This window comes from Streptomyces sp. DH37 (genome assembly GCF_029813835.1).
Classification (GTDB): Bacteria; Actinomycetota; Actinomycetes; order Streptomycetales; family Streptomycetaceae; genus Streptomyces.
The window spans coordinates 56,075-104,750 of sequence record NZ_JARVKV010000014.1; the positions used below are offsets into that span (position 1 = coordinate 56,075).

At 72.5% G+C, this 48,676-nt stretch carries 39 protein-coding genes, 1 tRNA gene and 2 pseudogenes (1 of these 42 only partly in view); 27 read left to right on the forward strand and 15 right to left on the reverse strand.

Going from position 1 to position 48,676, the window contains the following annotated elements:
- Together glp and galU are read right to left on the reverse strand one after the other, a co-directional pair.
- Positions 1 to 357, reverse strand: partial view of a gephyrin-like molybdotransferase Glp gene (glp, locus tag QC029_RS10445; protein ID WP_279555257.1) — the start only. The gene continues 1,074 nt to the left of window position 1, outside the view; 357 of the gene's 1,431 nt are visible here — the first part of the coding sequence; its start codon is at positions 355 to 357; its stop codon lies off the left edge, out of view.
- 4 nt (positions 358 to 361) lie between these two features.
- Entirely contained in the window at positions 362 to 1,264 is a 903-nt protein-coding gene (gene galU / locus QC029_RS10450; RefSeq protein ID WP_279555258.1) for a UTP--glucose-1-phosphate uridylyltransferase GalU, read from the reverse strand.
- Positions 1,265 to 1,526: 262 nt separating this feature from the next.
- Here galU and QC029_RS10455 point away from each other — a divergent pair, with 262 nt between their 5' ends.
- Positions 1,527 to 2,090 carry a 5-formyltetrahydrofolate cyclo-ligase gene (locus QC029_RS10455; RefSeq protein WP_279555297.1) on the forward strand — a complete coding sequence of 188 codons (564 nt, stop codon included), beginning with the start codon at positions 1,527 to 1,529 and terminating at the stop codon, positions 2,088 to 2,090.
- A 35-nt stretch (positions 2,091 to 2,125) separates the two neighbouring features.
- Here QC029_RS10455 and QC029_RS10460 read toward each other — a convergent pair whose 3' ends face one another.
- Positions 2,126 to 4,933, reverse strand: coding sequence for a penicillin acylase family protein (locus QC029_RS10460; protein ID WP_279555259.1), 2,808 nt, complete (start codon positions 4,931 to 4,933; stop codon positions 2,126 to 2,128).
- Positions 4,934 to 5,155: 222 nt separating this feature from the next.
- Between QC029_RS10460 and QC029_RS10465 the strand changes: the two genes are divergently transcribed.
- From QC029_RS10465 to mscL, 6 genes are all read left to right on the forward strand, one after another.
- Positions 5,156 to 6,637, forward strand: a complete 1,482-nt coding sequence (locus QC029_RS10465) for a potassium/proton antiporter (RefSeq protein WP_279555260.1) — start codon at positions 5,156 to 5,158, stop codon at positions 6,635 to 6,637.
- 291 nt (positions 6,638 to 6,928) lie between these two features.
- Entirely contained in the window at positions 6,929 to 8,320 is a 1,392-nt protein-coding gene (locus QC029_RS10470) for an MFS transporter (protein WP_279555261.1), read from the forward strand.
- Positions 8,321 to 8,386: 66 nt separating this feature from the next.
- Positions 8,387 to 8,713: an FmdB family zinc ribbon protein gene (locus QC029_RS10475; protein WP_279555262.1), complete on the forward strand. Its 327-nt coding sequence runs from the start codon at positions 8,387 to 8,389 to the stop codon at positions 8,711 to 8,713.
- Positions 8,714 to 8,847: 134 nt separating this feature from the next.
- Positions 8,848 to 9,678 carry an S-methyl-5'-thioadenosine phosphorylase gene (locus tag QC029_RS10480; RefSeq protein ID WP_279555263.1) on the forward strand — a complete coding sequence of 277 codons (831 nt, stop codon included), beginning with the start codon at positions 8,848 to 8,850 and terminating at the stop codon, positions 9,676 to 9,678.
- Between the two features lie 328 nt (positions 9,679 to 10,006).
- A complete protein-coding gene (locus QC029_RS10485) occupies positions 10,007 to 10,561 on the forward strand; it encodes an RcpC/CpaB family pilus assembly protein (protein ID WP_336621572.1) in 555 nt (184 codons plus the stop codon).
- A gap of 108 nt (positions 10,562 to 10,669) precedes the next feature.
- Entirely contained in the window at positions 10,670 to 11,245 is a 576-nt protein-coding gene (mscL, locus tag QC029_RS10490) for a large conductance mechanosensitive channel protein MscL (protein ID WP_279555265.1), read from the forward strand.
- Positions 11,246 to 11,261: 16 nt separating this feature from the next.
- Here the strand turns inward: mscL and QC029_RS10495 are convergent, their stop codons facing one another.
- Entirely contained in the window at positions 11,262 to 11,453 is a 192-nt protein-coding gene (locus tag QC029_RS10495) for a hypothetical protein (protein ID WP_279555266.1), read from the reverse strand.
- 50 nt (positions 11,454 to 11,503) lie between these two features.
- Here QC029_RS10495 and QC029_RS10500 point away from each other — a divergent pair, with 50 nt between their 5' ends.
- Positions 11,504 to 12,556: a P1 family peptidase gene (locus QC029_RS10500; protein ID WP_279555267.1), complete on the forward strand. Its 1,053-nt coding sequence runs from the start codon at positions 11,504 to 11,506 to the stop codon at positions 12,554 to 12,556.
- Between the two features lie 145 nt (positions 12,557 to 12,701).
- Here QC029_RS10500 and QC029_RS10505 read toward each other — a convergent pair whose 3' ends face one another.
- Positions 12,702 to 13,718: an RNA polymerase sigma factor RpoD/SigA gene (locus QC029_RS10505; protein WP_279555268.1), complete on the reverse strand. Its 1,017-nt coding sequence runs from the start codon at positions 13,716 to 13,718 to the stop codon at positions 12,702 to 12,704.
- A gap of 181 nt (positions 13,719 to 13,899) precedes the next feature.
- On the opposite strand from QC029_RS10505, the gene QC029_RS10510 reads away from it, so the two are divergent.
- From QC029_RS10510 to QC029_RS10525, 4 genes are all read left to right on the forward strand, one after another.
- Positions 13,900 to 14,433: a GNAT family N-acetyltransferase gene (locus QC029_RS10510; protein ID WP_279555269.1), complete on the forward strand. Its 534-nt coding sequence runs from the start codon at positions 13,900 to 13,902 to the stop codon at positions 14,431 to 14,433.
- Between the two features lie 655 nt (positions 14,434 to 15,088).
- A complete protein-coding gene (locus QC029_RS10515) occupies positions 15,089 to 16,912 on the forward strand; it encodes a glycoside hydrolase family 3 protein (protein WP_279555270.1) in 1,824 nt (607 codons plus the stop codon).
- Between the two features lie 78 nt (positions 16,913 to 16,990).
- A tRNA-Arg gene (locus QC029_RS10520) sits at positions 16,991 to 17,063 on the forward strand.
- Positions 17,064 to 17,543: 480 nt separating this feature from the next.
- Positions 17,544 to 19,826 carry an NACHT domain-containing protein gene (locus QC029_RS10525; RefSeq protein WP_279555271.1) on the forward strand — a complete coding sequence of 761 codons (2,283 nt, stop codon included), beginning with the start codon at positions 17,544 to 17,546 and terminating at the stop codon, positions 19,824 to 19,826.
- A gap of 696 nt (positions 19,827 to 20,522) precedes the next feature.
- Here the strand turns inward: QC029_RS10525 and QC029_RS10530 are convergent.
- Both QC029_RS10530 and QC029_RS10535 read right to left on the reverse strand, forming a co-directional pair.
- Positions 20,523 to 20,708: pseudogene (locus QC029_RS10530) on the reverse strand (hypothetical protein); the annotation flags it as partial.
- 24 nt (positions 20,709 to 20,732) lie between these two features.
- A complete protein-coding gene (locus tag QC029_RS10535; RefSeq protein ID WP_279555272.1) occupies positions 20,733 to 21,224 on the reverse strand; it encodes an RICIN domain-containing protein in 492 nt (163 codons plus the stop codon).
- Positions 21,225 to 22,083: 859 nt separating this feature from the next.
- Here QC029_RS10535 and QC029_RS10540 point away from each other — a divergent pair.
- The 4 genes from QC029_RS10540 to QC029_RS10555 all read left to right on the forward strand — a co-directional run bounded on the left by QC029_RS10540 (position 22,084) and on the right by QC029_RS10555 (position 24,910).
- Positions 22,084 to 22,287 carry a cold-shock protein gene (locus tag QC029_RS10540; RefSeq protein WP_279555273.1) on the forward strand — a complete coding sequence of 68 codons (204 nt, stop codon included), beginning with the start codon at positions 22,084 to 22,086 and terminating at the stop codon, positions 22,285 to 22,287.
- Positions 22,288 to 22,575: 288 nt separating this feature from the next.
- Positions 22,576 to 24,069 carry a DEAD/DEAH box helicase gene (locus tag QC029_RS10545; RefSeq protein ID WP_279555274.1) on the forward strand — a complete coding sequence of 498 codons (1,494 nt, stop codon included), beginning with the start codon at positions 22,576 to 22,578 and terminating at the stop codon, positions 24,067 to 24,069.
- A gap of 46 nt (positions 24,070 to 24,115) precedes the next feature.
- Positions 24,116 to 24,520 (forward strand): CBS domain-containing protein, encoded by a 405-nt coding sequence (locus QC029_RS10550; RefSeq protein ID WP_279555275.1) that lies wholly within the window; start codon positions 24,116 to 24,118, stop codon positions 24,518 to 24,520.
- 45 nt (positions 24,521 to 24,565) lie between these two features.
- Positions 24,566 to 24,910, forward strand: a complete 345-nt coding sequence (locus QC029_RS10555; protein WP_279555276.1) for an SCO5918 family protein — start codon at positions 24,566 to 24,568, stop codon at positions 24,908 to 24,910.
- Positions 24,911 to 25,132: 222 nt separating this feature from the next.
- On the opposite strand, the gene QC029_RS10560 is transcribed toward QC029_RS10555, so the two are convergent.
- Complete coding sequence (locus QC029_RS10560; RefSeq protein ID WP_279555277.1) at positions 25,133 to 25,471, reverse strand: MerR family transcriptional regulator; 339 nt, start codon at positions 25,469 to 25,471, stop codon at positions 25,133 to 25,135.
- 1,265 nt (positions 25,472 to 26,736) lie between these two features.
- On the opposite strand from QC029_RS10560, the pseudogene QC029_RS10565 reads away from it, so the two are divergent.
- Positions 26,737 to 28,812: pseudogene (locus QC029_RS10565) on the forward strand (restriction endonuclease); the annotation flags it as partial.
- 71 nt (positions 28,813 to 28,883) lie between these two features.
- On the opposite strand, the gene QC029_RS10570 reads toward QC029_RS10565, so the two are convergent.
- The 3 genes from QC029_RS10570 to QC029_RS10580 form a co-directional block, all read right to left on the reverse strand.
- Positions 28,884 to 29,534, reverse strand: coding sequence for a hypothetical protein (locus tag QC029_RS10570; RefSeq protein WP_279555298.1), 651 nt, complete (start codon positions 29,532 to 29,534; stop codon positions 28,884 to 28,886).
- A 41-nt stretch (positions 29,535 to 29,575) separates the two neighbouring features.
- Positions 29,576 to 30,301: an HAD family hydrolase gene (locus QC029_RS10575; RefSeq protein ID WP_279555278.1), complete on the reverse strand. Its 726-nt coding sequence runs from the start codon at positions 30,299 to 30,301 to the stop codon at positions 29,576 to 29,578.
- 94 nt (positions 30,302 to 30,395) lie between these two features.
- Complete coding sequence (locus QC029_RS10580) at positions 30,396 to 31,091, reverse strand: triacylglycerol lipase (RefSeq protein ID WP_279555279.1); 696 nt, start codon at positions 31,089 to 31,091, stop codon at positions 30,396 to 30,398.
- A 283-nt stretch (positions 31,092 to 31,374) separates the two neighbouring features.
- Between QC029_RS10580 and QC029_RS10585 the strand changes: the two genes are divergently transcribed.
- Complete coding sequence (locus QC029_RS10585; RefSeq protein WP_279555280.1) at positions 31,375 to 31,797, forward strand: phage holin family protein; 423 nt, start codon at positions 31,375 to 31,377, stop codon at positions 31,795 to 31,797.
- Positions 31,794 to 32,159, forward strand: a complete 366-nt coding sequence (locus tag QC029_RS10590) for a DUF3618 domain-containing protein (RefSeq protein ID WP_279555281.1) — start codon at positions 31,794 to 31,796, stop codon at positions 32,157 to 32,159. Before QC029_RS10585 ends, QC029_RS10590 begins: the two co-directional genes overlap by 4 nt.
- Here QC029_RS10590 and QC029_RS10595 read toward each other — a convergent pair.
- Entirely contained in the window at positions 32,124 to 33,173 is a 1,050-nt protein-coding gene (locus QC029_RS10595) for a YihY/virulence factor BrkB family protein (RefSeq protein ID WP_279555282.1), read from the reverse strand. The genes QC029_RS10590 and QC029_RS10595 overlap by 36 nt on opposite strands.
- A 165-nt stretch (positions 33,174 to 33,338) precedes the next feature.
- Positions 33,339 to 35,588, reverse strand: coding sequence for a serine hydrolase (locus tag QC029_RS10600; protein ID WP_336621573.1), 2,250 nt, complete (start codon positions 35,586 to 35,588; stop codon positions 33,339 to 33,341).
- A gap of 322 nt (positions 35,589 to 35,910) precedes the next feature.
- Here QC029_RS10600 and QC029_RS10605 point away from each other — a divergent pair, with 322 nt between their 5' ends.
- The 3 genes from QC029_RS10605 to QC029_RS10615 all read left to right on the forward strand — a co-directional run bounded on the left by QC029_RS10605 (position 35,911) and on the right by QC029_RS10615 (position 38,190).
- Entirely contained in the window at positions 35,911 to 36,672 is a 762-nt protein-coding gene (locus tag QC029_RS10605; protein ID WP_279555284.1) for a GPP34 family phosphoprotein, read from the forward strand.
- A gap of 223 nt (positions 36,673 to 36,895) precedes the next feature.
- Entirely contained in the window at positions 36,896 to 37,756 is an 861-nt protein-coding gene (locus tag QC029_RS10610) for a helix-turn-helix transcriptional regulator (protein ID WP_279555285.1), read from the forward strand.
- Positions 37,757 to 37,980: 224 nt separating this feature from the next.
- Entirely contained in the window at positions 37,981 to 38,190 is a 210-nt protein-coding gene (locus tag QC029_RS10615) for a DUF397 domain-containing protein (RefSeq protein WP_279555286.1), read from the forward strand.
- A 145-nt stretch (positions 38,191 to 38,335) separates the two neighbouring features.
- Here QC029_RS10615 and QC029_RS10620 read toward each other — a convergent pair whose 3' ends face one another.
- Both QC029_RS10620 and QC029_RS10625 read right to left on the reverse strand, forming a co-directional pair.
- Entirely contained in the window at positions 38,336 to 39,460 is a 1,125-nt protein-coding gene (locus tag QC029_RS10620; protein WP_279555287.1) for an ADP-ribosylglycohydrolase family protein, read from the reverse strand.
- A gap of 202 nt (positions 39,461 to 39,662) precedes the next feature.
- Positions 39,663 to 42,314, reverse strand: a complete 2,652-nt coding sequence (locus tag QC029_RS10625; RefSeq protein ID WP_279555288.1) for a bifunctional FO biosynthesis protein CofGH — start codon at positions 42,312 to 42,314, stop codon at positions 39,663 to 39,665.
- Positions 42,315 to 42,575: 261 nt separating this feature from the next.
- On the opposite strand from QC029_RS10625, the gene QC029_RS10630 reads away from it, so the two are divergent.
- From QC029_RS10630 to QC029_RS10650, 5 genes are all read left to right on the forward strand, one after another.
- The gene (locus tag QC029_RS10630) at positions 42,576 to 42,986 is read left to right on the forward strand and encodes a hypothetical protein (protein ID WP_279555289.1); all 411 of its coding nucleotides are present in this window, start codon (positions 42,576 to 42,578) and stop codon (positions 42,984 to 42,986) included.
- A gap of 109 nt (positions 42,987 to 43,095) precedes the next feature.
- Positions 43,096 to 44,649 (forward strand): CehA/McbA family metallohydrolase, encoded by a 1,554-nt coding sequence (locus tag QC029_RS10635; protein ID WP_279555290.1) that lies wholly within the window; start codon positions 43,096 to 43,098, stop codon positions 44,647 to 44,649.
- 208 nt (positions 44,650 to 44,857) lie between these two features.
- Positions 44,858 to 47,809 (forward strand): BTAD domain-containing putative transcriptional regulator, encoded by a 2,952-nt coding sequence (locus tag QC029_RS10640; RefSeq protein WP_279555291.1) that lies wholly within the window; start codon positions 44,858 to 44,860, stop codon positions 47,807 to 47,809.
- Between the two features lie 251 nt (positions 47,810 to 48,060).
- Entirely contained in the window at positions 48,061 to 48,216 is a 156-nt protein-coding gene (locus tag QC029_RS10645) for a hypothetical protein (protein WP_279555292.1), read from the forward strand.
- Positions 48,217 to 48,414: 198 nt separating this feature from the next.
- The gene (locus QC029_RS10650; protein WP_279555293.1) at positions 48,415 to 48,618 is read left to right on the forward strand and encodes a hypothetical protein; all 204 of its coding nucleotides are present in this window, start codon (positions 48,415 to 48,417) and stop codon (positions 48,616 to 48,618) included.
- Positions 48,619 to 48,676: the final 58 nt, after the last annotated feature.

Here is a 48,676-nt window from a genome sequence, read left to right on the forward strand (position 1 = left end):
GTCGGTCCACTCCACGGGGACGACGGCCTCGGCGCCGGGCGGCAGCGGGGCGCCGGTCATCACGCGGGCGGCCTGCCCGGGGCCGACCTCGGGCAGCCTGCCGGCGCCCGCCGCGACGTCGCCGACGACCTCCAGCACCGCCGGCTCGTCCTCGCTCGCCTTCGCCACGTCGGCGACGCGCACCGCGTAGCCGTCCATGGAGCTGTTGTCGAAGGGCGGCAGGGAGACGGGCACCAGGACGTCCTCGGTGAGGACGCAGCCCTGGGCGTCGAGCAGGTGCAGCTCGATGGGCTCCAGCGGCCTGACCGACCGCAGGACGTCGGCCAGGTGCTCGTCGACGGACCAGGTCCCGCTCAAGGGCCTACAGCTCCTCTTTCACGAAGTCGCGCAGCCAGGCGCGGAAGTCGGGGCCCAGGTCCTCGCGCTCGCACGCCAGCCTGACGATGGCCCGCAGGTAGTCGCCGCGGTCGCCGGTGTCGTAGCGGCGGCCCTTGAAGACCACGCCGTGGACCGGGCCGCCGATGGAGGGGTCGGCGGCGAGGGTCTGGAGGGCGTCGGTGATCTGGATCTCGCCGCCGCGGCCGGGCTCGGTCTTGCGCAGCACCTCGAAGACGGCCGGGTCCAGGACGTAGCGCCCGATGATGGCCAGGTTGCTGGGGGCCTCCTCGCGGGAGGGCTTCTCCACCAGGTCCGAGACGCACACGACGTCGTCGTCGCCGGTGGGCTCGGCGACGGCGCAGCCGTAGAGGTGGATGCTGGCCGGGTCCACCTCCAGCAGGGCGATGACGCTGCCGCCGTAGGTCTCCTGGACCTCGATCATCCGCGAGAGCAGCGGGTCGCGCGGGTCGATCAGGTCGTCGCCGAGGAGGACGGCGAAGGGCTGGTCGCCGACGTGCGGGGCGGCGCACAGGACCGCGTGGCCCAGGCCCTTGGGGTCGCCCTGGCGCACGTAGTGGATGGTGGCGAGGTCGGTGGACTCCTGGACGCGGGTGAGCTTGGCCTCGTCGCCCTTGCTGCGCAGGACCTCCTCCAGCTCGTAGTTGCGGTCGAAGTGGTCCTCCAGCGGGCGCTTGTTGCGGCCGGTGACCATCAGGACGTCGGGGAGCCCGGCGGTGACGGCCTCCTCCACCACGTACTGGATCGCGGGCTTGTCGACGACCGGCAGCATCTCCTTCGGAGTGGCCTTCGTCGCCGGAAGGAAGCGGGTGCCGAGCCCGGCGGCCGGGATGACGGCCTTGGTGATCCGTGTACGTGAGGTAGTCATGTCTGCACCATAGCCGCTGGTTTGATACGCAACGTGCACGTCTGACACGTTCGGCTGGTCCGTTGCGGTTTACTGACGATCGTCCCGGCGCCTGGAGCCGTACCGCCGCGCCATCAGGATGATAATGCGCCTGCCATGGCGAGGGCCTGGCGGAATCGAGCCGGGAGATGAACACGGGGTGAGGGACATCGAAACAACCGGAACAACAGAAACAACCGGGGCGGCGGAACCGGCAGGGGGACCGGCCGACGGGAAGCGCGCCCTGCGGCGCGCGCTGCTGGCGGCACGGGCCCACCTCCCGGAGGACGACGTGCACCGGGCCGCCGGGGCGCTCGCCCGGCACGCGCTGGAGCTGCCCGAGCTGGCCCGGGCGCGCACGGTCGCCGCGTACGTCTCGGTGGGGCGCGAACCCGACACCCGCGCGCTCCTGGACGAGCTGCGCCGGCGCGGCGTACGCGTGCTGCTGCCGGTGCTGCTGCCGGACGACGACCTGGACTGGGCCGCGTACGAGGGCGCCGAGCGCCTCTCCCCGGCCCGCCGCGGGCTGCTGGAGCCCACCGGGCGGCGGCTCGGGCCGGACGCGGTGACGGAGGCGGACGCCGTGCTGCTGCCGGGGCTGGCCGTGGACCGGCGCGGGATGCGCCTGGGGCGCGGCGGGGGCAGCTACGACCGGGTGCTGGCCCGGATCGAGGCGTCCGGGGCCGCCCCGGCGCTGGTGGTGCTGCTGCACTCGGGCGAGTTCCTGCGCGCGGTACCGGCCGAGCCCCACGACCGGCCGGTGCACGCCGCGGTGACCCCCGAGGGGGTGCACCGCTTCCCGGCGTGAGACCGGCCGGCCGCGGGGCCCGCGGGTCTACGGCGTCACGGGGTGAGGGCCATGGTGTCCTCGGTGGCGTCCTCGACGGCCTCCTGGCTGAACGGCCACGCCAGCAGCTCGCCGTCGGCCCACTTGTCCGTCTGGTCCACGTAGTTGGCGTGGTAGGCGTGGCCGGAGGCGCCGGCGAGGTTGATCCAGCGCGACTCGTCGAGCCTGCCCAGGTTGACCACCATCCGCATCGACGGCACCCAGACCACCTCGTAGCCGCCCGCCGCGTTCCAGCCGGTGGCGTTGACGGCCGCCTCGCCGCCGCCGAGGTCCCACGGGCCGCGGTTGAGCAGGTGCTGGACGAAGCCGGGGCCCTCGGTGCCGAGGGTCTGGTTCTTGAGCATCAGCCGGTGCAGACGGCCCCAGCTCCAGGTCTCGATGTCCTTGCCGAGCTTGGTGGTCAGCTCCCAGCGGGCGTCCTTCATGGCGCGGGCCAGCAGCGCGTCGCGGTCGCCCTCGCCCTCCTCGAAGCGGCTGCCGGGGGTCCACCAGCCGCTGTCGGGCTCGTTCAGCAGCGTGCGCACGACCTCGTACCAGCGGTCGCCGCCGTCGGGCTGCGCGGACTCCGGGGCGCGCGTGCCGCACTCGCGGACGGTGCGCGGGGTGCCGTCGAGGTCCTCGATCGGGCCGGACTCGTCGGCCGGGCGGACCCGCAGGCACTCGCCCTCGACGCGGAGCTCCTTGGGGAGCTTGTTGCCGAAGCCGAGCTTGAGGAGGTTGCGCCACACGCCGTTGAAGTACGCGGCGGCGGCGGAGTCGGCGTCCTGGGTGTAGTCCCAGCCCTCCAGGAGCTGCTGCGCCTGGCGGATGTAGGGGTCCTTGACGTCGATCTTCAGCAGGTGGGGCACCAGGATCTTGGCTATCTCGCTGCTGTTGTCGAGCTGCATGGACTGCATGTCGTCCGTGGAGATCTTGCCGCCGTCCTTGATCTTCGACTGGATGAGGTCGTTGATCCGCTGGCTGCGCGCGCCGTAGCCCCAGTCCTCGGTGAGCAGGTAGGGGTACCTCTCGGGGTCGACGACGGCCTGGTTGGCGGTGACGATGTAGCCGCGCTCCGGGTTGTACTCCCAGGGCAGGGCCTCCTGCGGTATGTAGCTCTTCCACTCGTAGCGCGCGTCCCAGCCGGGCGCCGGGTAGCGGCCGTCGTGGTTCTCGGCGCGGACCGGGATGCGGCCGGGGGCCTGGTAGCCGATGTTGCCCTCGGTGTCGGCGTAGATCAGGTTCTGGGAGGGGACGGCGAAGTCCCGGGCCGCCGCGCGGAACTCCTCGAAGTCCCCGGCGGCGTTGAGCGCGAAGACCGCGTCCATGGTCTTGGACGGCTCCAGCGCCGTCCAGCGCAGCGCGACGGCGTAGCCCTTGCCGCGGTCGGGGGCGACGTCGCCGACCGGCGCGTGGTCGCCGACGCCGGCCAGTTCGGCGCTGCGGTCGGAGACGAGGGGGCCGTGGCGGGTGGAGCGGACGGTGATCCTGCGGTCCTCGCCGCCCGCGACCTTGATGACCTCCTCGCGGGTGTCGTACGGGATCCTCTCGCCGTCGTAGAGGTACGTCCCGTTCTCGATCTTCTCCAGGTAGAGGTCGGTGACGTCGGCGCCGAGGTTGGTGAAGCCCCAGGAGATGTCCTGGTTGTGGCCGATTATCACGCCCGGCGTGCCGGAGAAGCCGAAGCCCGCGACGTCGAAGGGGCAGGCGGCGCTGACCGACTTGCAGTGCAGGCCCACCTGGTACCAGAGCGAGGGGAGCTGCGGGGCCAGGTGCGGGTCGTTGGCGAGCAGCGGCTTGCCGGTGGTCGTGTACCGCCCGGAGACGACCCAGGAGTTGGAGCCGATGCCGTCGCCGTTGGGGCCGAGGAGGGCGGGGACGGCGTCGAGGGAGTCGGCGAGGGCGGCGAGCTGGGTCTGCACGCCCTGGGCGTCCTGCCCGCCCTGGACGGTGTCACCGGGACCGGTGGCGCCGGGGGTCGTCGTACCGGGCGTCGCGCCGGGGACCGTCGTGCCGTCCTGCGCCGCGTTCCCGCCGTTCCCGCCGTTCCCGCCGTTCCCGCCGTTCCCGGCGGCGGCCTCCGGGTCGTAGGAGCCGTCGAGGGCGCTCACCGCGCCGTCCTGGACGATCGGCTTGTTCCGGTCGTACGGGTAGTCCGGGTAGAGCGCCTCGATCTGCTTCTCCGTCAGGCGGCTGGAGAGCAGGGCCCGGTCTATCTCGTCCTGCATGTTGCCGCGCAGGTCCCAGGCCATGGCCTTGAGCCAGGCGACGGAGTCCACCGGCGACCACTTGTGCGGCTCGTAGTCGCCGACGAGGTCGAGGGCGGCGTACTCCAGGGAGAGCTCCGCGCCGCCGCGGTCGGCCAGATAGGCGTTGACGCCCTCGGAGTACGCCAGCAGGTACTTCTTGGTCGTCTCGGACAGCTTGGTGTCGTACTCCTTCTGCGCCACCTCCCGCCAGCCCAGGGTCCGCAGGAAGGCGTCGGTCTGGACCTGGCCCTCGCCGAACATCTCCGACAGCCGTCCGGCCGTCAGGTGCCGCCGCACGTCCATCTCCCAGAAGCGGTCCTGGGCGTGGACGAAGCCCTGGGCGCGGAAGAGGTCCTCGGCGCTGTCGGCGTAGATCTGGGGTATGCCGTGGCCGTCGCGCTTGACGGTGACCGGGGCGGACAGGCCTTCGAGCTGGAGCGTGCCGGTCGTCTGCGGGAAGGACGCGCGGACGGTGCCGACACTCCAGTAGGCGCCGTAGCCGACGCCCGCCACGAGCAGCAGCACGACTGCGATCACGAAAAGGCGGGCGCGTCGCGAGGTCTTCTTGGCGGGCATCGCTGTCCTTCGAGGGCAGGGTGGGACCAGAGGTGCTGGAGCAACCATAGGACGAGCCGTGCCACCGACCGGCAGGGAGTCCGGGCAACCGGGGCCGCGAGATTCAAGTACTGGTAAATTGTTAGGCAAAGAAATGACTTTTCGGCGACCGGGACCCGGCCGCCCGCCTCCGTGCGCCCAGGGAAGGATCCGCTTCTGACTGTCGACCGCCTCAACGAACTCATGCTGGTCTCCGCGCTCGTCCTGCTCGTCGCCGTCGCGGCCGTCCGGCTCTCCTCCCGAACGGGGCTCCCCAGCCTCCTGATCTACCTCGGCATCGGCCTCGTCATCGGGCAGGACGGACTCGGGGTCGAGTTCGACAACGCCGAGCTGACCCAGGTGCTGGGCTACGCGGCGCTCGTGGTGATCCTGGCCGAGGGCGGTCTGGGCACCAAGTGGCACCAGATCCGCCCGGCGGTGCCCGCCGCGGCCGTCCTGGCGACCGCCGGCGTGGCGGTCAGCGTGGGCGTCACCGCCGCGGGGGCCCACTACCTGGTGGGGCTGGACTGGCGCCCGGCGCTGATCATGGGGGCGGTCGTCTCCTCGACGGACGCCGCGGCGGTCTTCTCCGTACTGCGCAGGGTGCCGCTGCCGAACCGCCTGACGGGGATGCTGGAGGCGGAGTCGGGGTTCAACGACGCCCCGGTGGTGATCCTGGTCGTCGCCTTCGCGACGGCCGGGCCGCTGGACCCGTGGTACGTCCTGATCGGGACGATCGCGCTGCAGCTGGCCATCGGGTTCGCGGTGGGGCTGGTCGTCGGCAAGCTGGGCGAGTACGGGCTGCGGCAGGTGGCGCTGCCCGCCTCCGGCCTGTACCCGATCGCGGTGATGGCGCTGTGCGTCCTGGCGTACGCCGGGGGCGCGCTGGCGCACGGCAGCGGCTTCCTGGCGGTCTACGTCAGCGCGGTCGTCCTCGGCAACGCCAAGCTGCCGCACCGCCCGGCCACCCGGGGCTTCGCCGACGGCATGGCGTGGATCGCGCAGATCGGCCTGTTCGTGCTGCTCGGCCTGCTGGCGACCCCGTCGGAGCTGCTGCGCGACTTCTGGGCGGCGCTGGCGGTCGGACTGGTGCTGACGCTGGTGGCCCGGCCGGTGTCGGTGGTGCTGTGCTCGCTGCCCTTCCGGCTCCCCTGGCGGGACCAGGCGCTGATGTCGTGGGCCGGGCTGCGCGGCGCGGTGCCGATCATCCTAGCGACGATCCCCATGGTCGGCCAGGTCGAGGGCAGCCGGCGGATCTTCAACATCGTCTTCGTGCTGGTCGTGGTCTTCACCCTGATCCAGGGGCCGACCCTGCCGTGGGTCGCCCGGAAACTGGGGCTGGACAAGGCCGACGGAACGCTGGACCTGGACATCGAGTCGGCCCCGCTGGAGCGGCTGCGCGGCCACATGATCGCGGTCGCCATCCCCGAGGGGTCGCGGATGCGGGGGGTGGAGGTGGGCGAGCTGCGGCTGCCGAGGGGCGCGGCGGTCACCCTGGTCGTGCGGGAGGACAGCAGTTTCGTGCCGTCGCCGACGACCGTCCTGCGGCAGGGCGACGAGCTGCTGGTGGTCGCCACCGACGCGGTGCGGGACGAGGCCGAGCGGCGGCTGCTGGCCGTGGGGCGCGGCGGCAAGCTGGCGGGCTGGCTGGGGACGGCGGGCAGCTCGGCGCTGGGGAGGCAGTGAGGACGGCGAGGGGGCTGCCGGGAGGGGCCCGGGAAGGGGCTGCCGGGGAGGCGGGGGCCCGGGACCGCGGCCGGGCCGGGGACGTGATCGGCTACCCTGGGCCCGTACGCTTGTCCGACTTTCGGAGTCACCGGAGTTTCGACCCCGCCTGACGCAGGGCCGGCACGGCCGCCCGGCTGACCACACGCCGCGGTCCGTGCGAGAGGACGGCCTTCGGCGCGCCCCGCCGTGCCACGACGCCTCGCGTCGTACGGCCCGTGGCGCGCTACCAGGCGGCAGAAAGGTACGGCCGTGGCCACCACGGTCACTCCCGTCACGAACCGGAAGCCCGGCTATCGGGACCTGCTGCGCACTCCCGGCGCGTGGACGTTCCTGCTGCCCGGCTTCCTGGCCCGCCAGCCCTTCGCGATGCTGACGCTCGGCATCGTGCTGCTGGTGGAGCACACCACCGGATCGTTCGGCACGGCGGGCACGGTCTCCGCCGTGACCGGCGTCTCGATGGCCCTGTTCGCGCCGCGCAGCGGCAGGCTCGCCGACCGCTTCGGCCAGCGCGCGGTCCTGCTGCCCGGGGTGCTGCTGCACGCGGCGTCCGTGGGCGTCCTGATCGCCCTGGCGCTGTCCCGGGCGCCGCTGTGGGCGCTGCTGCTGGCGGCCGTGCCGGCCGGCGCCTCGGTGCCGCAGGTCGGCCCGATGGTGCGGGCCCGCTGGGCGCACCTGCTCAGGGACGGGGCCGGGGACGGGAAGACCCGGGGGACCGGGAAGGAGAAGGGGGCCGGCGGCGCGCGGCTGCTGTCGACGGCGGCGGCGTTCGAGTCGGTCACCGACGAGTTCACCTTCGTCATCGGCCCGGTCCTGGCCACCGCCCTGTGCACCACGGTGCACCCGGCCGCCGGGCTCGTCGCCGAGGCCGCCCTGACCGTCGTCGGCGGGCTGGTCTTCGCGGCCCAGCGCCGTACGGCGCCTCCCGCGCACCGCCGCGCCCGCGGGGCGGACGGCGCACGGCGCGCCTCGGCGCTGTCGGTGCCGGGCGTACGGGTGCTGGTCGTCGCCTTCCTGGGCATCGGCGCGGTCTTCGGCGGGATGCAGGTGTCGATGGCCGCCTTCACCGACTCGATCGGGCAGCCGGGCATCAACGGCGTGCTGTACGGGATCTTCGCCGCGGGCAACATGCTCTCCGGCATCGTCTACGGAGCCCTCTCCTGGCGCTCGGCCCCGCAGCGGCGGCTGCTGGCGGCGTACGCGCTGCTGACCCTGACCACCGCGCCCCTGTGGGCGGTGGACGCGGTGCCGCTGCTGGCGGTCCTCGGACTGCTGGCGGGTCTGGGCATCGCGCCGAGCCTGATCACCGGCTTCACGCTGGTGGAGCGGCTGGTCCCGGCGGGCGTGCGCACCGAGGCGTTCACCTGGCTGGCCGGGGCGGTGGCACTGGGGCAGGCCGGGGCCGCGGCGCTCGCCGGACGGCTGACGGACGGCTTCGGGGTGAGCGCGGGATTCACGGTGCCGCTGGCCGCCACGGCGCTGGCGCTGGTGACCGTGACGGTGCTGCGCGGGTGGCTGGCGCCGGGCGGCGGAACGGGTGACGGAGCGGCTGACGAAGCGGGTGACGGGGAGCCCCGGACGGAGGACGGCGGGCGGGCGCCGTCGCGTGGCGAGGGTCACCGTCCGCCGGTTCCGGTGGACTAAGCCGCCGGAATACTGCACCATGGTGCGTCGTTAGCACTCCACAGGGAAGAGTGCCAGGAGGAGCAAGTGCCGACCTATCAGTACCAGTGCACCGAGTGCGGCGAGGGCCTGGAAGCGGTTCAGAAGTTCACGGACGACGCACTCACCGAGTGCCCGAGCTGCACGGGCCGCCTGAAGAAGGTGTTCTCGGCGGTCGGCATCGTCTTCAAGGGCTCCGGCTTCTACCGGAACGACAGCCGCGGCTCCTCGTCCGGCAGCCCGGCCTCTTCGTCGGCGTCCTCGTCGTCATCGTCGTCCTCCTCCTCGTCGGAGGCGTCGTCGTCCTCTTCCTCCGGGAAGGGCTCGAGCTCGTCCGGCGGCTCGTCGTCCAAGGCCGGCTCCTCGGCGGCCTGACCCGGTCGTTCCGCGGTCCCGGCCCGGCCGGGACCGCGTGCCCGTGACGCCCGCGGCCCCGCGACGGAGCGGCGGCGCCCGCCGCGGCGGGTTCCCGCGCCGCGGCGGCCGCGCGGCGGCTAGTGTGGGCGGTCATGAGCGCACAGGCGGAGATAGGCGTCATCGGCGGGTCCGGGTTCTACTCGTTCCTGGACGACGTGACAGAGGTCACCGTGGAGACGCCCTACGGCGAGCCCAGTGACTCCCTCTTCCTCGGCGAGGTCGCCGGGCGCCGGGTGGCCTTCCTGCCGCGGCACGGACGCAAGCACCACCTGCCCCCGCACCGGATCAACTACCGCGCCAACCTGTGGGCCCTGCGCTCGGTCGGCGTGCGCCAGGTGCTGGGGCCGTGCGCGGTGGGCGGCCTGCGGCCCGAGTACGGGCCCGGCACGCTGGTGGTTCCGGACCAGCTCGTGGACCGCACCAAGTCGCGCGTCCAGACGTACTACGACGGCGAGGCGCTGCCCGACGGCTCGGTGCCGAACGTGGTGCACCTGTCCTTCGCCGACCCCTACTGCGGGGCGGGCCGGGCGGCGGCGGTCGCGGCGGCGCGCGGGCGCGGCTGGGAGCCGGTGGACGGCGGCACGATGGTGGTGATCGAGGGGCCGCGCTTCTCGACCCGCGCGGAGTCGCGCTGGCACGCGGCGCAGGGCTGGTCGGTGGTCGGGATGACCGGCCACCCGGAGGCGGCCCTCGCTCGTGAGCTGGGCCTGTGCTACGCCTCGATGGCGCTGGTCACCGACCTGGACGCCGGCGCGGAGACGGGCGAGGGCGTCTCCCACGAGGAGGTGCTCGCGGTCTTCGCCCAGAACGTCGGACGGCTGCGCGAGGTGCTCTTCGACACGGTGGCCGGGCTGCCCGCGGAGCGGGACTGCGCGTGCGCGACGGCGCTGGACGGGATGGACCTGGGGATCGAGCTTCCGTAGCCGCCGGTCACGGCCTGTCCCCGGCCGCCGACCCCGGCCCCGGCCGCCGTACCGCCGCGGGCGGGAGGCGGTGGGGCCGGTGGGGCTGAGGTAGCTCGTGCGGGTGAGCGAGTTGTCCACAACCGGTGGGTGGTCCACAGGCCCCGGCGGGGTCTCGCGGAACCGGACATCGTGGGGGCGTTCCCAGCACGAGGCGGTGACCGCGATGTCCACGTCCCTTCCCTCCCCCTCCCTCCCCTCTCCCCTTTCCTCCTCTCCCTCCTCCCCCTACTCCTCCGTTCCCCCGCCACCCCCGTCCCCGCCCCCGCGCCCTCCGGCCTCCTGTTCCGTGCCGGAGTTCGAGCCGGTGCGCGTGGGACGGGGCCTCCTCGGCCCGCTGCGGACGGCCGGCCGCTGGTCGCGGATGGCGGCGGTGCTCCTGGCCGCCGTCCTCACCGGCGCCGCGCCCTGGGGGCCGCGCGGGGAGCCCGGCGGGGACCGCACGGCCCCGGCGGCCCGGTCCGCGTCCGGACGGGCGCCCGCACCGGCGCCCCCGGTCCCGTCCTCCGCGCACCGGGACGACGGCGCGGTGACGGTGGACGCCCCGGTGCGGATTCCGGACGCGGCGGCGGTCCGGCTGCTGCGCCCCGGGGACAGGGTGGACGTCCTGGCCACCCCCGCCGGTGACGCCTCGGCCGCCGCCCCGACGGGCAGCGCGCGGATCATCGCCCGGAACGTACGGGTGGCGGCCGTGCCCGGGGCCGGGCCGGAACCCGGCACCGGCACCGGCACCGCCTTCGGCGAAGAGGCCGGGGCACTGGTGGTGCTCACGGTGCCCCGGCCGACGGCCGCCCGGCTCGCCGGCGCCGCGGCGCACTCCCGTCTGGCGGTGACGCTGTGCTGACCGCCGCCGGCCGGAGCCCGAACTGGACAGCCCGCGCGGTGTTCGTGCAGCGTGTGCTGCGTTCTTCCGGCGGAGGCCGGAGCGCGTGCGCAGAGAAGAGGCAGTCCGTTGAGCGAGAAGCAGGGCGTCCTGGCCGGGTTCAAGGCATTCCTGATGCGGGGCAACGTGGTCGATCTGGCCGTCGCCGTCGTCATCGGAGCGGCCTTCACCAAGATCGTGAACTCGGTGGTGGAGGGCGTCATCAACCCGGTGGTGGGCTCGATCGGCCCCAAGGACCTCGACCGCTACCAGTCCTGCCTCCAGGGCCCCTGCACCTTCGACCGGGCGACGGGCGCGGCCGTCAGCGGCATCGCGATCAAGTGGGGCTCGGTGCTGAGCGCCGCGCTGACCTTCCTGATCACCGCCGCGGTCGTCTACTTCCTCATGATCGTGCCGATGAACAAGCTCAAGAAGCGGCTGGACGCCCTGAGCGCCCAGGAGGCGGCGGAAGCGGCCGCGACGCCCGTCCAGAAGACCGAGGTGGAGCTGCTCACCGAGATCCGCGACGCCCTGCTGGCCCAGCGCGACGGCGGCGCCATCCCGGACGCCGCCGTCCTGACGGCGCAGCGCAACGTCCACGGAAGTGGTGCCCGGCCGGACTCCGGCGGGCCGGCCGGGAACGCGGGGAAGTCCGGGCAGCGGTAGCGCGGCCCGGGACGCCTCACAGGTGGTGCGGGGGCTTCTCGTCCAGGAAGCGGGCCAGATCGCCCGCGCCGCCGTCGCTCCCCGCCTCCGTCCGCTCGCCCCAGCCCCGGTCGGTGTCGTCGGCCGAGGGCCGGCTCAGGGGGTCGGAGAAGTCCAGTGCGGAGGCCGGGTCGCGATGCCCGGAACCGGAGGCGGCGGGGGTGCTCATCCCTCCAGGGTACGGCGGCTCCGGCCCGCCGCCGCGAGATCATGGCCACCATGAGCGCCTCGAGAGCCAACGACGCACTGACGGATGTACACGGCCTGCGGGTCGGCCACGCCCAGCGGACCGGGGACGGCTGGCTGACGGGCACGACCGTGGTCCTGGCCCCGGAGGGCGGCGCGGTCGCCGCCGTGGACGTGCGGGGCGGCGGACCGGGCACCCGGGAGACCGACGCGCTGGACCCGCGCAACCTGGTGGAGCGCGTGGACGCCGTGGTCCTGACCGGGGGCAGCGCCTTCGGGCTGGACGCGGCCGGCGGGGTGACGGCCTGGCTGGAGGAGCGGGGCAGGGGCTTCCCGGTCGGCCCCGAGCCGGACCAGGTGGTGCCCGTGGTCCCGGCCGCCTGTCTCTTCGACCTCGGCCGCGGCGGCTCCTGGCGGGCCCGCCCCGACGCCGCGCTCGGCCGGGAGGCGGCGGAGGCCGCCTCCCGTACGGCCGTCGGGCAGCCGGTGCCCCAGGGCACCGTGGGAGCGGGCACGGGAGCCGTGGCGGGCGGGCTCAAGGGCGGGGTGGGCACCGCGAGCACGGTCCTGCCCTCGGGCACCACGGTGGGCGCGCTGGCCGTGGTGAACGCGGTGGGCTCGGTCATCGATCCGGCGACGGGCGTGCTCTACGGCGAGCTGTACGGCGGGCGCCCGGCCTTCCCCTCCGAGTCCGAGCACGCCGAGGCGCTGCGGCGTCTGGCCGCCGCCCAGCAGGAGTCGGAGCGCCGTTCGGCCGCCTCCGTACGCCCCCCGCTCAACACCACGCTGGCCGTGGTGGCCACCGACGCCGACCTCACTCCCGCCCAGGCGCAGAAGCTGGCGGGCACCTCGCACGACGGGCTGGCCCGCGCCGTCCGCCCGGTGCACCTGCTCACCGACGGGGACACCGTCTTCGCCCTGTCCACCGGCGCGCGCCGTCCGGCGGCGGAGGAGATCAACGACGTGCTGGCCGCCGGCGCCGACACCCTGACGCGGGCGGTGGTGAAGGCGGTACGGGCCGCCGAGGGCGTGGACGGACCGGGCGGGGTGTTCCCCGCGTACGGCGACCTCTACGGCCGCTCCTGACCACCCGGCCCGCCGCGGGGGCCCGGACACGGCAGGACCCCGGCGCTGGGGGGAGTGCGCCGGGGCCCTGGTCATGGGGTGGTCGGGGGGTTCTCTTCGGTCGCGGTCCGTCGCGGCGCGGTGCGGTCCACCGCGCCGGACACGGTCACGCCGCCGCGTCGAAGCCCGTGTCATGGGCCATCTTCTTCAGTTCGAGCAGGGCGTGCTTCTCGATCTGGCGGATGCGTTCCCTCGTCAGGCCGTGCTGCTTGCCGACCTCGGTCAGCGTGCGCTCGCGGCCGTCCTCGATGCCGTAGCGCGCCCGGATGATGGAGGCGGTGCGGTCGTCGAGCCGGCCGATCATGCCCTCCAGCTCCTCGCGCCGCAGCATCACGAGCACGGAGTCCTCGGGGGAGGTCGCGGAGGTGTCCTCCAGCAGATCGCCGAACTGCGTCTCGCCCTCGTCGTCCACGGACATGTTCAGGCTGACCGGGTCGCGCGCCCAGTCCAGCACGTCCGTGATGCGCTCGGCCGTGGAGCCCAGCTCCTCGGCGATCTCGGCGGGCTCGGGGTCGCGGCCGTGCTCGCGGTTGAACTCCCGCTGCACGCGCCGGATCCGTCCCAGCTCCTCCACCAGGTGGACGGGGAGGCGGATCGTGCGCGACTGGTCGGCGATCGACCGCGTGATGGCCTGGCGGATCCACCACGTCGCGTACGTGGAGAACTTGAAGCCCTTGCGGTAGTCGAACTTCTCCACCGCCCGCACCAGACCCGCGTTCCCCTCCTGGATCAGGTCCAGGAGCGGCAGTCCGCTGCGGGGGTAGCGCCGCGCGACGGCGACGACCAGACGCAGGTTGGAGCGGATGAAGACGTCCTTGGCGCGCTCGCCCTCGGCGACTATCGCCTCCAGCTCCTCGCGGGTCGCGGTCGCGCTCGGCGAGTCCTCCGCCGGGCTGTCGACCTCGCCGTCGAGGATCTGCCGGGCGTACACGCCCGCCTCGATGGCGAGCGAGAGCTCGACCTCCTTCGCCGCGTCCAGCAGCGGAGTGCGGGCGATCTCGTCGAGGTACATGCCGACCAGGTCCCGGTCCGCTACATCCCCCGCCGACGAGGTACGTACAGGTCGTGCCTCGTCAGCACCGTTGGAAGTGGCCTGACGACGGGCAACGGCACGGGTTGCCATGCGTACTCCCTTACGAGTCGTGGTTACAACTGGTCGGTGGCGGTCCAGCCACCCGGCGTCTCCTGGTTCGGGTGCCCGTTCCGATGGAATCAACGACTGCAATCCGGACAGAATTCCCATGCCGCGCATCGTTTTTCCGGATCTTGCGGTATTCTGCGCCGCCACACGGAGGGGGCCTTTCATGACAGAAGGCGGAGAAGTCCAGGTCAGAACGGGCGAGGAAGGCGACCTTCCGGAGCTGACGGACATCTACAACCACTACGTCCGCGAGACCCCGGTCACGTTCGACGTCGAGCCCCTCACCGTCGAGGCCAGGCTCCCCTGGTTGCTCTCCCACCCGAAGGACGGCCCCCACCGTCTTCTGGTTGCCCTGGACGCGGAAACGAACCGCGTCCTGGGCTACGCGACCAGCAGCCCGTTCCGCGCCAAGCCGGCCTACTCCACCTCGGTCGAGGTCAGCGTCTACCTGGCGCCCGACGCGTGCGGGCGGGGCGTCGGCACCCTGCTGTACGAGCGCCTCTTCGAGGCCCTCGGCGGCGAGGACGTCCACCGCGCCTACGCGGGCATCGCCCAGCCCAACCAGGCCTCCGTACGCCTCCACACCCGCTTCGGCTTCCGTCACGTCGGCACGTACGGCGAGGTCGGCCGGAAGTTCGGCCGCTACTGGGACGTCGCCTGGTACGAGAAGCCGCTGGGTTCCCGGCAGGGGGCCTGACGCGGGCCGCCGTCCCCCGCCCGGCCCGGAACGCACGGCGGGCCCCCGCCGCGGATACCCCCGTTGGACCCGCGGCGGGGGCCGGCGGCCGGCCGCGCGCCGGTGGAGGGCCGTGCGCGGTCGGCGGCTTCCGGGCGGCGTCGGCGAGGACCCCCGACGGCCCGCCGACGATCTGCCGGCGATTCACCGACGGTCCGCCGGCGATCGCACAAAGACCGGAAAGTTCCGAAAAACGCCGTTTGACGCCGATACGCCGACCGCCCGCTCGCCCGCCCGCCTCCGCCGGGTGTCCGGAGGGCCGCCCCCGTCCGGCCGTGCTCCTGCAAACCAGGACCGGCTTCCGGGTATTCCGCGGATGGGCGTGCCTCCCATCACACGTCGAGGCGTACTCCACCGCTCCTCCACCGCGCGTCGCCGCGCTCCGCCCCGCCACCGCCGACACAATCCCCGTGAACCCGCACACGCCTCGAGCACGACCCCGCCCCCGCGCGCACCGTCAATGGCCGGACCACTGGCAGTCGTACGCACCCCTGGTCGCGGGCCCGGCGCGCTGGAACGATGTGGCCGCCACGGCTCCGGCACCCCACATGCCGTTCCTTCCGCACGCGCACCACCGGCCCCACCCGCTCCGTTCGCCCATGTGAGGAGAGCCCCGATGCAGCAGCCCGCGACTCCCAGCCGCAGACAAGCCCTCGCCACCGGCCTGTTCGGTGTCACCGCGGCGCTGACCGCCTCCACCGCCATGACCTCCCCGGCGAGCGCGGACAGCGGCTCGGGCACCGACCGCGCACGCGCCAGGGCCCGGGCCCTGCTCCGCCGCATGTCCCTGGAGGAGAAGGTCGGGCAGCTCTTCGTCGTCGAGGTCTACGGGCAGGCCGCCGACACGGTCTCCGCGGGGAACCGCACCCTGTACGGCGTGGACACCCCCGCCGAGGTCATCGCCAAGTACCGGCCGGGCGGAGTCATCTACTTCGACGCCCGCCGCGGCCCCGACAACGTCCGCGACCCGCTCCAGACCGCCCGTCTCTCCAACGGCCTCCAGGAGGCCGCGTGCCGCACCGGCGCCCGCGTACCGCTGCTGATCTCCATCGACCAGGAGGGCGGCAGCGTCGTCTACCGGCTCGCCGACCCGGCCACCCTCCTCCCCGGGAACATGGCGCTGGCGGCGGGCCGGTCCACGGCCGACACCCGGCGCTCGGCCGGGATCATCGGCCGGGAGCTGGCCGTCATGGGGATCAACCAGAACTACGCACCCGTCGCCGACGTCAACGTCAACCCCGACAACCCGGTCATCGGCGTCCGCTCCTTCGGCTCCGACCCGGCCCTGTGCTCCTCCCTGGTCGCCTCCGCCGTGGACGGCTACCACCGCGGCCGGGTCGCCTCGGCGGCCAAGCACTTCCCCGGGCACGGCGACACCGACACCGACAGCCACACCGGCCTCCCGCAGATCAACCACACCCGCGAGGAGCTGGAGAGCATCGACCTGCCGCCCTTCCGGGCCGCGATCGCGCAGGGCGTCGACACGATCATGACCGCCCACATCGTCGTCCCGGCCCTGGACCCGTCGGGCGTCCCGGCCACCATGTCGCAGCCGATCATCACCGGGCTGCTGCGCGAGGAGCTGGGCTTCGAGGGCCTGATCGTCACCGACGCCCTGGACATGCAGGGCGCTTCGGGCCGGTTCCCGCCGGACGTGGCCCCGGTCCGGGCGCTCGCGGCGGGCTGCGACCAGCTCGTCCTGGCGCCGCGGATGGACACCGCCTACAACGCCGTCCTGGCCGCCGTGCGCGGCGGCGAGGTCCTCGCCTCCCGCCTGGACGCCTCGGTCGAGCGGATCCTGACCCACAAGTTCCGCCGGGAGCTCTTCCGGAATCCGTACGTGGACGAGCAGCGCGCCGTCCGCGTCGTCGGCAACCGGCGCCACCGGGCCGACGCCCAGGCCATCACCGACCGCACGGTCACCCTGGTCCGGAACGAGGGCGCCCTGCTGCCCCTCTCCTCCGGCGCCCGCTCGGTCCTGGTCACCGGCTGGGGGGTGGGCACCACCCGGGCCCTCGCCGACGCCGTCGCCGAACGGCCCGGCCAGACGGCCGCCACCCTGGAGACGGGCGCCGTCCCGAGCGCGGCCCGTATCACGGAGGCGGCGGGCGCGGCGGCCGGCCACGACCTGGTGATCGTCGCCGTCAACGCCGCCGCGGCGGGCTCCGAGAAGGGCGCCGCCCAGGCGAAACTCGTCCAGGCCCTGATGGGCACCGGCAAGCCGGTCGTCGCCGTGGCCGTCCGCAACCCGTACGACATCCGCCGCTTCCCCGACGTCCCGGCCTACCTGGCCACCTACTCGTACGGCACGCCCTCCCTCCGGGCCGCCGTCCGCGCCGTCTACGGCGACCTCTCCCCCACCGGCAGGCTCCCGGTCGCCATCCCGACCCTCGACTCCACCGGCACCCTTCACCCCTTCGGCCACGGCCTGACCTACTGACCCGGCCCCGCCCCGGCGCCTCCCCGCGCAACACGTTCGGCACAGCCCGCGCCCATCCGCTAACCTGTCCTCCGTCACGCCTTCGTAGCTCAGGGGATAGAGCACCGCTCTCCTAAAGCGGGTGTCGCAGGTTCGAATCCTGCCGGGGGCACAGAGAGAAGGGCCAGCCCAGGAGGGTCTCCTCCTGGGCTGGCCCTTAGCCGTTTCAGGCGCCGTGCCACACGCGTGCCACTACGTCCGCCTCCCTGCCCTGGGCGGCCCACCCACGCATGGGCGGGAAGCCACGTAACAGGTCGCCCTCCACGAACTCACGTCAAGGCGGCTCGCTCCGCTCCCCGCGCGCGGCTCGGCCCCCGGCCGGGCCTGCACTCCTGTCTCCGCCCCGCTCCAGCCCGGCCGGCGCCAGTGCCGCGCACAGCGGCCAGCCGCCGATCGGTACAGCGCAGTCGGACGAACCCACCGAACAGTGTGGCAACTTCCCTCCATGGCAAGGGACAAGCAGCTAGTCTCACCACACCCACACCCACACCCACACCCACACTCACTAGCCTTGAAGGCAACCAAAAGCTCCGAGCACATCGCGGATGCAGCGACTACATTGCAACCCCTCGATCCTACGAAAAGGGAGTAAATGTACGAGGATGAGACTGGGCCGCAGTTCGAGAAAAGGGCGCTCGCTGCCGCCAAGGCCATTCATGACCCCATGGGTATTCAAGGGCCAGTTATGCATCGCGGTCGAGAAATTGATGCCGCTTTCGAGACAGACGACGCTCTCCATGTCTACGAATTCACAACCCGGAGGGATAAGGCTAAGGCAACTCAGGACGCGTCTAAGGTCAGAGACCTTCTCATCGAACTGCATAAAAAGCCAGAGAACGCCTACAAGAGCGTTACGGGTTGGGTTGTGACCCGAGACGAGCCGACGGCGGAACAGAAAGCGGCAGTAAAAAAGGAAGCCGAGCGGGCGAAGTTCCCTATTCACGCCATTAGCATGGCAACGCTTTCCCGCCGACTGTGTGACTCGGAGGGATATATCCAGTGCAGGGACAAAGCTCCATTCGGCAGCATCTCTTATGTCACCAAGCCCGCTTCGCCGTCCGTGAGCGTGGATACCATCTTCTCGAACACCGAAGGCAAAGAAAGCAACGTTAAAGACGTATCCAAGAGCCTAACAGAAGGAGGACGCCATCTAATCGTCGGGGAGTTCGGCGTCGGCAAAAGTCACGCGCTAAGGCAGCTCTACAACGAGATGCGCAAATCACATTTCAAGCACAACAAGTTGACACCATTTCCCGTGCACATTAATTTGCGCGACTGCGCCGGCCTCAAGACACCTGCGGAAATACTCCGCAGGCACTCTGAGGAAGTAGGATTTAGCAGCGACCGAGCGCTTACTTCAGCGTGGCGCGCTGGAGCCTGCGTGCTGCTCCTCGACGGATTCGACGAGATCGTACCGACTCGTTGGATGGGAAGCGCGGCAGACGTCAAACAGGTACGATACCAAGCACTTTCCGGGGTTCGAAGGCTGATCGAAGAAGCACCGGAAGATGCCGGGATCGCTGTATGTGGACGCGATCACTTTTTTTCATCCACCAGAGAAATGATCGAAGTCCTTGGATTGACGGATGAATGCTCCGTGCAAACCATTCATGACTTCACTGCTGAGCAAATGGCCAGTTATCTGGAAAAGGCCCAGATCACATGGCGGGTGCCAGAATGGCTGCCCACACGGCCACTTCTGATCGGCTATCTGCTGGCCGAAGGAGCTATGTATGATGTCGAATCAGATTCTCTGATTGATCAGGCTGCCGCGTGGCGAATGTTGTTTGGCTTGATCTGTAAGCGGGAAGCGAAAATGTTTACTGCGGTCCGACCGGAGAAAATCAAGCAGCTTGTTTCCAGAGTCGCTACGCTTGCACGTTCCACTGGCGAGGAGACTGGTCCGGTGGACATGAAAATTCTCAGCCAGGCTTTCCGCGAAGTGAACGGATTGGAGCCCGACGAGGAAGGGATTCAGCTCCTCCTCCGGCTGCCCGGATTGGCAAACCCAACTGCCGCCAGCATGGATCCAGATCAAGAGCAACGAGTATTCGTGGACCGCGACCTTGCCGACACTGCATATGGCGAGGATCTTGCCGCCTACCTGGAGTATTCGCATGAAGGTCACACTCTCGCCCAAAACGCTTCTTGGGTAGTCTCATCCACCGACCTTGGAATTGGAGTGGCTGCTCTGACTCTCGATTCCAGAGGAGTTCCAGCTGGCACTGTTCTTGGCGCCGCGAAACGTCGCCAGGACAACCACCAGTACGACGCTGTGTTGGCAGACTCGCTGCGAGTAGCCGATTACATGGGGCCAGACACGGTACGACAGAGCTTCATTGTCGAAGGTGTGATGATCGAATCCCTGGCGCTCTCCGATAGCAGCACCGTTCTACCCAAGGTAAGTTTTCACGATTCGGTCATTCACCACCTAGATATTTCTTCAATTGACCCTGAAGAAGGAAGTCCGGTTTTCAAGTCGTGCCTAATCGGGTTTATCGATGGGGCGGCGAGCATCCCTGCAAGCCTCGCAAGCAATTTCATCGAATGCGAGATTGAGGGATTTGCTTCACTATCTCAAACTACTGCCGGCATCATGCAGTTGAAGCAGTCTGTCGACGTCAAGATCGCTCTGACGATCCTGAAGAAGATCTACTCGCAACGAGGATCTGGCCGTAAAGAAAGCGGGCTTTTCAGAGGGTTGGATCCAGCTATTAGGGGTCGTGTGCCTGCCGTGTTGAGTGCCTTGCAGTCGCAAGGATGGATTCACCGAATTGTATCGGGACGCGAACCCATCTATGTGGGAGTCAAGGAGGAGCGGGCCAACGCATTGAGAATCCTCGAAGACCCTAACCGCTTCAAATTTGAGGTTTGAGAAAAACTGAGGAGCCGTTCGGCTCCGGGCGCATGATTCGCTGATAGCGATGGGAGGCCCCAGTCTCGGGTTGGGGCCTCCCACGCACAGTGCTGACGAAGGTCCACGTTGGTATGTTCGGGTACTTCCTGGGATCGACGAGATCCCGCATTGAGCAGGCGCCCGTGCGGGACGCGGGCCAGGTCACGCGGGGAACCACGGAAAACACTGGGCACGAGTGTGCGACCGATCCAACGTCCAAGCCGCTCCCCTACAGGTCAGCCCAGCAACCGGCCGTAGATCACCCCAGGGTCCCAAGCTGAGGGCTCCGGCCACCGTCACGGGCCAGCCGTGGCCGCTTGCTCTGGTCGACGGCAAACCCCTATAGCGTGGCTGAAGCCGGTGGGGGTGCAGCGAGGCATACGCGTGCGTGATCGGTTGGCGCACCCGCCGTCGTGGCTGGCTGTCGTCGACTGAAGTTCGTGCCACTGCCGTGCCAGATGCAGGGGTCAGCCACGGTCAACGGCGGGGTCTCGCAGTCGAGTTTTCGGCAGCCTGACCAGGCGTCAAACCTTCAGGCCACCGCCCCTACTCCTCACCCTCACTCCTAAAGCGGGTGTCGCAGGTTCGAATCCTGCCGGGGGCACCGGCACAAAGGGCACCTACTCAATTGAGTAGGTGCCCTTTGACATCCACGGTTGACATCAACGGCAGCGATCAGCCGTGGTCGGGACGTCTCCTGAGCAGCCGGTCCAGGTGGCTGATCGTCTCCCGCCGGGTCTCCCGCGCCACGTGCGTGCAGACGTCCATGGTGCTGCTGACCCGGCTGCGCCCCGGGGTCTCCGTCACCACGCGGGGAGCCGTCCCGGCCGCCGTCAGCAGCATGGCGCGGCCGTGCCGGGCGGGAGGCCCGCGCCGGCGGCCGGGTCACTCGACGCGCCAGACCGCCTTGGCCGACAGGTACTCGGTGGAGGTCGACGGGGCCGACACGCTTCGGTCGTTCCATCCCACCAGACGGTGCTGGACGCCGCGGGTCTCCCAGGTGTCGACGTGCAGCAAGTGCTCCCGGTCCAGGAAGTACCACCACTGGCCCGGGTCCCCCGAGTAGCACCCGGAGAGGTAGACGGATCCCGTGCCCCGGCTGTCCAGGCACTCCCCGGTGATCGCGTTCTTGAGCATCCAGAACTCGTCGCCGCCCACCGACTTGCGGATGATCTCCCACTTGACGTGCTCGTAGCCGGGCTGCGAGCAGCCGATCTGGCGCGGCGCCTCGGTCGCGTTCACGGCGGCCAGGCACAGGCCGGTGTGGGCGTTGCGGAACTTGACGTAGGAGGCGGCCTGCGCGGTCTGGGCCGGCAGGGCGGACAGCAGGGCGGTCAGGGCGGCGGCGCCGGTCAGGAGCCGCAGACTCTTCGTCATCGTTCCCTTTTTCGGGCTTCCGGGCTTCCGGGCTTTCGGGCTTTCGGGCTGGGTCACTGCGGGAGTCGGGGATCGGGGATCGCCGGAACGTCCTCGGCACGACGTGGCCCGTCGCGGTCCACGGACGGGGAGTCTCGCCGGTTCAACTCCCCCGGGCACGGCCGCCGTCCGGCGCGGCCGTGCCCGGGGGAGGATGTCCTTCGCCGCGCGGCCGGTCGGGGAGACGGGGCGGTGGACGGGCGGCTGGGAGGCGGGGTAGCGGCAGATCCGCGGGAGTGGCGTCAGATGGTCTGCCGGCTCCGGAGTGAGGTGATCGCTGCCGGACTCCGGATGCCTGGCGGCGGCGCGTGGCGGTGAACGCACAGCCGCCCTGCGGCCGGTTCTCCCCCGCCCGCTCCCGCGGCGTCGCCTGCCGCATCGGGCCCGTCAACCGGACGGGCCCTGCCCCTCATCCGGTGGTGGCGGGGAGCCACGAATCCGCCTCCACCAGTCCGGTCCCCGCCCCCCGTGGCCGGAGCCGGGAGTCGGATTCGGGAGTCGGAGCCGGAGATCCGCGGACCAGCGGGGCCTGGACGACATCATATCTGCATCCGCGGGGTGAGAATTTGACGAAACGCACGGACAGTTTCCTTGCGGCAACGGCCGGAGCGGAATTGCTCAACACACACATGCCGCCGCAACGTGCTACCGTCGACACCAGTTGCAGTTGTGGTTCCCGAATTCCAGGACCTTCTCAGTCGGCCTCTGCGCCGCTGGAAGCACTTTTTGGCGCCGGTCTTTTCCGGGCGGGGCGATCATCGCGGCGACACGGCGTCCGCGCAGTGCGGACGCCGACTCACTGCCCCGAAGGAGACAGGACATGACCACCGGTACCGTGAAGTGGTTCAACGCGGAAAAGGGCTTCGGCTTCATCGAGCAGGACGGCGGCGGCGCCGACGTCTTCGCCCACTACTCGAACATCGCCGCCCAGGGCTTCCGCGAGCTCCACGAGGGCCAGAAGGTGAGCTTCGACATCGCGCAGGGCCAGAAGGGCCCGACGGCCGAGAACATCGTCCTCGCCTGACGCCGACGCGCACTTCGCAGCCGGGGCCCGCATCCTTCGGGGTGCGGGCCCCGGCCGCACGCGCTTCCCGCTACGCCTCCCGCCGCGGTTCCACCCGCGGGACGGCTGCTGGGGATCCGCGGGCCCGTGTACGCGGTCTCCCCTTCGAGGACGCCCCCGCGTCCCCTCTCGACCGCACCGCAGCGCACGATTCAATTTCGCATTCCACTCGGTCCGTTCTTGCGATTCTCCTTACTGCTCCCCGCTGCGAGAATTCCTTGATATGTGCCGCATCGAGGAAGGTTCCGCATGAACCGCACACGCACGAACGACCGCTTCGCCCGCCCTCGGAACGGCAGCGCCGCCTCCGGGGAAAAGGGCAACCGGTTCGGCACATCACCCCCGAGCCGCTCCGGCGGGCCGATCCGTTCCAACGGTCGCAACCGCCGTCCCGCCGCGCTCCGGGGCGATTTCGCCCTTCCGGAGACGATCACCCCGGCGCTGCCCGCCGCGGCGAGCTTCGCCGATCTCGGCATGCCCGCGGAACTGCTGGCCGCGCTCGTCTCGCAGGGCGTGACCGTACCGTTCCCGATCCAGGCCGCGACGCTGCCGAACTCCCTCGCCGGCCGCGATGTCCTCGGCCGGGGGCGCACCGGTTCCGGCAAGACCCTCGCCTTCGGGCTGGCCCTGCTGGCCCGTACGGCCGGGCGGCGCGCCGAGGCCCGGCAGCCGCTGGGGCTGGTCCTCGTACCGACGCGTGAGCTGGCGCAGCAGGTCACCGAGGCGCTCACGCCGTACGCCCGTTCGGTGAAGCTGCGCCTGGCCACCGTCGTGGGAGGGATGCCGATCGGCAGGCAGGCCGGCGCGCTGCGCGGCGGTGTCGAGGTCGTCGTCGCCACTCCCGGACGCCTCAGGGACCTCGTCGAACGCGGCGACTGCCGACTGGACCGGGTCCGGGTCACCGTCCTCGACGAAGCGGACCAGATGGCCGACATGGGCTTCATACCGCAGGTCACCGCGCTGCTCGACCAGGTCCGCCCCGACGGCCAGCGCATGCTGTTCTCCGCCACTCTCGACCGCAACGTCGATCTGCTCGTGCGCCGCTACCTGAGCGACCCCGTGGTGCACTCCGTCGATCCGCCGGCCGGCGCGGTCACGACGATGGAGCACCACGTGCTCCACGTCCACGGCGCCGACAAACACGCGGCCACCACCGAGATCGCCGCACGCGACGGCCGCGTGATCATGTTCCTGGACACCAAGCACGCCGTCGACCGCCTCACCGAGCACCTCCTGAACAGCGGGGTACGGGCCGCCGCCCTGCACGGGGGCAAGTCGCAGCCGCAGCGCACCCGTACGCTGACGCGGTTCAGGAACGGGCACGTCAGCGTGCTGGTGGCGACCAACGTCGCCGCCCGCGGCATCCACGTCGACAACCTCGACCTCGTCGTCAACGTCGATCCCCCGACCGACCACAAGGACTACCTCCACCGCGGCGGCCGCACGGCCCGCGCAGGCGAGTCCGGCAGCGTCGTCACCCTGGTCACCCCGGACCAGCGCCGCGCCATGACCCGCCTCATGGCGACGGCCGGCATCGTCCCGCAGACCACCCGGGTCCGCGCCGGCGAGGAGGCCCTGCACCGCATCACCGGCGCCCAGGCCCCCTCCGGCATCCCGGTCGTCGGCACCGCGCCGGTGGTCGGACGCCCCGGGCGCAGCGCCGCCTCACGCGGCCGGCGCCGCCCGGCCTCGGCGATCCGGCGCGCGCCCGCACGGCAGTCCGCCGCCGGGGCGGCAGCCTAGAACCGCCCTGATCAGAAACCCGACCCATCTCCGCAGGAGGCACCTCTTGACCCTGGTCCAGACGCATCCCCGCTCAACGAGCACCGACTCCGCGCACAGGACGGCCGCCGAAGCCGTGGACGCGGACGGGCCTCGGGTCTGGGACGACATGACCGTCGAGGTGGCGCTGTCCGTCATGGCCGCCGCCCGCACGGGTCACCTCGTCGTCTGCGACGAGGACGGCCGGCGCACCGGCCTGGTCACCCGGGCCCGGCTCACCGCCGTGCGGGACGGTTCCGGATACACGGACCGGGTCCGCCTGCGCGACATCGCCGACGGCGGCGGGCCCTTCGCCTCGTCGCCGACCGCGGTGGCCGAAGCCGGGCACGCGGTGCGGCACCGGCGGCTCGGATCCCTGCCCGTGGTCGACGAGCACGGCAGCGCCCCGGGCGTCCTCGCCCCCTCCCGCTGAACCGCCTCACCACGGCCCCTCCCCCTCCGCTCCTTGTGAGGTCCCATGCGTTGTGTCATCGCCCGCTTTCCGTTCGAGCTCACCAAGGGCGGTGTGCTGGAATCGATGAAGGGCGTCAAACCCGAGCCGGTCACCGGCGACTCCGTGATCGTCGGGCGCCGCCGCTACCCCGCCAAGCAGGTCGGCCAGCTCGTCACCCACCAGGACCGCCGCGATTTCAGCAACGGCGAAGTCCTCCGGGCCATGACCCGGCTCGGCTTCACCTGCCGCACCGTCCCCAAGGCGGCGGTCGCGAAGATCGTCGACCCGCTCCAGCGGGCTTCCGCGGCGCAGGGCGCCCCATGCCTCCGCCGTCGGACCGCCCCCGGAGATCCGCCGGCGGCTCCCTGACGACCCCCTGCCGGCGGCACCCGTCCTCGTCCGCCGGGTGCGCCGTCATGCCGCCGCACAGGGACGCGCCCTCACAGGCCCCGCCGCCGTCGGGCCGCGCCCCGCTCCGGGTGACGCGTCCGCACCGGCCGCTCGTCCCCTCGGACTGCCGCACCGGGCCGGACGGCACCGGGCCGGACGGCGCCCGGTCTGATCGGCTGCCGTCCGCTGTGAGGGTGCGGGTCAGGCGTCCGCCTTGCGGCCGGATCCGACGGCACCGCGTCGCAGTTCGTCGTTGATGCGCCGGGCCTCTTCGAGCTGGTCCTCCAGGATGATGATGCGGCAGGCCGCCTCGATGGCGGTGCCCTGGTCGACCAGTTCACGGGCGCGGGCGGCGATACGCAGCTGGTAGCGGGAGTAGCGACGGTGACCGCCCTCGGAACGCAGGGGCGTGATCAGCCGGGCGTCACCGAGGGCCCGCAGGAAGGCGGGCGTGGTGCCGAGCATCTCCGCTGCTCGTCCCATGGTGTAGGCGGGGTAGTCGTCGTCGTCGATTCGGTCGAGCGGTGTGTCTGCGGTCATCTGCACCTCTGATGGGGGAATGCGTCGAGGGGCCTTGGTGCCGTACGGCACCAAGGCCCCGAGGGATTTGTAACACCATCGGCCGACCTACTGCGATGCCGGCCTTCTGTTTCCGCGCCGACCCCCGACGGGGGGCGGGGCGTGCGGGGATCGCGGGTGCGTGACCGTGGGACCACCTTCCGTTCCGGGGCCTGCGGTACCCGGGCGGACCGTTCTCGCCCGGGCGATCCTGATGGTGTCCGCCTCCTTCTCTCTTCCTTCCGGTGAACCTCTTGCCGCTGCGGATCCTGCGTACTGCCGGCGGTCCTCATACGGGGCCACCGGTCCCGGCGGTCAGCGAAGGGGCCTAGAAGCGCCAGTCCGGCCCCACCACTCCACCGCCGTGTCGCAACCTCTGTTCCGCATGCGGGCAGTTCGTGTCTGCCACGCCTCATCGACTTCTTGGGTACAGCAGACACCCTAGCCCCGCTGCGAAGGCATGTCTACAGCAGCCACTACAGATTTCAGCTCGTGCGGGTGAAAGGTTCTCCACCGGTACCCATCTGCCACCGCCGCTCGGCTTCGACCGGGCCATGGCGCGCTGGGGACACGGCCGCCCCGACTGGCGGCCATCGCGACGACGCCGCTTCGCCGAGTGCGCCCTGGCCGCCGCCCGTCCTGGAATCGGGCCGGGGTGAGACGTCCCGGCCGCTCTGTGGCCCTGCGGACCGCACGCTCAGGACCCGTCCGCGTGCACCTGACCGCTCACATCGAGGAGGAATCGCGCCGGTCGGCAGGCTGCGGCCCCTAGCGCTCCTTGCCCAGCCGTGCATCGTGCTCACGCAGGCGGCGTACCTGGTCGGCCGATGGCGGGCGCCCGCCGCCTCCCGGCCGGACCGCCCGAGGGCATGTGGTGATCGCGGAGCGGCATCGCACCGGTTCCCGGCCTCGCCCGGCACGGGTGCCGACGAGTCCTCGCAGCCGCCCCGGCACGTCCCCTCCCGTGGCGGCGGCGCGCCGTGTGCCGCAGTCGGGGCACCGAGGGCCGACGTGCTCAAGACGGTTCGTCACCGAGTGACGGCTCCCGCCCCGGCCGGAGGAGCACGTCCCACCGGCATCCGCCGCCTCCTTTCCGGTGTGCGCGGGTCGGGGCGGGGCGGGGTCAACCGCGGCAAAGGCATGGGCGCGCGGTCGGTCGCCGACTAAAGTCACCCCATCACTGCTGGTTACGGGGCCAGGACTCGGTGCACGCACGCCGGGTCGCTGGTGGGGAGGACCTGTAGAGCATGAACCGTCGCTCCAATGGGTTGGTCGGTGTCTGGGCCGAAGCACAGCGCCAACAGCAACGTCAGCACGAGGCGCAAGCCAGGTACCAGCGGGAGCGGGAAAGGCAGCAACGCGCCTACCAGCGAGAACTCGCACGCAGTTACCGCGAGCAGAAAGCGGCGTACCGGGAGCAGCGCGAGGCGGAGGCACGGCGGCGCACGGCGGAACTCGACGCACGGGTCGAGTCGTTGCAGGGTCTGCTGGCAGCAGGGTGCCGGGCTCCGGCGTTCAGGGCAGAGGCACTGACCCGGCCCGAGCAGATCGAGGCGTTCTCCCCGGGACAGCTCGCGCATCCCATCCGCATGCCGGACCCGGACCAGTACCAGGCGCAGGGTGGTTGGACCGCCGCACGGCGGGCCCAGGCACAGGCGGAAGCCCGATCCAGGTTCGAACGCGACTGGCAGGCCGCACAGGCCGCGGAAGCACGGCGTCAGCACCAGTTGGCCGCCTACCGGCTGCAGTACCAGCAGTGGGCCGAGGCCCGGCTGAGCGAGATCCGCCGGCACAACGCCGGCATCGCGGAGATGAAGGCCGGGCTTCGCAACGGGGACCCCGAGGCCGCGGTGGAGTACTTCTCCGCCGCCCTCTACGCCTCGACCGGATGGCCGGAGGACCTGCCCCGCCAGGTGTCCGCCGCGTACGACGCCGACGCGCGCCAGTTGGTGCTGAACTGGGAGCTGCCCGGGTACGACGTCGTCCCGAAGGCGAAGTCGGTGCGCTACATGGTCAACGCCGACCAGGAGAAGGAGTCGCCCCGGCCGGTCACGCAGCGCCGCGCCCTGTACCGGGACGTACTCGCGCAGTGCCTTCTGCTGGTCCTCCGCGACCTCTTCGCGGCCGATGAGTTCGGTGCGCTGGAATCGGTCGCGTTGAACGGGTTCGTGGACGATCACGATCCGACGACCGGCAGACGGGCGCCCATGTTCCTCGGCACCGTCATGGCTTCGCGTTCGGCTTTCGCCGCGCTGCACCTGGAACAGGTGAACGCCGTCACCTGTCTGGTGGACGGACTCCGGGGCCGGCTCTCGTCGCGCCCCGACCAGTACGCGCCCGTACGGCCCGGACGGCTGCCCGAAGACGTCGGCAACGGTGTCGTCACCCATGGAGGCGACGAGGAGCCGGACCTGTACGAGATGGATCCCATCGCCTTCGAAGCGCTGGTCGCCGACCTGTTCCGGGCCATGGGCATGCAGGCCGTGACCACCCGGCGTTCGAACGACGGCGGCGTGGACGTCGACGCGCTGGACCCGGCCCCGATTCGGGGCGGCAGGATCGTCGTGCAGGTCAAGCGTTACCGCAGCACCGTGCCTCCGACAGCCGTGCGCGATCTGTACGGCACCGTCCAGGACGCCGGGGCCAACAAGGGTGTGCTGGTCACGACATCCGGATTCGGTCCCGGCTCGCACACCTTCGCCAACGGCAAGCCCCTGGAACTGGTGGCGGGCCCCGAACTGGTCGACCTGCTGCACCGCCACGGACTGCGCGGGCGGCTGGGCGGCGGCGAACACCCCGTGCCCGCCCAGCGGACGGCGCCGGACGGTGAGACCGGCACGGAGGACCACAACGTGTTGGGCATGTACTGGTCGGGCAGCGTCGCCTTGGACGTGTGCGCGCTCGTCTGTCATGGCGGCCGGGTTCTGGGCGACGACCACTTCGTCTTCTTCAACAACCCCCGGACACCCGATGGCACGGTCCGCGCACTCGTCCCCGTCGCGCCGGACAGGGCCGCCATACAGGTCCGCTTCGACGCCCTGCCGGCGCGAGCCGACCGCCTCGTCGTCATCGCCGCGGTCGATCCCGTCGCCAACCCCACGGCCGACCTGTCCGGGTTCGCCGACGCCGGCATTCGGCTGCTGGACTCCAGCGGGTCCCTGCTCGACCAGTTGGAGGTCTCCGGCGGCCGCGCCGGTGAAACCGCCCTCGTACTGGGATCCTTCCGCCGCCGCGCGAACGGCGACTGGGAGTTCGTCACGGGAGGCAGGGGGTACCGGGGCGGCTTGGAGGAACTGGTCCGGGAGTACGGCATCGACGTGGATCGACGTGGATCGGCGCCCCGGCCGGCACGAGGACTCGGGGCGGTGCCGGGCACCGGCCGACGGGCGCGGGGTCAGGAGCGCGGCTCGGCGTACCAGCGCCAGCCGACCGGACGGGGGCGGCCGGGCAGGTCGGCGCGGCCGGTGCACCAGAGCAGGGCGGGCCAGGGGCCGACGTCGGCGGGCGCGTCCGGGAAGAGGCGGGCGAGGGCACGCGCGCACGGTCCGGCCGGCGGCTCCCAGGGAAGCCCGAGCCCCCCGGCCACGTCGTGGGTGTGCGCCAGGGTCTCCACGACCCCCATGGCGGCGAACCCCTCCGGGTCCGACACCCCGTGGACGTGGTGGGCGCGGACGTGCGGGGACGCCGTGCGCACCATGGCGGCCAGCAGCGCGCCGCTCGCCTCCAGCACCTGGAGCAGCCCGCCCGGGCCCGCCGCGCGGTCGGCGTGGACGGCGTTCGCAGGCCCGCCGGGCCTGCGGCTCTCCCACACGAAGGGGACGTCGCCCGTCAACGGCGGCTCGCGCGGGCCCAGTTGGACGGCGTACGCGAAGAGGTCGTCGGCGAGGTGCTCGACGGTCTCCCAGCAGTTCCACTCCAGGGACCCGGCCCCGCGGTCCCAGCCGTCCGCGGGCGCGGGGCGGAGGGCGTCCACGGCCAGGCGCACGACGAGGTCGAGGTCGTCGGCGGTGACGGGGGACGGGGAGGGTTCGGCGCGCGGCGGCATGGCGGGCACCGTACAGCGGCCGGCGGGGGCGGCTCCAGCGGTCAGCGGCCCGCCCCGGGACCGGCCGCGGCGCCGACGATGCCGAGCAGGTCGTGCAGCGAGTCGATGTGCCAGTCGGCGGGGGCGGCCTCGGGGGTGCCGGCCCACAGGTGGCCCCAGGGCCCGCGGCGCAGGTGGGCGACGCGCAGGCCGTACGCCTTCGCCGGCGCCACGTCGTTGACGGGATGGTCGCCGACGTACACGGTCTCGTGCGGGGCGGTCCCGGCGAGGTCGACGACGCGGGCGAAGAACTCGGCCGACGGCTTGGCCACGCCCCACTCGTCCGAGGTCGCGACGGCGTCCGCCGGGAGGTCGAGCGCGCGCAGGAGCCGCCCGGCGCGCGCGGTCTGGTTCCCGGCGACGACGACGCGCGCCCCGGCCCGCCGCAGGGCGGCCAGGGCGGGGCGCACGTCGGGGTAGAGATCGGTCTCGTCCAGGTGCTCGCCGCGCCCGGCGGCCTCCCGGGCGGCGTACTCGGCGCCGACGTCGATGCCCGGGCGCAGCAGCCGCAGCGCGTCGGCGTTGTCGCGGCCCTGCGCCACGACGGCGCCGACCAGGGCGGCGAGGGTGTGCCTGGGCACGCCGATCCAGTCGGCCCAGCCCGCCCAGTACCGGTCGTCGCGGACCAGGGTCTCGCCGATGTCGAGCGCGACGGCGGCGACGGGGGCGGCGGGGGCGACGACGGCGGCATCCTCGGCATCCTCGGCGGTCTCGGCGGTCTCGGTCATCGGGGCCAGCCTACGGCGGACGCCCCCGGCCCGGAGCGGAACGGGCGGAACGGGGCGGGACCGGGCGGAACCGACCGGGAACGGCGGACGGGGGTCAGCCGTCGGCCATGTCCCGGACCTGTCCGTACACCGTGGCGTCCTCCAGCAGCCCGGAGTGCGACAGGCAGGCGGTCCTGGTGTTGACCGCGCCCGACAGGGAGACACTGCTGTCGGGGTTGATGACGCTGTCGCAGGGCGACCACCAGGTCGCGTAGCGCGGCGAGCCGGGCGTCTCGTTGCCGGAGTTGAGGTCGGTGAGGAACCTCGACCCGATGCGCATCTCGGTGCAGGAGGTCTGGAAGCAGGCGTTGGCCGTGTCGGTGCCGTGGTTGGGGCCGCCGAGGGAGACCCAGGCGTCGATCTTCGCCGCGCCGCCGAGGTTCTTGGCGTAGTGGCGGGAGGAGAGCCCGCCCATCGAGTGGGTGATCACGTCGACCCGGCTCGCCCCGGTGGCGGCGAGCAGTCTGTCGACCTCGGCGGCGACCTGCTGGGCGGTGGTGGCGTTGGACTGGCCGGTGTCGTAGCTCCACTGCCTCAGATGGGTGGAGGGCCAGCCGTCGGCCCGGAAGCGGCCGGCCATGGTGTTCCAGACGGAGCCGCTGCTGCTCCAGCCGTGGACGAAGAGGATCGGGTCGCTGCCGGGACCGTAGGCGGTGGGGGACGCCGCGGTCGCTGCGGCCGGGGACGGAGCCTGGAGGGCGAGGGCCAGGGCGGACAGCGCGGTTGCCGCGACGGCCAGGGGCTTCTTCACTGCACGACCTCACGGGGACGCGGGGGGACGGAAGGGGTGAGCGGTGACGCCGTGGGGGGGTGGCCGAAGGTTACCGACCGGTCGGCAGGCCGGGTCAAGACGCGTGCACGCACCGTTCGCCGCGTGCACGCCCCCTTCCGCGGCCCGCCTCGCCCCCGGCGGCGCCCTGCCCCCCCGAACGCCCCCGGATGCCCCGGACGCCCCGACGAACGGGTGAGCCGTGGTTAGCGGGCGGTGAGCGGAGGTACTCGGAGTGCTGACCCATGAGGGGAGCGCAACGACGATGAGCACGATGCAGCGGATGGACGGACACAAGCACGGGGCCGAGCACTCCGTCGGCGAACTGGTGGCACGGGCCACCGCGCAGATGTCGCAGCTCATGAAGGAGGAGCTGCAACTCGCCAAGATGGAGATGGCCGAGAAGGGCAAGCGGGCCGGGATGGGCGGCGGCATGCTCGGCGGCGCCGGGGTGGTCGCGCTCTACGCGGTGGGCGCCGGCGTGACGGCCGCGATCGCCGGTCTGGCCGTGGTGTGGCCGGTGTGGCTGTCCGCCCTGGTGATCATGGCGGTGCTGTTCGTCGTCGCCGGTGTGCTGGCGGTGCTGGGCCGGCAGCAGATGCGCAGGGCGACGCCGGCGAAGCCCGAGCGGGCGCTGCGGGGCGTGCACGACGACCTGGACGAGATCAGGGGAAGGGTACGGCGATGAGCGTTTCGAGGGACACCAGGGAGGCGGAGGTCCCGAGCACTCCGGGCATCCCCACCGACCCCGAGACCCCGGCGGAGCTCCGCGAGCGGATCGAGCGCACGCGCCAGGAGCTGGGCGACACCATCGAGGAGCTGGCGGCCAGGGCCGACGTCAAGGCCCTCGCGCAGCGCAAGGCCTCGGACGCGGTGCGCGCCGGACGCCGCAACGCGGTGCCGCTGGCCGCCGCGGGCGGGGCCGTCCTCGCCGCCGTCGTGGCGGTCCTGGTGCTGCGCGGACGGCGGGCGCGGCGGCAGCGGTACCTGCGCCACGACCCCCGGCTGCCGGTCTCAGTCCGCCGTCTTGCCGAGCGTATGGCCGCGTGAGGCGTCCGGATCAGGGCCCGGCTCCGGATCCGCGTCCGGGGCGGCCGGGCCCTGGGTGGTCCGGCCGGCCGCCTCCCGCGTCCGCCGCTCCTTCCTGCGCCGCCTGAGTTCCCGCCGCAGCGACCGCGGCCACTTGGCGGTGTCGCGCGGCTCCACGTACGGCTCCTCACCCTTCGGCAGGCCGTTCGCGTACGCCCGCCGGCGGGCCAGTTCCGCGTCCAGTTCCAGGCCGAGCAGGATGGCCAGGTTCGACAGCCACAGCCAGACGAGGAAGACGACGGCCCCGGCGAGGGTGCCGTACGTCTTGTTGTACGAGCCGAAGTTCGCCGTGTAGACCGCGAAACCCGCCGAGGCCGCCAGCCACAGCAGCACGGCCAGCACACTGCCGGGAGCCATGCGCAGGCCCCTCATCCGGGCGTTGGGGGCCGACCAGTACAGAATGCTGATCATCGACGCCACCAGCAGCACCAGCACCGGCCACTTGGCGATCGACCACACCAGCAGCGCCTGCTCGCCCATGCCGACGGCCGCCCCGATCTGCTCGGCCACCCCGCCCGTGAACACCACGATCACCGCGCTCACCGCGAGCAGCACCATCAGCACCAGCGTCACGCCGATGCGCAGCGGCGTGAGCTTCCACACCGGGCGGCCCTCGGGGATGTCGAGGACGCGGTTGGCCGCGCGGATGAACGCCGCGACGTAGCCGGAGGAGGCCCAGACCGCGCCCAGCAGGCTGACGATCGCCAGGAAGCCGCCGCCGCTGCTGCGCTGGATCTCGCCCACGGTGCCGCTCAGGATCTCGCGGGCCGGGCCGGGGGCGAGTCCCCGGAGGTTCTCCAGGATGTACTCCGTCGCCGTCTCGCCGACCGTGCCGAGCAGCGAGACGAGCAGCAGCAGGGCCGGGAAGATCGACAGCACGCCGTAGTACGTGAGGGTCGCCGCCCGGTCCGGGATCTCGTCGTCGAGGAACTCCTTGACCGTGCCCCGCGCGACGGCCCACCACGTCTTCGCCATGGCATACGGATTACCGGCCCGGGCCCGGCCATGTGCCGTCCGGGGGAACGGCTCCATAACGGTGTCCCCGGCGGGTCCGGGCCCGCCGGACGCGCGCGGGGCGCGGCGCGGACGGGGAGCCCCCGTCCGCACCGCGCCCCGTGCGCGAGCCCCGCGGCCCGCGCGTCACAGGATGCGGGTGAGGCGTGTCCCCGTGTCCGGTTCGGCCAGCTCGCTCCGGACGGCCACCGGCACCCTCACCTGGCCCGGTCCGCTGCCGACGGTCAGGGTGCCGACGGTGTCGCCCGCCGCCGCCGTGTGCGGTACGCCCTTGCCGCCGTCGGTCAGGGCCAGCTCCACCTTCAGGCCGGACCAGCCGACCGCCGTGACGTCCTCGGTCGCGACCAGCGGCGTACGGCCGCCGAGGCCGTCGTCCACGTAACCCACCACGTCGCCCTTGGCGACGATCCTCTCCGACCTCAGGACCTCCTGCGCGGAGACCAGCAGCTCCCGGCTCTCGGCGATCACCGTGTCGATGATCGGCGGCTTGTGCTGCCCCATGACCGCGCCGACGATCAGCTGCGTGGTGCCGCCGACCTCCTTCTCGCCCGCGAACAGCAGGTTGCCGCCGGCGGCGGTGGTGGTGCCGGTCTTGATGCCGACGGAGCCGTGGTACGGGACGAGCCCGTTCCAGTTGCGGTGGACGACGCCGTTGCGGTCCTCGTACGAGGGCTTCTTGACGATCTCCCGGAACGCCTCGTAGTCCATGACCTTCTTGCCGAGCTTGACCTGGTCGGCAGCCGTGCTGACGGTGTCCTTCCGCAGTCCGCTGGCGTCGGTGTAGATGGTGTTCGCCATCCCGAGCTCCTCGGCGGCGGCGTTCATCTTCTCCACGAACGCCTTCTCCGAGCCGCCCGAGTCCCAGCGGGCCAGCAGCCGCGCCACGTTGTTCGCCGACGCGATCATCAGGGCGTGGAGGGCCTCGTCGAGGGTGATCTCCTCGCCCTCCTCGACCTCGACCGTCGACTCGCCCTGGGCGCTGAGGCCCGCGTCCTTCTCCGCCTGCGCGTCGACGGGTATCCGCGGCCCCTCCTCACCCGCCTTGAGCGGGTGGTCGCGCAGTATGACGTAGGCGGTCATCACCTTCGCCACGCTGGCTATCGGCACCGGCTTCTCCTCGCCGTACGAGCCGAGGGAGCCGAGCCCCTCCACCTCCAGGACGGCCTGGCCCTCGGGCGGCCAGTTCAGAGCGGGCTCCTCGCCCTCGAAGGTGTGGGTGGCCGAGGCGGTGAGCACCAGCTTCGGGTCGGGCAGCGGACGCATGAGCTGCGCGACCGCCAGGGCGATCACCAGCAGCAGGACCAGCGGCGACCAGATCTTGACCCGCCGCACGGCGACCCGCAGCGGGGTCTCCGGCGGGGCGGGCTTGTTCGTCAGCTCGGCCAGCAGCTCCAGGGGCTTGTGCGGCGGCAGCGGCTGCTGCTTCGTCCGCTCGGCCTCCGGCAGCTCCGGCGGAGCCGGCCGCCCGGACGCCGCGGCGGGCGCGGACGCGGGTACGCGGGGGGCGTCGACGGACCGCAGCGGTACGAAGCGGCTCGTCCGCTCGACGTCGCGCTCCTCCGTCTTCTCCGGCTCCCCGGTCTTCTCCGGCTCCCCGGTCTTCTCCGATTCCTCAGTCTTCCCCGACCGCTTCGGCTCCGGCTTTCCGGAGTCGGCCTCGGGGCGCACCCGGAACATCGCGGTGGGCTGGTCGACCGGCCTGCCGGCTTCGGCGTCCTCGCCGGCCCCGTCCTCGCCCTCGTCCTTGGGGACGCGGAAGATCGCCGTCGTCTGATCCACCGGCCGCGCCTCGGGCTCGGGCTCGGGCCTCTCCGGCCGCCCGGCCTTCTCCGCCGCCTCCGGGACACCGGCCTCGGCGGCGTCGTCCTCGGCAGTGTCCTCGACGGCGTTCTCGGCCGCGGTCCCGTCGGTCCCGCCCCCGTCCCCGTTCTCGCCCCCGGGGGCGCGGAAGACCGCCGTGGCCTGGTCCACCGGCCGCGCCTCCGGCCCGGAGACGTCCCCGGCCCCGGTCCCGTCCGCGTCGGCACGCCCGTCGGCGGCATCGGCGTCGGTGTCCTCGGTGACGTCCTCGATGACGCCCTCGGAGACGTCCTCGGGCTGCCCGGGCTCCTCCGCCCCCTCCGCGGCATCCCCTCCGGCCTCACCCTCGGCCGTGTCGTCGTCGGCGTCAGTGTCGGCTGTGCCGGCCGTGCCGGCCGTGCCGGCGTCGGCGGCACGGCCGTCCGCGCCCGCGCCGCCGGCCTCCCCCGTGGCCGTCTCCCCCGCCGCGTCCTCGGCCGTCGCCCCGGAGCCGTCTCCGTTCGGCGACGGCTCCTCCTCACCGGCCTCCGCCGCGTCCCGGGGCACCGCGTCCCGGGGCGCCTCGTACAGCGCCACGCGAGGATCGCGCGCCCGCTCGGGAACCGTTCCGGCCTCTCCGGTCGTCTCCCCCAACGAAGTCTGCCGTTCCGAACTGTTGGGGGACTTGCCCGCCACCTATGCCTCCCGCTGGGTGTTCGCCACTCGTCATATCAGTAAACAGTGTCCTGAAGGCCGGTTCTCCCCCGGCACTCCGGCTCGGTTCAGCGGCCGCGAGGGCCCGCTAAATTGCCAGACGGTAACGACATACCTACCGGTTCCATGACAAAGCCCTCAGGCGCTCTCGACAGACCTCTGTGAGAGGGGTCACCCTGTCATGCATCCACGCGGGGAGGCATGGATGGGCAGGAGCCGTAGAACGATTCCGGAGGAGCTTCTGCTGCTGGCCCTGGACCCGGCCACGGGTACCACGGCGCAGCCGCAGTCGCTCGACCTCGGCCTGGCCGGGGCCCAGCTCGTGGAGCTGGCTCTCGCAGGACGGATAGCCCCTGATGGGGATCGCATAGCCGTGGTGCTGCCACGGCCGACCGGAGATCCGACCCTGGACTCCGCGCTGGAGTTGCTGCGCAGACGCGGCAGCCCCGTCCGCGCGGTCCACTGGATCGGCGGGCCCAGGCTCGGGCTACGCCAAACCTATCTCACACACCTGGAGCGCTGCGGCATGGTCCATGCCGTATCCAGCCAGATGTGCGGGGTGTTGCCGACGACTCGCTACCAAGCGACGGACACGGCCGTCAGCCGGGAGATCAGGGCCCGGCTCGACAACGCGATCCGCACCGGCGTCCCGCCGGACCCGCGGACCGCGGCGCTCGCCGCACTGGCCCACGCGGTCGGTCTCGGCAAGCACCTCTACCCCGGCAACGAGGGACGGTCATCCCGTTCCCGGCTGCGGGACCTGATCAGGCACGACCCGATGGGCGGCCTCGTCGCGCACGCCGTGATGGACGTGCAGAACGGCGTGGCGGCACAGCCCCGGCGCGCCGCTCCCGGCAGGGGCGCGGGCGGTCCGGGCGGCGATCGGCCGGTGGCACGGTCCACCGCGCCCCAGCCGCTCGCCGGGCAGGTCCGACGGGGCGGGATGGCCCGCGCGGGCGCCCGCTGATCCCCCACACCCCACCACCCGGCAGTTCTCCGGGATCCGGCCGGAAACCGGCCCGGAGCCGCGAAGCGCGGGGTGGCGGTGCGTACGCCCGGCACGGCGTACGGCCGCCACCCCGCGCTTGCGCGCGTGCACCCTCTGTGGCCGTTTCCCAGCGCAGGCGCCGCCGGTGGTGGCACTCTGCTTCAGGAGCGGTCTTATCGGCGTAAGCGGAGGTGTGCGCACCGTGGCATCCAGTGTCAACCCCACCGTCAGGCGGCGTCGGCTGGGACAGGAGCTGCGCCGGCTCCGCGAGCAGAAGGGCATGACGGCGGAGGAGGTGGCCGACAGGCTGCTGGTCTCCCAGTCCAAGATCAGCCGTCTGGAGAACGGCCGCCGCAGCATCAGCCAGCGCGACGTCCGCGACCTGTGCGGGGTGTACGAGGTCGAGGACCAGCGGATAGTCGAGTCGCTGATGCAGATGGCCAAGGAGTCCAGACAGCAGGGCTGGTGGCACGCGTTCGGCGACATCCCGTACAGCGTGTACATCGGCCTGGAGACGGACGCGGCGTCCCTGCGCGTGTACGAGCCGCAGGTCATGCCGGGGCTGCTGCAGACCCCCGAGTACGCCGAGGCGGTCGTCGCGGGCGCGCTGCCCGAGGCGTCGGCGGCGGACGTGGAGAAGCGGGTGAAGGTGCGGCTGCGCCGGCAGGACCGCATCCACGACCCGAAGAACCCGCTGCGCCTGTGGGCGGTGGTCGACGAGGCCGCGCTCCGCAGGACGGTCGGCGGGAAGCAGATCATGCGGGACCAGTTGGAGCGCCTGCTCGAACTCTCCCGGCTGCCCCATGTGACGGTGCAGGTGATGCCCTTCTCCATGGGCGCGCACCCCGGCCTCAACGGCCAGTACGCGATCCTGGAGTTCCCGGACGCGGCGGACTCGACGGTGGTCTACCTGGAGGGCGTCACCAGCGACCTCTACCTGGAGAAGGCCAGCGACGTGCACAGCTACAGCGTGATGTACGAGCACCTGCGGGCGCAGGCCCTCAACGTCGAGCAGACCCGGGAGTTCATCGAGGGCATCGCCAAGGAGTACACCCGGGGCTGAGGCCGCCCGCCGACGCCTCCGGAGCCACCCGGCACACGGGCGGCACGGCAAGCTACACCCCGTGACTCGTCGATGTGAAGAGCTGTTTGGAATATGCCATCCGGTCGAGTGAACAGCGGCGTCAGCGGCCCCGGTTGAGGGGTACCGTCTGCCGCACGCCGGGCCCACCCGGCACTCTTCACCGTCTGGGAGAAACCGGAGCAGACGGAGAAACCGGAGCAGACATGGCAATCCGACAGGGCATGACCGACAACTGGACCAAGTCCAGCCACTCCGCCGGGAACGGCGCGTGCGTGGAGGTGAGGTCCCCGGAGCCGCGGGCGGTCGCCGTGCGCGACTCCAAGGTTCCGCAGGGACCCTCGCTGGACTTCGTCCCGGGTTCGTGGACGGCGTTCGTGGGAGCCCTCGGCCGGGGCACGCTCGCCCGCGGCTGATCCCTCCCGCACGACGCGCGCCGAGCGGTGGCAGCACCGCGTCGCGCGGCACCACCGACCGAAGCCCTCTCGACTGGTCCGCCGTCCCGGCCGAGGGGGCTCGGCACGTGCCGGGCCCCGTGCGCGGGGCCTCGGGCCCGGCTCGTCAGGCCCGCGGGTAGCGGGTCAGCCAGCCCGGTGAGCCGGCCGGGGTGGCCGGGCTGTGGAGGGCGGGCCCCTGGGTCATCTCCATGGCGAAGTCGTCGGCCAGCTCCAGGATGGTGGCGCGGCCCTCCAGTTCGGCGACCCAGTTCGGCGGCAGGGCCGTCTCCCCGTGCATCACGCCCAGCAGGTTGCCGCAGATGGAGCCGGTGGAGTCGGAGTCGCCGCCGTGGTTCACCGCCAGCAGCAGGCCGTGCCGCACGTCCTCGGCGACCAGCGCGCAGTACACGCCCATCGCCAGCGCCTCCTCCGCCGTCCAGCCCTCCCCCAGCGACTCCACGCGCTCCGCGGTCGGCAGCCCCTGCCGCACGGCGCCGAGCGCCTGCTTGAGGGCGTCCGTGGTCTCCTCGTGGCCGGGGTGGGCCGCCAGGTGGACCAGGGCCCGCTGCACGGCGGCGTCCAGGCTCTCGCCCCGGGCGACGGTGTGGACGACGACGGCGAAGGCGCCCGCCGCCAGACAGCCGGTGGGGTGGCCGTGGGTCTGGGCGGCGCACTCGACGGCGAGCTGGAAGACGAGCTGCGGCTCCCAGCCGACGAGCAGCCCGAAGGGCGCGGAGCGCATGACGGTGCCGCAGCCCTTGGAGTCGGGGTTCTTCGGGGCGTCGAGCGTGCCCATCCGGCTGTCGGCGAGTCCGGTCAGACAGGCGCGGCCGGGGGCGCGCCGGGAGTACAGCCACTCCTGGCGGGCCAGCCAGCCGTCCTCCGTCCGGCGCTCGTCGGGCCCCCAGTCGCGCTGGGTGGCGGCCCATCGGCGGTAGGCGGCGTGCACGTCGGTCGGCGGGTGCCAGGCGCCGGTGTCGCGCCGTACGTGGGCGCGGATGAGCCCGTCGACGGTGAACAGGGTCATCTGCGTGTCGTCGGTGACGGCGCCGCGCCGCCCGTAGGCGGGGACGTAGTCCGTCACGCCCTGGGGGCCGTGGGCGGCGCGGATGGCGTCGAGCGAGTCGAACTCGACGCCCGCTCCGAGCGCGTCGCCGATGGCGCCGCCGAGCAGGCAGCCGCGCACCCGGCTGCGGAAGTCCTGCTGCTCGGCGCGGCCCCAGATGCCGCCGCCCGCTGTCGCGGTCACCGTGCGCCCCCTCCCGTGCGTACCGTTCCCTCGTCCGCTCCCGGCCGCTCCCGCCCGCGTCCGGGCCCGTCGGTTTCGGACCGCACTGTAATCGACCCCGGGCGGCCTGAAGCGGCTCGGAGGTGGACGGAGGCCGGAGATCCCGGGAAGACGGCCGGAAGTCGCCCGGGCCCGTACGGCCGCGCACCGGTCCGGGCCGGCGTCAGTCGTCCAGCACCGGCAGCAGCTCCGGAAGGTGGCCGTCGGAGGCCTCGGCGGCCCGTACGCGCTCCTCGGGGACCTCGCCGTAGGTGGTCGTGCGGGGGCGGGCCGGGCGCCCGGCGGCCTCGGCGATGGCGACCAGGTCCCGGACGGACCGGTAGGAGCCGTAGGAGGAGCCGGCCATGCGGGAGATGGTCTCCTCCATCAGCGTGCCGCCCAGGTCGTTGGCGCCCGAGCGCAGCATCTCGGCGGCCCCCTCGGCGCCCAGCTTGACCCAGCTCGTCTGGATGTTGGTGATGTGCGGGTGCAGCAGGAGGCGGGCCATGGCCGTCACCGCGCGGTTGTCCCGGACCGTCGGCCCGGGGCGGGCGATGCCGGCGAGGTAGACCGGGGCGTTGGTGTGGACGAACGGCAGCGTCACGAACTCGGTGAAGCCGCCGGTGCGCTGCTGGATCTCCGCCAGCAGGCGGAGGTGGCCCAGCCAGTGCCGGGGCTGGTCCACGTGCCCGTACATCATCGTCGAGGACGACGGCAGGCCCAGTTCGTGGGCGGTGGTGACCACCTCGACCCAGGTGGCGGCCGGCAGCTTGCCCTTGGTGAGGACCCAGCGCACCTCGTCGTCCAGGATCTCCGCGGCCGTGCCCGGGATGGAGCCGAGCCCGGCCTCCTTCGCGGCCGTCAGCCAGTCGCGGACCGACATGCCGGTGCGGGCCGCGCCGTTGACGACCTCCATCGGGGAGAAGGCGTGCACGTGCAGGCCCGGCACCCGCTCCCGCACCGCCCGCGCGATGTCGAAGTAGGCGGTGCCGGGCAGGTCGGGGTGGATGCCGCCCTGCATGCACACCTCGACCGCGCCCACGTCCCACGCCTGCTGGGCGCGGTCGGCGACCTGGTCCAGGGAGAGGGTGTAGGCGTCGGCGTCGGTGCGGCGCTGGGCGAAGGCGCAGAAGCGGCAGCCGGTGTAGCAGACGTTGGTGAAGTTGATGTTGCGCGTGACGATGTACGTGACGTCGTCGCCGACGGTGTCGCGCCGCACGTCGTCCGCGACGCGGCACAGGGCGTCCAGGGCCGGGCCGTCGGCGTGGAACAGGGCCAGGGCCTGGTCGTCGGTGAGGCGGGTGGGGTCGTCGGCGGCGGTGGCCAGGGCGGCGCGCACGTCGGCGTCGATCCTCCCCCCTCGCCCCCCGCCGGACGGCGGGGGGCCGGGGGCGTCCTCCCGCCGCCCGGCGGCGGCCGCGGACTCGCGCAGCGCCTCCCAGTCCCCGTACACCTCGTCGAAGTCGTCGCGGCGGTCGGCGGTGCGGCCCTCGGTGTCGACGGTGCGGTGCAGGTCGGTGCGGCCGGTGGCGGTGAACGCCTCGTCGGGCTCCTGCCAGGGCCGGCCGGTGACGGCGGCGTCCTCGCGGGCCAGACCCGTGGCCGGATCGGCCAGGGCGGTGACGTGCGGCAGCAGCCGGGGGTCGAGCCAGGGCTCGCCGCGCCGTACGAACTCCGGGTAGACGGTGAGGCGTTCGCGCAGTTCGTAGCCGGAGGCGCGGGTGTGCTCGGCGAGTTCGTCGATCTGCGGCCAGGGGCGCTCGGGGTTGACGTGGTCGGGGGTGAGCGGTGAGACGCCGCCCCAGTCGTCGATCCCGGCGCCGATCACCATGGCGTACTCGGAGTCGACGAGGTTGGGCGGGGCCTGGATGCGGGCGGCGGGGCCCAGCACGTGCCGGGCGACGGCGACGGCCGCGGCCAGCTCCTCCAGTTCGGCGTCGGGCATGCCGCGCATCGCCGTGTCGGGCTTGGCGCGGAAGTTCTGCACGATCACCTCCTGGACCCCGTGGTACGCCCGCTGCACGCGGCGGATCGCGAACAGCGACTCGGCCCGCTCGGCGTACGTCTCGCCGATGCCGACGAGGATGCCGGTGGTGAAGGGGACGGAGGAGCGCCCCGCGTCCTCCAGCACCCGCAGCCGTACGGCCGGCTCCTTGTCGGGCGAACCGTGGTGCGGGCCGCCGGGCTCGGACCACAGGCGGGTGGCGGTGGTCTCCAGCATCATGCCCATCGACGGGGCGACGGGCTTGAGGCGCTGGAAGTCCGTCCACGACAGCACCCCGGGGTTGAGGTGCGGCAGCAGGCCGGTCTCCTCCAGCACCCGGATCGCCATGGCGCGGACGTAGGCGAGGGTGTCGTCGTACCCGTGCGCGTCCAGCCACTCGCGGGCCTCGGGCCAGCGGTCCTCGGGCCGGTCGCCGAGGGTGAACAGCGCCTCCTTGCAGCCCATCGCCGCTCCCCGGCGGGCGATGTCCAGCACCTCGTCCGGGGAGAGGTAGGCCCCCTGGCTCCGCCGGGCGGCGCCCTCGCCGCGCCCCTCGCGGCGGAGCTTTCCCGGCACGGTGACGAACGTGCAGTAGTGGCAGCGGTCCCGGCACAGCCGGGTGAGCGGGATGAAGACCTTGCGCGAGTACGTGATCACCCCGGGGCGGCCCGCCGCCCGGAGGCCCGCGTCCCGCACCCGTGCGGCCGACGCCATCAGGGCGGCGAGGTCGTCCCCGCGCGCCTGGAGCAGTACGGCGGCCTCGGCCGTGTCCAGCGCGACCCCGTCCCGGGCCCGGCGCAGGGCGCGCCGCATGGCGTTGGCGGTGGGGGGTGCCTGCGCGCTCGAAGTCATGGACCGAGCATACGAGCGCCCCCGGCGCCGGCCGGGGCGCGGGGGTGGGGACGTTCCCGCCTCCCCCCGGCGCCGGGTACACCGGGTGACCTGCGCGAACGGCTCCGGGCGGCGGCCCGCGGCCCGGGCGGCGGGAAAACGGCGCCCGGGGACCGCATCCGCCGGGGCCCGCGCGCCGTCTACGGTGACGGGCCTTCCGCTTCCGGCCCCGCCGTCCGGATCCTCGCGCCGTCCTCGGCCTTCGCCTCATCGGGGGAACCCATGCGCACCGCCACCGTCCTCGCCCTGCTCGGCGCCCTGCTGGTGGGCGCGCCCGCCGCCGCCCACGCCGCGCCCACCGCGCGGACCGCGTCCGCCGCCCACACCGCGGCGTCGGCGGCCGCCGACGCCGGGGACCCCGGCGTACGGGCCATGGCCCCCACCCGGTCCTCCGGCGGTTCGGGCGGAGGGAACCGGAGCGGCGGCTCCGGCAAGTCCTCCGGCACGTCGAAGAGCACCGACACCTCGTCCGGCGCCTCGACGAGCGCACAGAAGGACAAGAAGGGCAAGAAAGGCAAGAAGAAGGGGAAGGGGATCGGCTGGGTCGTCGCGGCGCTGGTGGGCGGCTTCGTCCTGCTGGTCGTGCTGGTGGCGCTCTTCCTCCTCCGGAAGAGGAGGAGCGGCCGCGGCTGACCCGCCGTCACACGGTGTCGGCCGGGTTATCCACAGGCCTTTCCCCGCCCGTCACGCGCGCATGGAAAAGTGATGCGCGGCACATCCGACACGACAGGGCGGGGTTGGCATGAACCGGCGCGACGTACTGAGGCTGTCCGCTGCCGCGGGGGCCGCGAGCGCGCTCACGCTCCAGACCGTGACCTTCACGCACGCCGGGGAGGGCGAGGAGGGCGGGGAGGAGACCAGGACGGTCCGCGGCCGTCTGCCCACGGGGGCGCCGGACTTCGTGTACCTGCCCGTCGAGGTGCCGCGCGGGGTGCGGGAGATAGCCGTCTCCTACACCTACGACAAGCCCCCCGTGCCCTCCGGCACACCGGGCAACGCCCTGGACATCGGCATCTTCGACGAGCGCGGCACGGCTTCGGGCGGGCGCGGCTTCCGGGGATGGTCGGGCGGCTTCCGCACGGAGTTCGCCGTCGGCGCGCACAGGGCGACGCCGGGGTATCTGGCCGGCCCGGTGCGGCCCGGCACCTGGCACGTGGTCCTGGGTCCGTACACCGTCGCCCCGCAGGGCATGGAGTACGAGGTCACCGTCACGCTGCGGTACGGCGAGCAGGGCCGCACCCCTAAGCCCGCGTATCCGCCGGAGCGGGCGAGGGGGCGGGGGCGCGCCTGGTACCGGGGCGACTGCCACCTGCACACCGTGCACTCCGACGGGCAGCGCACACCGGAGGAGGTCGCGGCGGCGGCGCGGGCCGCCGGGCTGGACTTCATCGCCACCACCGAGCACAACACCACCTCCGGGCACGGCGCCTGGGAGGGGCTGTGGGGCGAGGACCTGCTCGTCCTGTGCGGTGAGGAGGTGACCACCCGCAACGGCCACTACCTGGCGCTCGGCGTCGATCCGGGCACCTTCGTCGACTGGCGCTACCGGGCGCGCGACGACGCGTACGAGCGGTACGTGCGCAGGATCCACCGGGCGGGCGGGCTGGTGGTCCCCGCCCATCCCAACTGCCCCTTCGTGGGCTGCCAGTGGAAGTTCGGCTACGCGGGCGCCGACGCGGTGGAGGTGTGGAACGGGCCGTGGACGGCCGACGACGAACTGGCCCTGGCCGCCTGGGACAACATGCTGGTGGAGTCCTGCCGGGAGGGATACGGAAACGAGGGCGGGGGCGGGGACGGGGACGGCGGGAGGAGCCGGTGGATACCGGCGATGGGCAACAGCGACGCCCATCGCGAGCCCCAGGTCGTCGGGCTGCCGCAGACGGTCGTCCACGCCGGGGACCTGTCGCGCACGGCGGTGCTGGAGGGCATACGGGCGGGCCGGAGCTGGCTGGCGGAGTCCTCGGCGATCGGCCTGGAGCTGTCGGCCGCGGGCCCGCGCGGCGAGCACGCCGGGATCGGCGAGCGGCTGCGCGTCGCGCCGGACGCGGAGGTGACGGTGCGGCTGGAGGTGTCGGGGGTGCCGGACGGCACGGTGCGGCTGCTCACCGACCAGGGCGAGATGCGCTCGGAGCGGCTGCCCGCGTCGGGCTCCGGCACGGTCGCCTGGCGCACCACCGCCTCACTCGCCTCGTACGTGCGCGCCGAGGTGCGCCACCCCCTTCGGGGTGGCGGTGCCGCGGGCCTGCCGGGGCCGATGGCGGCGATGACGAATCCCCTCTGGCTGGAGCGCCGTTGACCCCGGACACCACACCCACCCACCAACTTCCTTTCCGGGCAGGGCATTTGGCCTGCCACCCGACATCTGCTCATCTGTCCGGGCATCGGCTTGCGGTTCTGTCGCAGGTTTGCGGTGACTGTGGGGAGAGGCAGGGGCACGGCTGACGTATCGGCCCTTGACAAGGCACACTGTGCGCTGCGGGTCGTCACACTTCGCAGGGGGCACCATGGACGGCGAGGGGCACACCGGACGCGAACGACTGCGGCAGCCGGACAACCGTCACCACCGGCTGCGTTTCGCCGTGCTCGGACCGGTGCGCGCCTGGCGCGAGGACGAGGCGGTCAACGTCGGCTCACCGCAGCAGCGCGCCCTGCTCGCCGCTCTGCTGCTGCGCGGCGGGCAGACGGCCACCGCGCAGGAACTGGTGGACGCGCTGTGGGGCGAGGACCCGCCGCAGCGCGCCCTGGCCGCGCTGCGCACCTACGCCTCCCGGCTGCGCAAGGTGCTGGGCGCCGAGGCCCTGATCAGCGAGTCCGGCGGCTACGCGATCCGGCTGGGCCCCGACACCGAGCTGGACGCGGACGCGGCCACCGCCCACGCCCTGGAGGCGGAGAAGGCCGCCTCCTCCGGAGACCGCCACCGGGCGCGCGAGCTGTACGGCCTGGCGCTGTCCCAGTGGGACGGCGAGACCCTGGCCCACGTCCCCGGCCCGTACGCCGAGAACCAGCGCACCCGGCTGGAGGAGTGGCGGCTGTCCCTGCTGGAGCACCGCCTCGACCTCGATCTCCAGCTCGGCTTCCACGCCGAGGCGGTCAGCGAGCTGACCGCCCTGACCGCCGAGCACCCGCTGCGCGAGCGGCTGCGGGAGCTGCTGATGCTGGCGCTGTACCGCGGCGGGCGGCAGGCGGAGGCGCTGGCCGTCTACGCCGACACCCGGCGGCTGCTCGCCGAGGAGCTGGGCGTGGACCCCTGTCCGGAGCTGGCCGAGCTCCAGCAGCGCATCCTCCAGGCCGACGAGGAGCTGGCGCGGCCCGCCGAGGAGGCCGCGCCGCCGGGCACGGCCACCTTCGTACGCCCCGCCCAGCTCCCCGCCACCGTTCCCGACTTCACCGGCCGGACCTCCTTCGTCGCGGAGCTGGGCGACCAGCTCGTCACCGCCGAGAGCCGGATCATGGCGGTCTCGGCGGTCGCGGGCATCGGCGGAGTGGGCAAGACCACCCTGGCCGTGCACGTCGCCCACGCCGCCCGCGACCGCTTCCCCGACGGCCAGCTCTACGTGGACCTCCAGGGCGCGGGCCCCGCCCCGGCCGAACCGGAGGCCGTGCTCGGCGCGTTCCTGCGGGCCCTGGGCACTCCGGACTCCGCGGTCCCCGACGGGGTGGAGGAGCGGGCCGCGCTCTACCGTTCGCTGCTGGCCGGCCGCCGCATCCTGACGCTGCTGGACAACGCCCGCGACGCCGCCCAGGTGCGTCCGCTGCTGCCGGGCACCGAGGGCTGCGCCGCGCTGATCACCAGCCGGATGCGGATGGTCGACCTGGCCGGCGCGCACCTGGTCGACCTGGACGTCATGAGCCCGGAGGAGGCCATGACGCTCTTCACCAGGATCGTCGGCGCCGAACGGGTGGGCGCCGAGCGCGAGGCGGCCATGGACGTGGTCGCGGCCTGCGGCTTCCTGCCGCTGGCCATCCGCATCGCCGCCGCCCGGCTGGCCTCCCGCCGCACCTGGACGGTCTCGGTCCTGGCCCGCAAGCTCGCCGACGAGCGCCGCCGGCTGGACGAGCTCCAGGCCGGGGACCAGGCGGTCAAGGCCACCTTCGAGCTGGGCTACGGCCAGCTCGACACCGAGCAGGCCCGCGCCTTCCGCCTGCTGGGCCTGGCCGACGGCCCCGACGTCTCCGTCCACGCCGCCGCCGCCATGCTCGACCGGGCACCGGAGGAGGCCGAGGACCTGCTGGAGTCCCTGGTGGACACCTCCCTGCTGGAGTCGGCGGCCCCGGGCCGCTACCGCTACCACGACCTGGTCCGGCTCTACGCGCGCACCTGCGCCGAACGGGACGAGTACCCGCCCTCCGAACGCGAGGCGGCGCTGTCGAGGCTGCTGGACTTCTACCTGGCCACGGCAGCGGGCGCGTTCGCGCTGGAGCGCCCCGGGGACCGGACCGTGGCGCACCTGGCCGCCACCGAGCGCCCCGGACTGTCCTTCGGCAGCCGCGCCACGGCGCTGGACTGGCTGTTCGCCGAGGCCGACTGCCTGCTGTCCTGCGTGGAGCAGTCGGCCGGCGGCGACACGCTGCGCCGCGCGGCCGACCTGCTGATCGCCGCCAAGGACCTGGCCGACTCCGGCACCCACTCGCTGCGCTACGAGCGGGCCGCCACCGCCGTCTGCCGGGCGGCGGTGACCACCGGTGACACCTGGGCCGAGGGCCGCGCCCGCATCATGCTCACCCACGTGCACACGGTGGCGGGCCGTTTCGGCCAGGCCGACGACGACGCGCACCGCGCCATGGTGCTCGCCGAGTCCACCGGCGATCCGGTTCCCAGGTGCTACGCCCCCAACGACCGCGGCATCATCGCCATCTACCAGGGCCGCTACCAGGACGGCGAGACGTATCTGAACCGGGCCATCGAGGCGTTCCGGGCCGACGGCAACCGCACCGGCGAGGCCAGCGCCCTGTGCAACCTCTCCCGCATCCACCTGGCCCTCGGCCGGATCGGCAGCGCGATCCGGCTCGCCGAACGCGGCGTGGCCATCTACACCGACATGAAGCTCAACATGCGGCTGGCCAACGGCCGTTACGCCCTGGGGGTGGCGCTGACGAGCGCCGGGCGCGTCAGCGAGGCCCTCGACGAGCTCAACAGGGCTCTCGCGCTCTTCCACGAAAGCCGCCAGCCGCTGTGGGAGGGCGTGACCCATCTGCGGCTGGCCGAGGCGCACCTCGCGGCCCGCCGTCCCGCGCAGGCCGCCACCCACGCCGAGCAGGCCCTCGCGCTGCGCGGCATCGGCGGGGAGTGGCGGCGCGGGACGGTGCTGATGGCCCTGGGACGTGCGCTGGACGCCCTGGGCCAGACGGACCGTGCCCGTGCCTGCTGGCGGGACGCGCTGACCATCTTCGACGCCCTGGGTTCCCTCGAGGCCGACGAGGCGCGGAAGTTACTGCCCTCCGCTGTGGCCGCGTAACGGCTCGGAGGTCCTTGTGGCCGCGTAACGGCTCGAGGGTCCTCCGCCGGAGGCGGACGTTCATCGATTGTTTATCGCCGCCCGCCATGCTTATGCCCATCGACCCGTCGCGTCGGGGGGCAGGCGGGTCGATGGGCCCAACACCCTGTACCACCGGGATGAGCGGCCCGAAGTCCGTCCGGCGGCCCACGGGGGAGCCGCCGGGCGGGCCCCCGGGATTCAGTTCGTCACCAGACCTAGGAGTCGGCCGTATGAGCGAGACCACCGAGAAGCCCATCACCGGCGGTCCCAAGCAGGACAACCACGTGTCGAGCCCCGGCAGCGACGGCCCGACCACTCAGGACAACCACGTCTCGGGCGGCGCGGCCGGCACCGAGGACAACCACGTGTCTGGCGACGGGATCTAGAGCCACACCAGTCGGGGGACACCAGGGACCAGCGGCGGCGATGCAGAGGGGGAATCGCCGAAGCTGGTCCCTGAATGCGTGCGGCACATGGAACGAGCCACTGTCGGACGGACTTTCGGCCACGAAGATCGAACAGCCGCTCCCACGGCATTAGGTTGTTTCACGAACGGGAACACCGTTATTCACAGAGGAGCCCTTATGACTCGCCCGAAGAAGGTTCTCGCCACCTTCGCCCTCGCGGCGGCCCTGATGGGCGGAGCGGCCGCTCCGGCCATGGCCGACAACCACATGCCCGTCGGACCGCAGGGCGTCTCCACCCTGGGCCCGTGCGACAACCACATGCCCGCGCCGGGATGCGGCGGCCCCGCCGCCGAGGCGCAGAGCGACAACCACGTCGGCTGACGCGAGGACATACGGCGTGCGGGCAGGCCGGGGGGCCTGCGGACCGAGCGAACGAGCC

Excerpts from the sequence above, each read along its gene's own strand:
- QC029_RS10555 (WP_279555276.1), top strand. The coding sequence starts at position 24,566 with ATGCGTTGTGTCATCGCCCGCTTTCCGTTCGAGCTCACCAAGGGCGGT.
- QC029_RS10595 (WP_279555282.1), bottom strand. The coding sequence starts at position 33,173 with ATGGCGAAGACGTGGTGGGCCGTCGCGCGGGGCACGGTCAAGGAGTTC.
- galU (WP_279555258.1), bottom strand. The coding sequence starts at position 1,264 with ATGACTACCTCACGTACACGGATCACCAAGGCCGTCATCCCGGCCGCC.
- QC029_RS10615 (WP_279555286.1), top strand. The coding sequence starts at position 37,981 with ATGGCAATCCGACAGGGCATGACCGACAACTGGACCAAGTCCAGCCAC.
- QC029_RS10500 (WP_279555267.1), top strand. The coding sequence starts at position 11,504 with ATGAGCGCCTCGAGAGCCAACGACGCACTGACGGATGTACACGGCCTG.
- QC029_RS10545 (WP_279555274.1), top strand. The coding sequence starts at position 22,576 with ATGAACCGCACACGCACGAACGACCGCTTCGCCCGCCCTCGGAACGGC.
- QC029_RS10540 (WP_279555273.1), top strand. The coding sequence starts at position 22,084 with ATGACCACCGGTACCGTGAAGTGGTTCAACGCGGAAAAGGGCTTCGGC.
- QC029_RS10605 (WP_279555284.1), top strand. The coding sequence starts at position 35,911 with ATGGGCAGGAGCCGTAGAACGATTCCGGAGGAGCTTCTGCTGCTGGCC.
- QC029_RS10460 (WP_279555259.1), bottom strand. The coding sequence starts at position 4,933 with ATGCCCGCCAAGAAGACCTCGCGACGCGCCCGCCTTTTCGTGATCGCA.
- QC029_RS10510 (WP_279555269.1), top strand. The coding sequence starts at position 13,900 with ATGACAGAAGGCGGAGAAGTCCAGGTCAGAACGGGCGAGGAAGGCGAC.
- QC029_RS10515 (WP_279555270.1), top strand. The coding sequence starts at position 15,089 with ATGCAGCAGCCCGCGACTCCCAGCCGCAGACAAGCCCTCGCCACCGGC.
- QC029_RS10570 (WP_279555298.1), bottom strand. The coding sequence starts at position 29,534 with ATGCCGCCGCGCGCCGAACCCTCCCCGTCCCCCGTCACCGCCGACGAC.
- QC029_RS10495 (WP_279555266.1), bottom strand. The coding sequence starts at position 11,453 with ATGAGCACCCCCGCCGCCTCCGGTTCCGGGCATCGCGACCCGGCCTCC.
- QC029_RS10650 (WP_279555293.1), top strand. The coding sequence starts at position 48,415 with ATGACTCGCCCGAAGAAGGTTCTCGCCACCTTCGCCCTCGCGGCGGCC.
- QC029_RS10625 (WP_279555288.1), bottom strand. The coding sequence starts at position 42,314 with ATGACTTCGAGCGCGCAGGCACCCCCCACCGCCAACGCCATGCGGCGC.
- QC029_RS10635 (WP_279555290.1), top strand. The coding sequence starts at position 43,096 with ATGAACCGGCGCGACGTACTGAGGCTGTCCGCTGCCGCGGGGGCCGCG.
- QC029_RS10480 (WP_279555263.1), top strand. The coding sequence starts at position 8,848 with ATGAGCGCACAGGCGGAGATAGGCGTCATCGGCGGGTCCGGGTTCTAC.
- QC029_RS10560 (WP_279555277.1), bottom strand. The coding sequence starts at position 25,471 with ATGACCGCAGACACACCGCTCGACCGAATCGACGACGACGACTACCCC.
- QC029_RS10645 (WP_279555292.1), top strand. The coding sequence starts at position 48,061 with ATGAGCGAGACCACCGAGAAGCCCATCACCGGCGGTCCCAAGCAGGAC.
- QC029_RS10505 (WP_279555268.1), bottom strand. The coding sequence starts at position 13,718 with ATGGCAACCCGTGCCGTTGCCCGTCGTCAGGCCACTTCCAACGGTGCT.
- QC029_RS10575 (WP_279555278.1), bottom strand. The coding sequence starts at position 30,301 with ATGACCGAGACCGCCGAGACCGCCGAGGATGCCGAGGATGCCGCCGTC.
- QC029_RS10590 (WP_279555281.1), top strand. The coding sequence starts at position 31,794 with ATGAGCGTTTCGAGGGACACCAGGGAGGCGGAGGTCCCGAGCACTCCG.
- QC029_RS10630 (WP_279555289.1), top strand. The coding sequence starts at position 42,576 with ATGCGCACCGCCACCGTCCTCGCCCTGCTCGGCGCCCTGCTGGTGGGC.
- QC029_RS10525 (WP_279555271.1), top strand. The coding sequence starts at position 17,544 with ATGTACGAGGATGAGACTGGGCCGCAGTTCGAGAAAAGGGCGCTCGCT.
- QC029_RS10465 (WP_279555260.1), top strand. The coding sequence starts at position 5,156 with ATGCTGGTCTCCGCGCTCGTCCTGCTCGTCGCCGTCGCGGCCGTCCGG.
- QC029_RS10535 (WP_279555272.1), bottom strand. The coding sequence starts at position 21,224 with ATGACGAAGAGTCTGCGGCTCCTGACCGGCGCCGCCGCCCTGACCGCC.
- QC029_RS10640 (WP_279555291.1), top strand. The coding sequence starts at position 44,858 with ATGGACGGCGAGGGGCACACCGGACGCGAACGACTGCGGCAGCCGGAC.
- QC029_RS10585 (WP_279555280.1), top strand. The coding sequence starts at position 31,375 with ATGAGCACGATGCAGCGGATGGACGGACACAAGCACGGGGCCGAGCAC.